This is a genomic window from Chryseobacterium antibioticum (genome assembly GCF_012927325.1).
GTDB classification, from domain to species: domain Bacteria; phylum Bacteroidota; class Bacteroidia; order Flavobacteriales; family Weeksellaceae; genus Chryseobacterium; species Chryseobacterium antibioticum.
On the sequence record NZ_JABBGI010000016.1, the window covers coordinates 1 to 57,671 of the forward strand.

54 protein-coding genes are annotated in these 57,671 nt (G+C 33.8%); 36 read left to right on the forward strand and 18 right to left on the reverse strand.

Features of this window, described 5'->3' with window-relative positions; all coding sequences use genetic code 11:
• Window positions 1–279: 279 nt before the first annotated feature.
• The 3 genes from HHL23_RS13235 (at window position 280) to HHL23_RS13245 (ending at window position 3,506) form a co-directional block, all read left to right on the forward strand.
• Entirely contained in the window at window positions 280–852 is a 573-nt protein-coding gene (locus tag HHL23_RS13235; RefSeq protein ID WP_169235267.1) for a hypothetical protein, read from the forward strand.
• Between the two features lie 110 nt (window positions 853–962).
• Complete coding sequence (locus tag HHL23_RS13240) at window positions 963–2,495, forward strand: M20/M25/M40 family metallo-hydrolase (protein ID WP_169235268.1); 1,533 nt, start codon at window positions 963–965, stop codon at window positions 2,493–2,495.
• A gap of 309 nt (window positions 2,496–2,804) precedes the next feature.
• Window positions 2,805–3,506: a hypothetical protein gene (locus tag HHL23_RS13245; RefSeq protein WP_169235269.1), complete on the forward strand. Its 702-nt coding sequence runs from the start codon at window positions 2,805–2,807 to the stop codon at window positions 3,504–3,506.
• Window positions 3,507–3,564: 58 nt separating this feature from the next.
• On the opposite strand, the gene HHL23_RS13250 is transcribed toward HHL23_RS13245, so the two are convergent.
• The 5 genes from HHL23_RS13250 to HHL23_RS13270 form a co-directional block, all read right to left on the reverse strand.
• Complete coding sequence (locus HHL23_RS13250) at window positions 3,565–3,807, reverse strand: hypothetical protein (protein ID WP_169235270.1); 243 nt, start codon at window positions 3,805–3,807, stop codon at window positions 3,565–3,567.
• 345 nt (window positions 3,808–4,152) lie between these two features.
• Entirely contained in the window at window positions 4,153–6,312 is a 2,160-nt protein-coding gene (locus HHL23_RS13255; protein ID WP_169235271.1) for a right-handed parallel beta-helix repeat-containing protein, read from the reverse strand.
• Window positions 6,313–6,823: 511 nt separating this feature from the next.
• Window positions 6,824–8,482 (reverse strand): NUMOD4 domain-containing protein, encoded by a 1,659-nt coding sequence (locus HHL23_RS13260; protein ID WP_169235272.1) that lies wholly within the window; start codon window positions 8,480–8,482, stop codon window positions 6,824–6,826.
• A 534-nt stretch (window positions 8,483–9,016) separates the two neighbouring features.
• Entirely contained in the window at window positions 9,017–9,844 is an 828-nt protein-coding gene (locus HHL23_RS13265; protein WP_169235273.1) for a tetratricopeptide repeat protein, read from the reverse strand.
• Entirely contained in the window at window positions 9,819–10,307 is a 489-nt protein-coding gene (locus tag HHL23_RS13270; protein WP_169235274.1) for a hypothetical protein, read from the reverse strand. Before HHL23_RS13270 ends, HHL23_RS13265 begins: the two co-directional genes overlap by 26 nt.
• A 288-nt stretch (window positions 10,308–10,595) precedes the next feature.
• On the opposite strand from HHL23_RS13270, the gene tnpA reads away from it, so the two are divergent.
• The gene (gene tnpA, locus HHL23_RS13275) at window positions 10,596–11,051 is read left to right on the forward strand and encodes an IS200/IS605 family transposase (RefSeq protein WP_169235275.1); all 456 of its coding nucleotides are present in this window, start codon (window positions 10,596–10,598) and stop codon (window positions 11,049–11,051) included.
• A 49-nt stretch (window positions 11,052–11,100) separates the two neighbouring features.
• Here tnpA and HHL23_RS13280 read toward each other — a convergent pair whose 3' ends face one another.
• From HHL23_RS13280 to HHL23_RS13300, 5 genes are all read right to left on the reverse strand, one after another.
• Window positions 11,101–13,734: a carboxypeptidase-like regulatory domain-containing protein gene (locus tag HHL23_RS13280; protein WP_169235276.1), complete on the reverse strand. Its 2,634-nt coding sequence runs from the start codon at window positions 13,732–13,734 to the stop codon at window positions 11,101–11,103.
• The gene (locus HHL23_RS13285; protein ID WP_169235277.1) at window positions 13,727–14,506 is read right to left on the reverse strand and encodes a GLPGLI family protein; all 780 of its coding nucleotides are present in this window, start codon (window positions 14,504–14,506) and stop codon (window positions 13,727–13,729) included. Before HHL23_RS13285 ends, HHL23_RS13280 begins: the two co-directional genes overlap by 8 nt.
• A gap of 55 nt (window positions 14,507–14,561) precedes the next feature.
• Complete coding sequence (locus HHL23_RS13290) at window positions 14,562–14,777, reverse strand: hypothetical protein (RefSeq protein WP_169235278.1); 216 nt, start codon at window positions 14,775–14,777, stop codon at window positions 14,562–14,564.
• A gap of 14 nt (window positions 14,778–14,791) precedes the next feature.
• Window positions 14,792–14,992, reverse strand: a complete 201-nt coding sequence (locus HHL23_RS13295; RefSeq protein ID WP_169235279.1) for a hypothetical protein — start codon at window positions 14,990–14,992, stop codon at window positions 14,792–14,794.
• Window positions 14,993–15,251: 259 nt separating this feature from the next.
• Window positions 15,252–16,961 (reverse strand): helix-turn-helix domain-containing protein, encoded by a 1,710-nt coding sequence (locus HHL23_RS13300; protein WP_169235280.1) that lies wholly within the window; start codon window positions 16,959–16,961, stop codon window positions 15,252–15,254.
• A gap of 214 nt (window positions 16,962–17,175) precedes the next feature.
• On the opposite strand from HHL23_RS13300, the gene HHL23_RS13305 reads away from it, so the two are divergent.
• Genes HHL23_RS13305 through HHL23_RS13320 form a run of 4 tightly spaced genes read left to right on the forward strand, consistent with a single transcriptional unit; the run spans window position 17,176 to window position 22,632 of the window.
• Window positions 17,176–17,367 (forward strand): hypothetical protein, encoded by a 192-nt coding sequence (locus HHL23_RS13305; RefSeq protein ID WP_169235281.1) that lies wholly within the window; start codon window positions 17,176–17,178, stop codon window positions 17,365–17,367.
• Between the two features lie 14 nt (window positions 17,368–17,381).
• Window positions 17,382–19,574, forward strand: coding sequence for a prolyl oligopeptidase family serine peptidase (locus HHL23_RS13310; RefSeq protein WP_169235282.1), 2,193 nt, complete (start codon window positions 17,382–17,384; stop codon window positions 19,572–19,574).
• On the forward strand, window positions 19,574–21,781 hold the full coding sequence (locus HHL23_RS13315) for a lantibiotic dehydratase family protein (RefSeq protein ID WP_169235283.1): 2,208 nt from the start codon (window positions 19,574–19,576) through the stop codon (window positions 21,779–21,781). The genes HHL23_RS13310 and HHL23_RS13315 overlap by 1 nt, the downstream gene beginning before the upstream one ends.
• The gene (locus HHL23_RS13320) at window positions 21,781–22,632 is read left to right on the forward strand and encodes a thiopeptide-type bacteriocin biosynthesis protein (RefSeq protein ID WP_228464751.1); all 852 of its coding nucleotides are present in this window, start codon (window positions 21,781–21,783) and stop codon (window positions 22,630–22,632) included. The genes HHL23_RS13315 and HHL23_RS13320 overlap by 1 nt, the downstream gene beginning before the upstream one ends.
• Before the next feature lie 88 nt (window positions 22,633–22,720).
• On the opposite strand, the gene HHL23_RS13325 is transcribed toward HHL23_RS13320, so the two are convergent.
• Window positions 22,721–23,017, reverse strand: coding sequence for a helix-turn-helix domain-containing protein (locus HHL23_RS13325; protein WP_169235284.1), 297 nt, complete (start codon window positions 23,015–23,017; stop codon window positions 22,721–22,723).
• A gap of 670 nt (window positions 23,018–23,687) precedes the next feature.
• On the opposite strand from HHL23_RS13325, the gene HHL23_RS13330 reads away from it, so the two are divergent.
• From HHL23_RS13330 to HHL23_RS13340, 3 genes are read left to right on the forward strand one after another with little or no spacing between them, the layout of a single operon-like run.
• A complete protein-coding gene (locus HHL23_RS13330) occupies window positions 23,688–26,702 on the forward strand; it encodes a SusC/RagA family TonB-linked outer membrane protein (protein WP_169235285.1) in 3,015 nt (1,004 codons plus the stop codon).
• Window positions 26,703–26,719: 17 nt separating this feature from the next.
• A complete protein-coding gene (locus HHL23_RS13335; RefSeq protein ID WP_169235286.1) occupies window positions 26,720–28,123 on the forward strand; it encodes a RagB/SusD family nutrient uptake outer membrane protein in 1,404 nt (467 codons plus the stop codon).
• Window positions 28,113–30,659, forward strand: a complete 2,547-nt coding sequence (locus HHL23_RS13340; protein ID WP_169235287.1) for an alpha/beta hydrolase family protein — start codon at window positions 28,113–28,115, stop codon at window positions 30,657–30,659. The genes HHL23_RS13335 and HHL23_RS13340 overlap by 11 nt, the downstream gene beginning before the upstream one ends.
• A gap of 8 nt (window positions 30,660–30,667) precedes the next feature.
• Here the strand turns inward: HHL23_RS13340 and HHL23_RS13345 are convergent, their stop codons facing one another.
• Genes HHL23_RS13345 through HHL23_RS13370 form a run of 6 tightly spaced genes read right to left on the reverse strand, consistent with a single transcriptional unit; the run spans window position 30,668 to window position 33,279 of the window.
• A complete protein-coding gene (locus HHL23_RS13345) occupies window positions 30,668–30,850 on the reverse strand; it encodes a lmo0937 family membrane protein (RefSeq protein ID WP_169235288.1) in 183 nt (60 codons plus the stop codon).
• A gap of 16 nt (window positions 30,851–30,866) precedes the next feature.
• Entirely contained in the window at window positions 30,867–31,025 is a 159-nt protein-coding gene (locus HHL23_RS13350; RefSeq protein ID WP_169235289.1) for a hypothetical protein, read from the reverse strand.
• Between the two features lie 9 nt (window positions 31,026–31,034).
• On the reverse strand, window positions 31,035–31,301 hold the full coding sequence (locus HHL23_RS13355) for a hypothetical protein (protein WP_169235290.1): 267 nt from the start codon (window positions 31,299–31,301) through the stop codon (window positions 31,035–31,037).
• Between the two features lie 22 nt (window positions 31,302–31,323).
• Window positions 31,324–32,835 (reverse strand): MauE/DoxX family redox-associated membrane protein, encoded by a 1,512-nt coding sequence (locus HHL23_RS13360; protein ID WP_169235291.1) that lies wholly within the window; start codon window positions 32,833–32,835, stop codon window positions 31,324–31,326.
• A gap of 23 nt (window positions 32,836–32,858) precedes the next feature.
• Window positions 32,859–33,029, reverse strand: coding sequence for a hypothetical protein (locus HHL23_RS13365; protein WP_169235292.1), 171 nt, complete (start codon window positions 33,027–33,029; stop codon window positions 32,859–32,861).
• Between the two features lie 16 nt (window positions 33,030–33,045).
• Entirely contained in the window at window positions 33,046–33,279 is a 234-nt protein-coding gene (locus tag HHL23_RS13370) for a hypothetical protein (protein ID WP_169235293.1), read from the reverse strand.
• Between the two features lie 318 nt (window positions 33,280–33,597).
• Here HHL23_RS13370 and HHL23_RS13375 point away from each other — a divergent pair, with 318 nt between their 5' ends.
• The 13 genes from HHL23_RS13375 to HHL23_RS13435 all read left to right on the forward strand — a co-directional run bounded on the left by HHL23_RS13375 (window position 33,598) and on the right by HHL23_RS13435 (window position 46,121).
• Window positions 33,598–35,268 carry a helix-turn-helix domain-containing protein gene (locus HHL23_RS13375; protein WP_169235294.1) on the forward strand — a complete coding sequence of 557 codons (1,671 nt, stop codon included), beginning with the start codon at window positions 33,598–33,600 and terminating at the stop codon, window positions 35,266–35,268.
• A 46-nt stretch (window positions 35,269–35,314) separates the two neighbouring features.
• Complete coding sequence (locus HHL23_RS13380) at window positions 35,315–36,163, forward strand: RteC domain-containing protein (RefSeq protein ID WP_169235295.1); 849 nt, start codon at window positions 35,315–35,317, stop codon at window positions 36,161–36,163.
• Between the two features lie 72 nt (window positions 36,164–36,235).
• Window positions 36,236–36,442, forward strand: a complete 207-nt coding sequence (locus tag HHL23_RS13385; protein ID WP_169235296.1) for a hypothetical protein — start codon at window positions 36,236–36,238, stop codon at window positions 36,440–36,442.
• A gap of 97 nt (window positions 36,443–36,539) precedes the next feature.
• The gene (locus tag HHL23_RS13390) at window positions 36,540–37,769 is read left to right on the forward strand and encodes a MutS-related protein (protein WP_169235297.1); all 1,230 of its coding nucleotides are present in this window, start codon (window positions 36,540–36,542) and stop codon (window positions 37,767–37,769) included.
• A gap of 438 nt (window positions 37,770–38,207) precedes the next feature.
• The gene (locus HHL23_RS13395) at window positions 38,208–38,846 is read left to right on the forward strand and encodes a TetR/AcrR family transcriptional regulator (protein WP_169235298.1); all 639 of its coding nucleotides are present in this window, start codon (window positions 38,208–38,210) and stop codon (window positions 38,844–38,846) included.
• A 269-nt stretch (window positions 38,847–39,115) separates the two neighbouring features.
• Window positions 39,116–40,969: an endonuclease gene (locus HHL23_RS13400; RefSeq protein WP_169235299.1), complete on the forward strand. Its 1,854-nt coding sequence runs from the start codon at window positions 39,116–39,118 to the stop codon at window positions 40,967–40,969.
• Window positions 40,970–41,625: 656 nt separating this feature from the next.
• A complete protein-coding gene (locus HHL23_RS13405) occupies window positions 41,626–41,886 on the forward strand; it encodes a helix-turn-helix domain-containing protein (RefSeq protein ID WP_169235300.1) in 261 nt (86 codons plus the stop codon).
• Between the two features lie 19 nt (window positions 41,887–41,905).
• Window positions 41,906–42,448 carry a hypothetical protein gene (locus HHL23_RS13410; RefSeq protein ID WP_169235301.1) on the forward strand — a complete coding sequence of 181 codons (543 nt, stop codon included), beginning with the start codon at window positions 41,906–41,908 and terminating at the stop codon, window positions 42,446–42,448.
• 33 nt (window positions 42,449–42,481) lie between these two features.
• A complete protein-coding gene (locus tag HHL23_RS13415; protein WP_169235302.1) occupies window positions 42,482–42,733 on the forward strand; it encodes a DUF3853 family protein in 252 nt (83 codons plus the stop codon).
• Between the two features lie 2 nt (window positions 42,734–42,735).
• The gene (locus tag HHL23_RS13420) at window positions 42,736–43,443 is read left to right on the forward strand and encodes a helix-turn-helix domain-containing protein (protein WP_169235303.1); all 708 of its coding nucleotides are present in this window, start codon (window positions 42,736–42,738) and stop codon (window positions 43,441–43,443) included.
• Window positions 43,444–43,489: 46 nt separating this feature from the next.
• The gene (locus tag HHL23_RS13425; protein ID WP_169235304.1) at window positions 43,490–43,696 is read left to right on the forward strand and encodes a hypothetical protein; all 207 of its coding nucleotides are present in this window, start codon (window positions 43,490–43,492) and stop codon (window positions 43,694–43,696) included.
• A 68-nt stretch (window positions 43,697–43,764) separates the two neighbouring features.
• Window positions 43,765–44,862: a hypothetical protein gene (locus HHL23_RS13430; RefSeq protein WP_169235305.1), complete on the forward strand. Its 1,098-nt coding sequence runs from the start codon at window positions 43,765–43,767 to the stop codon at window positions 44,860–44,862.
• 422 nt (window positions 44,863–45,284) lie between these two features.
• Window positions 45,285–46,121, forward strand: a complete 837-nt coding sequence (locus tag HHL23_RS13435) for a toprim domain-containing protein (RefSeq protein ID WP_169235306.1) — start codon at window positions 45,285–45,287, stop codon at window positions 46,119–46,121.
• A 73-nt stretch (window positions 46,122–46,194) separates the two neighbouring features.
• Here the strand turns inward: HHL23_RS13435 and HHL23_RS13440 are convergent, their stop codons facing one another.
• Window positions 46,195–46,371, reverse strand: a complete 177-nt coding sequence (locus tag HHL23_RS13440) for a histone H1 (RefSeq protein ID WP_169235307.1) — start codon at window positions 46,369–46,371, stop codon at window positions 46,195–46,197.
• A 631-nt stretch (window positions 46,372–47,002) separates the two neighbouring features.
• Between HHL23_RS13440 and HHL23_RS13445 the strand changes: the two genes are divergently transcribed.
• The 12 genes from HHL23_RS13445 to HHL23_RS13500 all read left to right on the forward strand — a co-directional run bounded on the left by HHL23_RS13445 (window position 47,003) and on the right by HHL23_RS13500 (window position 57,527).
• The gene (locus tag HHL23_RS13445) at window positions 47,003–47,401 is read left to right on the forward strand and encodes a single-stranded DNA-binding protein (protein ID WP_169235308.1); all 399 of its coding nucleotides are present in this window, start codon (window positions 47,003–47,005) and stop codon (window positions 47,399–47,401) included.
• 30 nt (window positions 47,402–47,431) lie between these two features.
• Window positions 47,432–47,641, forward strand: a complete 210-nt coding sequence (locus HHL23_RS13450) for an addiction module toxin RelE (protein WP_169235309.1) — start codon at window positions 47,432–47,434, stop codon at window positions 47,639–47,641.
• Window positions 47,642–47,643: 2 nt separating this feature from the next.
• A complete protein-coding gene (locus tag HHL23_RS13455) occupies window positions 47,644–47,850 on the forward strand; it encodes a DNA-binding protein (protein ID WP_169235310.1) in 207 nt (68 codons plus the stop codon).
• A 25-nt stretch (window positions 47,851–47,875) separates the two neighbouring features.
• Entirely contained in the window at window positions 47,876–48,430 is a 555-nt protein-coding gene (locus HHL23_RS13460; protein ID WP_169235311.1) for a PRTRC system protein E, read from the forward strand.
• Window positions 48,427–48,603 carry a hypothetical protein gene (locus HHL23_RS13465; RefSeq protein WP_169235312.1) on the forward strand — a complete coding sequence of 59 codons (177 nt, stop codon included), beginning with the start codon at window positions 48,427–48,429 and terminating at the stop codon, window positions 48,601–48,603. Before HHL23_RS13460 ends, HHL23_RS13465 begins: the two co-directional genes overlap by 4 nt.
• Before the next feature lie 27 nt (window positions 48,604–48,630).
• Window positions 48,631–48,849, forward strand: coding sequence for a PRTRC system protein C (locus HHL23_RS13470; RefSeq protein ID WP_169235313.1), 219 nt, complete (start codon window positions 48,631–48,633; stop codon window positions 48,847–48,849).
• A 79-nt stretch (window positions 48,850–48,928) separates the two neighbouring features.
• Entirely contained in the window at window positions 48,929–50,095 is a 1,167-nt protein-coding gene (locus HHL23_RS13475; protein WP_169235314.1) for a hypothetical protein, read from the forward strand.
• An 11-nt stretch (window positions 50,096–50,106) separates the two neighbouring features.
• Window positions 50,107–50,820 carry a PRTRC system protein B gene (locus HHL23_RS13480; protein WP_169235315.1) on the forward strand — a complete coding sequence of 238 codons (714 nt, stop codon included), beginning with the start codon at window positions 50,107–50,109 and terminating at the stop codon, window positions 50,818–50,820.
• Entirely contained in the window at window positions 50,817–51,623 is an 807-nt protein-coding gene (locus tag HHL23_RS13485; protein WP_169235316.1) for a PRTRC system ThiF family protein, read from the forward strand. The genes HHL23_RS13480 and HHL23_RS13485 overlap by 4 nt, the downstream gene beginning before the upstream one ends.
• Window positions 51,624–51,811: 188 nt before the next feature.
• Window positions 51,812–52,729: an ISAs1 family transposase gene (locus HHL23_RS13490; protein ID WP_228464753.1), complete on the forward strand. Its 918-nt coding sequence runs from the start codon at window positions 51,812–51,814 to the stop codon at window positions 52,727–52,729.
• A gap of 400 nt (window positions 52,730–53,129) precedes the next feature.
• On the forward strand, window positions 53,130–54,773 hold the full coding sequence (locus tag HHL23_RS13495; RefSeq protein WP_169235317.1) for a site-specific DNA-methyltransferase: 1,644 nt from the start codon (window positions 53,130–53,132) through the stop codon (window positions 54,771–54,773).
• Window positions 54,774–54,845: 72 nt separating this feature from the next.
• Window positions 54,846–57,527, forward strand: a complete 2,682-nt coding sequence (locus tag HHL23_RS13500; RefSeq protein WP_169235318.1) for a DEAD/DEAH box helicase — start codon at window positions 54,846–54,848, stop codon at window positions 57,525–57,527.
• The last annotated feature ends 144 nt before the right edge of the window (window positions 57,528–57,671 follow it).

Sequence of the window (57,671 nt, forward strand, 5' to 3'; positions counted from 1 at the left end):
TTTAATTCCTATAAGACCTCAGAGATCAAACAAAAGAAATATAGGTAAATATAGAGCAAGAGCTAAACCCATAGTCTCTAAAAATCAAAAGGATAGCTTGTGATATTTTACTAACTTAATGACATTGAGCGAGCGTCTTGCTCGTGTCCATCAATAAAAATAAACCACTGTTTTTCACAGTGGTTTTTATTATTTTAGTTTTGAAAGCTTGATATAACCTATGTTGTAGCTATCTTACTTCTAGAAAATAAAAAACTAAATTTACATTAAAGAATATCCATGAAAAAAATAATCTCCCAAATCTTCACCATCGCCCTTTTTTTCACGGTGTTTTCCTGCACCAACTACATAAAACCCATTCACACAGAATCAGTATCTGGTTCCGAAAATATAACCAGAAAATTAATTTTTCAGGATGGCGCTCTGGATGTCAATTTTTATGGAGATTATATATTTGATAAGGTCGACAAAAATTTCATCTTTTTTACCGATAAAGATATCAGCGGTATACTCGGTAACCTTAAAGAGAAGCCCTCTTCACAGATCCTTTTTACTTATACCAAATCCAGTATTTACAACAATATGTTGGCGTTCTATTATGCAGAAAAAACTTTAGCAGATGTAAAGAAGAACTTCTTCATCCAAACCTCGAAAAAAGAAATGCAGAACGGGCTTTTGTATGTCTATGAATACAAAGGCTACTACGTGATGGAATTCTACAGACAGGAAGAAAAAGGGATAGTTCGTTTTATTTCAATCAATAATTCAGCAAAACAATCTGTTGATAAATGCAGACTGGAAAACAACAATGTATTTTTTGATATCAATCCCCAACTTTGGAATGAATTATAGTAATTGGTATTGGTTTTATATCCAATTTAAGGGAAATAATTAGCTTTAAACATAGTTATAGCCATTTTGTTTATTATATTTGTTAGACCATCACACAAAATCCTATTGCCATGAAAAAGTTCTTTTTAGCCGTTCTCGGTATTCTTGTTATTGTAGTTGCCGTACTCTTAATCAAAACCTACACGTATCCTTTTAAAAAGAATACGGTAGGAACTTCTGAAGGATGGAAACCTGTAAAGAATGATTCTGCATTAATGCGCTTTTCGGGTGGTCTAAAGATCCCAACAGTTTCTACAGGAAGCCTGGGTGAGTTCCATTATGCACCTTTCGATCGGTTTAAAGAATACCTGAAAACATCGTATCCTTTGGTGTATCAGCATACCGAAAATACCGAAGTCAATACCCATGCATTAGTTTTCAGGCTTAAAGGGAGCGATCCGAAGCTGGAACCTGTTCTTTTTCTTTCTCATATGGATGTCGTACCGCCGGGACATGCCAATGTTAAAAGTAAAGAACAAAATATTTTCAGACCCAGTGACAAACCGTTGCCTCCCGTTTCCAAAGTAGCAGAAGACTGGGATTTTGAACCCTTTTCAGGAAATGTGGCCAATGGAAGAATCTACGGCAGGGGAGCCATCGACATGAAGGGAATGTTATTCTCTCTAATGGAATCCATGAATACAATGATTAAAAGTAAAACCGTTCCTAAACGAGATATTTACTTGGCTTTTGGTTTTGATGAAGAAGTAGGAGGACAAAAAGGAGCGATACAGATTGCAGATTATTTTAAGAAAAAAGGATTAAGGTTTGATGCAGTCTACGATGAAGGAGGATTGATCATGCAAAAAGGAAACGTGGCAGGAATAAATTCCGATGTAGCCGTAGTAGGCTGTGCTGAAAAAGGCTTTTTATCAGCTAAAATCAAGGTCAAAGGGCTTGGCGGACATTCCTCCATGCCTCCGATGGAAAGCGCAATAGGAAAAGCTGCGGTCATCATGCAGCGTCTCGAAGATCATCAGATGAAACCTACCATAACTCCGCTCATCAAGAACTTTTTTGATAATATCGGTGGAGGTATGCCATTTTTCAACAGACTTGCTATTGCCAACCAATGGCTGCTGAAACCTGTTCTTTTATCCCAGCTTACAAAAAATAATACCACCAATGCATTGGTAAGAACCACAACTGCTCTGACGATGATGAAAGGAAGTGACGGAACCAACGTCCTTTCTCCAGAAGTGGAATTTGTCGTTAATTTCAGACTTCTTCCCGGCGATACTGTCAAAGAAGTTCGCGAACATATTGCAAAGGCCACAGAAGGTTTTGATGTTGAGGTTGAAGAGATTGATAATACAAGAGAAGCTTCCGCAGTTTCCCCAACCCATACAAAAGCTTACCGATTAATAGAAACCGGAGTCAACGAGATTTACCCCGGGGCGATTGTTACGCCGTATCTTACCATGGCCGGTACCGACGCCTACAAATACCAGATCGTAAGTAAAAATATCTACAGGTTTATGCCCATCAAGATCAACAGTTCAGAACAGCAGAGCATCCACAGCACCAATGAATACATCAGCATCGAAAACTACCTGAAGATGATCCACTACTTTGAATACATGATGAAGAATTATGACAAATAATTTCAGGGTACGGGATGGGAGTTAGAGAGTCGGAGAGTTTGAGTGTCTTAGAGTTTCGGGATTCGGGGGTTAAAGTAGGAATCGCTATTTTGTATTTCGGAATCTTAAAAGTTAACCGTTGCTGTATACAGGTTTAAATAATTGGTTTAAGTCTTATGATCACCCTTAGTCTTAGTCTCACCAGAAATCTCATGTCTGAAATCTGAAATCTTGATTCTTGACTCTTGCATCTTGACTCTCAAAAAAAAATAACACGTCAAGTTTTGTCGCATTACCGCTATAGCTTTGTCCTATCAAAATTACAGAGCTATGGAATTGCCGTTTTACTTAACATTTAAAGAATTTGAAAGCCATTATTACGATACCCTTGAACAATGGTTTGAAGAATATCACAACGCGAGTGAGATCGATTTTCTCAAAGCGCTTGCAGATCAGTACAGCCCTTATCTGTATTACAGTTTTGCGGATGACAGACTTCTGGCTGATGCTTCTATGGAGATCAAAGACTGTTTTTTTCCTTACCATGAAAAGATCGGGATCTCTTTCTGTACCAGTTGTGAAAATGGAAAATATCCTAAGACTTCCAAAAGTATGAACCATATATTTGAATGGAAAACCATTACCATGATGGAATACGCTCAGCATATTCTGGATAAGGTCAACAGGCATCTGTTAAAAAATAGCAGTTCTTTAGAGGCAAATAAAACAATTCTGGATTATATCAATGATCGTGAGATTATCACCAAACGGGAAGGAGCCGGATATTGTGTCAATTATAGCAGACATCAGGCTGCGGTTCCATTTTTAAAGGCTTATCTTCCTTACTACGGGCAGACTGTAAATATGGCAGTGTATAGAGACTTTATTTTTTCTGTAGCGCAGATCGCAGAATATATCGACAGAAAGCTAAGATCAGTTCAGGCTTTTGAACATACTATTTATGCTAAATTAAAATCAGAAGCAAAATTCAGAGTGCAGATGAGCCACCAGTTTTTGACGATCTGTAATTAAAATTGTACACCAACCATTCATATTTAAATTATATTGCCGGAAGACTTTCATCAGTCTTTCAAACAAATCCTGACAGCAATGCCAGGATTTTGTTTAATTTTAGGCTACTTTTATATCCCAAAGCAATATAACTTAAAGCCTGTTTTTTACCCAAACAATCCAGCTGCCTTCTAACTCCAAAAGCCGACCAGAAAGCGGCATTGGCATCTCCAAGACCTGGTGGGCTGATCTGCGCTTTGACAGACCCACCCATAAAGATGAGTAAAAATACCGTGATAATAATTTTTTCTATCCTGAACATCCTCTGAAATTTCTTGAGGAGTATTTTAGATATCTGCTCAACAAAATGATAGGACTGAATGATACTTGATACCATGAAACGATAATTGATCATAGCGAATGTAGATCCTTTCTTCCTTAAATAATTATGCAAATGATTGTAATACTGTTGAGAAACAGGACAAAGTAAATATGGGATTTAGGAATATTTTAGGAATAGAAAAGCCTGCTTACAATCAGTAGGCTGTCAATGTTTTATTTTTCTATTTTGTTGGCCTTTTTTCTTCCTCAGGAGTTAATGAGGTCTCTGCTTTTAAAACAAAATCCCGATCAAAAATGACCGGGAACTTTTTATCAACGCAGATAATTATTGTTTCATTACTCCAGAGTCTTTTAATTTTAACAGTAGACTATTAAAATCATTTCGAAGAGATGTTACGTCAATTGCTATTGAATCAGATTGGTTTTCTGATTTTGCAATAGGCAGATTGATAATTAACGGTTGCGTATTGGTATCATAATAAGCTGAAATATTCACAGGGAAATCATCAGTGTATTTTCCAAGTACCTCAATGACAATGTCTAAATTCCAATAATTAGGATTATTAACTGCATCAGCTTCACTTTGTTTGAAGGTAATGGTAGATTTATTATTCTTTGTATAAACGCCTGTTGAAACGGGAAGTTTTTTGAAATCATCCAAAGTACCGGTATAACTGATCGGTTTTACATCTGAAACAGACATGATTTCTTTCTTTAAATTAGTTGAATCAGCGTCATACCAGTATCCTCTGGTGGTTACTTGTACAAAAAGATCTCTTGCATCAAAATTTGAAGTAAGCGCATCAAAAGTAATATCAATATATTTTCCTGACGGAATTCTTTCTACCGTAAAACTTTTTATTAATTTATCTCCTTTTGCTCTCTCAGCCACAGAAACCATGGGTGATATTCCTTCAATTTCTATTTTATTATTGTAAGCTTTTTTAAAGAAGGCTTCAATATTGGTGTAAATAAGGCTTGGATTTATAGGAGCATTGATAACGAATTCATCTGTATTACGGAATGTATTATCATAAAACTCCAATTGTCTGTCCTGATCACCGAATATGAAGAAGAAGTTGTCTTTAGATGCCAGATTTTGGAACGTGTTGTTATAAACCTTTACTCCATCTTTATGATTTCCGATGATTACACTTCCTTTTACCCCATTGGCAATAGGTGTAGTTCCGGCATCCCGTGAAATATAGTTATCATAAACAAGCGTTTCTCTGCATTTATTGTTTTTATAGTGTGCATAGTGGCAGTCAATCGATAAAGTAAAATCAAATGTCGGACTCAGATAAATTTTGTTTCCAAAGAAGTGTTCACCGCCACCGCCTAGCCATATCTGTGAGTCATAAAAGTTGTTGTTATAAATAGTGTTATTACAGCTTAAAGCGAGTATATCCGGAGCAACAGCGAAATGATTATTTTTAAAAACGCATTTTGTAACTGTGGCATCATGAGTTCCGTAATGTAAGGCTAAACCGTCTCCTAAATTATTTTCAAGTAAAACACCCTCTACAACTGTGTCACTACTACCTCGTCCAAAATTTGACATAGTACCCTCTTCAATATCAATACCGTCTTTAGGAGATGTTCCATAAGTTTTTCCGGTATTGGTATAAGAACCCCCTACTATTTTAAATCTTTTACTATTGACAACAGAACATCCCTGTCTGTAGCTATTATCAGAATGGCAGTTTCTTAAAATACCGTCTTCATTCCAATCGTTTACAGGAGGATTATTAAAAAGTTCATCAGAAGTAATCGTAAAACCATCCATACACGTATTATCTGATCGGCAATCTACAAATTCATATTTTTTTGATGAACTGATTTTAAATCCGGATTGATTATTGTAACCCGACGGATCACCGCCGTTTGGTTTTCTTGTATCTTTAGATCCGTCATAATTAAGATTAATAACCTTAAAATTTTGACATCTTAAAAATTCAAAACCACGCGTATTGGCAATAGGTGCATTATCAGGATGAGCCATAATTAATGCTCCGTTTCCATAAATTGTAAAATCCGATTTGTCTTTAAAGCTATAAAAAATGGGGGTACCTATATCTACTAACCCACTGTAAAAACCCTTAGCATCTAATTTATATCTATCATAAGTTCCATCTCCCTGTAAGTATTTTGCATTCTCAAATACTACTATAAAGTCCTTTTCCGGAAGGAAATCAATCATTCTTCTGATGGCGGGAGCATCATTGGTAACTCCATCTCCTAAAGCTCCAAATCTTTTGACATAAACAGTTCGGTTGCATAGCCAATCAATATCTACATAAAAATCAGCGCCTTTTTTTCTATAAATAATTCCATCGGCTAAATTTGAGGCCATAGGAGAGCCATCGTGCCAGGTGGTTGTTTTTTGAAAGTTTACATTTTCTTTTGTGTAGCTGTCTACTAATTGTACTACATTGTCATTAGGAAATGGACTTCCCAATCCAAAAAAATCTTCAGTGTAAATCATTTTGTTCTTTGGTTTAATTATTAAATTGATTACAAACTCTTGCAAGACATCTGTTATTGATCTAATACAAAACTAACTGAAGACAACGCCAAAACTTGACGTAATAAAAACTTGTTCGTCAGAAAAAAAAAAGTCTTAAGTATAAAACTTAAGACTTTTACTTGCAGAGAGGAAGGGAAAACCACCTATTCTTTAAATCTCTTTATTCATCGACATTTTCTCAAATTGAAGTCCGGCTACTCACCGAATTACTCACTTTGAAAATGTAGGTTTTTGATTCGTTTTGCAAGTCAAATATAACAAATTCTTTTGTATTTTAAGGAATAAATATTGAAGTTTTCTTGAAGTTAGAATTGGGTTTTTATTCAAAATTGTAAGACCTTCTGCTTATAATAAGCTCAATGACGCAAGGTTCGAGAAATTCTTTGACAGTGTATCGCTTATTCAGTATTCATTAATATAGAAAAGTAGGTATTCTGATTGTAAGGGATTTTTTGAAGACTCTAATATTCTAAGTTTTAGTTTTCCTTTTATTCAATACATCTGCCATTGAGCGTAACGATAACTTTGACAGATCTATATCCCATAGAGTCTCATTTTCATTAACTATCCATAGTGTTCTGTCATTCAGATCAAATTCTTCAACAAAACAATAGTAAAGCATTCTTGGAAGTCTTTTTTCAAATCGTCCTTCATTCGTACGCAGATTAAAATAAAGATAAGAAGAATCCGATTTTTTAAATTTCAAAGATAGAATCTGTTCCTCTTCATAAAATTCAGCACCAGATCTCCATCCAATCAAACGCTTTACCCTGCCTTTATTAGATATGACATATTTACTTTCAAAGCCTGGTAATGGTCTCCAAGATTCATCCAGTAAATCTCTTAAATTTAAATCGAAAACGGCTGGAGGACTCTTTTTATTAATCCGAGGTTTATCTAGTTTTTCCCAAAGAGAATTGTTGAATACTTCTTTGGAATTAAGTACCGTCCTTACCTTAGTAGCATACTGTTTATTTCTTTCAGTAAGGATGTTAGTAACAGACTGTAATGTCAGTTTCGAAATATCTATGTCCCATTGTGGATCATTTTTGTTTACGATCACCAGATTCCTGTCTTTAAGATCAAACTTTTCAATAAAACAATAATAAAGCATTCGGATAATGGCTATATTGTAGCTTCTTCCATTACAGCTTATTTTAGTGTAAAGAAAATATTTTTCACTACCGGACTTTTGTACAAAGAGCGAGATAATATTCTCTTTCCAAAAAGTTTGGCTTATACTCTGCGTCCAGGTATTCATTCTCTTTATTCTTCCTTTATTGGAAATGGCAAAATATGGCTCAAGATCAGGAAACGGTTTCCAATTTTCTCCGGGAAGATCTTTTAACGATAAATTCATACAGGCCGGAGGATTGCTTTCATCAATTAGTGGCTGCCCGAGCCTTTTCCACAGACTTGTATTGAGTATCTTTTCTGGTTTACTTTTTCCCTCCGGTATAAAATCTTTTTTACCGGGCTTATATTCTTTTTTAAACCACAGAAATTTTCCTGCGGTAATATTTTTTTTATTGAGTACTGATAGAATATGAGGAGGATAAATTCCCAAAGTTTCACTAGCTGCATAAATACTTTCGTAAGAAGCTACAAAATCTCCATCAACAGTATATTGGCTAACTGCCTGCTGATAATTCCCTTTCTTCCCCCTACCGGTACTCAGTGACTTACTATGCAGCTTGCTCACTGTTAATTTCTCCAAATTGCTAAAATGTACATTAAACCGATTATCATCTTTAAAAGATATAAGAAATGAATGATCATCCATATCAAATTTTTCAACAAAATGATAATACACCAAGCGCGCTACTGATTTTCCGTATGACCTCCCTTCAATACAAAGGTTACATCTCACACTATAAAAATGAGCATTTAAATATTTATTAAAATATCTACAGACTTGTAGTTTCATAATTCTATCAAGAAGTTTATGTTCTCCTCCATAAGAATTTACAAAACTTCGTTCCAGACTTTTTACCCGGCCATGATTAGAAATAGCATAGTTTTCAAAACCTTCTATCAGCTTCCACTCTTCACCCGGAAGATCTTTCAGAGAAAGATTGGAAAGAACTTTGTTTACATATTCATCTTCTAATTCAGTAGATAATTTCATTCGTCGGAAAATTTTATTGTAAATTATTTTGATATAATCCAATAACTAATTTAACACGAAATTTTATAAGATCAAAAATATCTCTAGCGTTAACTATAATAAAGTAGATAACCTTGGCCGGGGATGGTGCAGGTATCAGTCCTTTAAGGATTACAAAGGGGGCCATTACAGATTTTCAGGAGTTGGAAACATTGGTAAAGGATATACTCTAGTATATTCATACATTGAAAGATTAAAAAAAACACATAATTAGTTCATCAAATGAGATTTTATGAATTTCCAAAAATGTAAAAAATAATATAGGATAGCTTGATAGAAGTGCAAAGAAAAAAAACCTTAACTTCATGAAAATAGCGAGAAATAAATGGAAACTCTTGCAGAAGAGCAAAAAATCCTTACTTTTGGAAGTAAGGACAATATCGAATAACTGACAAATATTTTATAACTAAACTGTCAGATCAAGTCGTGGCTATTACAAATAAGTTTTTTTTATTTTCCCCTAAAACGGAAACAAGTAATTTATTAGAGGAATATTTAAGTGTTGTTTATCTTAATCGTTATATCCTGCCTGTATAGTTCATTGAAAACTTCATTATAAACATCTTTAAGCTTGGAACTTTTGTCATATTGATGTAATGCCTCTTTGTAATAATATCTGGCAGAATCTTTTTTACCTAGTTTTTCAAATACTTCAGCTTTATGAAAGTATGCTTCTGAAAATTTAAATCCCTTTGTTTTTAAAGATTTATCAAGCTGTTGTAATGCTTCATTATAAAGGTTTAACTTTTCAAGCAGCGTTCCATAATTTACGTGTACAATAGAATTTATAGATAGGGTAGTGCTGTCAGCTGTCTGAAAATATTTTTCATAGTATTCCCTAGATTTGTCATACTTTCCTAATCCTTGATATGAAATAGCAAGAAGATAATTAATATTTTCTCCTTGTACATCATCTACAATATTTGGGGTTAAAGTGTCAAACCTCTCTAAATCAATAATTGCCCCTTTATAATCTTTAAGCTTCTCTAATTTCATCCAACCTCTATAACCTAAATGTCTTTTCGGGTTCAATAATACAGCTTTATCGAGTAATTTAAACCCATCATAGTAAAGTCCTCTTTTATTATAAGCAACAGATTGCTCATGATATGCATCTGAATAATCAGGATATTGCTTTGTTAAAACTTTAAACATAAATTGCGAAAGTTGAGTTCCTTGTAAATTTTCTGCTATTACGAATCTTCTATCTTTATTAAGGAAAAATATGATGAAAATCAGCAAAATAATAATTCCTGTAAATAAAACCAAAAACAACGATTTTATTATAATTTTAATTCTAGAATATATCAATGACTTTTCCATTTTCAATTTTACACGTTATTTGATAATATGAATTAACCTTTTTCTCATTAACCTTTCCAATTTCCCAATTATGCAGAGAACGAACTATTTTTAATAAGTCTTTTTCTTCATGATTGTCCAGTTTTATATTTTGATAGTTTTCATCAATACAAAAAAATCTGAATCTATCCGTCGCACCTTCATAATTAATTAAAAACCTAATGATAATCCAACCATTATGTATAGTTGTTAATTTAGGTATTTTAGTCATAAAAGAATCCCTAATGGCCTTTCTTTCTCCTTTATATTTTGTATTTGCCTGATAATACTGATAGGTGATGCCTTTTGTATGAAAGTCAGGATTATCAGTCTTTTTATTCACTGAAATATCCCCAATTTCATTTGCAATGCTAAAGATTATAAATATTAAAAGAGCAATACAAATTAAAAAAGAAATAAACAATGCTCTATTGAGTATTTTCATAAAATGCTTTTAATATAGTCAATATACTTTTTTTGTTAGTCCCATCAAAACAGTATCCACTCCTGAATTAATATAATTCTAAATAACAATCTATATAATCAGTATTTAATCTCAGACTACAATTCAACAATGTATATAATGAAAAACCTGTCAAGAATGGAAAAGCAGGAGAGTAATTCCTGCTTTATTCTAAGAGAATACTCCGAGGCTCTGCCTCGGGGTCAGAGAGGAAAAGTTTGAAAAACGGATGGTTTTTCAAAACATTTTGAAAAAGTGTAAATTTGATAGATGGACGATGATCATATAAAGAAAAGTCATAATAAAACATTGCTTTTGTACCATATCGTTTTTCCCGTGAAATATAGAAATTCAGTTATAACAGAAGAAGTAGGGAATGGGTTGAAAAATATTTGTCTTGATATTTCTGCACGATATGAGATTAATTTTTTGGAAATAGGTTATGAAGAAAACCATGTTCATTTTTTAATTCAGGGTGTCCCTATGTTGTCAATTAGTGAAATTTGTATGAAAGTAAAGAGTACAACTGCAAAAGAAATTTTCAGAAGATTTCCAGAAGTTAAATCAAAATTATGGGGTGGTAATTTTTGGACAAGTGGGTATTATGCTAACACAGTTGGTCAATATGGCAACAAAGATGTTATAAAAAAATATATTGAGAATCAAGGAAAAGAAATAAAGTATCAAAAAGTGTATAGCGGACAACTTACACTTTTTGACGACTAATACTTCGGGGCTCTGCCCCGAGGTAGTTTATTCTTTAATTTATGAATGACTAGAAACGGTATTTTACAGAGGCTAATAAATATCTTGGAACTAATTGAATTCTTGATGTAAAATTAGTATAATTATTTAAAGCCGTATAGACATATTCTTTTTCATTTAAAATATTATTGAATATTATACGATAAGAAAATTTACTGTCAATAGGGTTGTAGCTTAGAACTAAATTGTTAAAAGAATATTTTTGAGAGAAAATAAAATATAATGAATTGTTAGATTCTGCTAATAATGTTTTTGATATTTTATAATTGACATTTAAAAATAAATCTTTTGTAATATTCGTATTTTTTATATCATTAAAAGTAGTTTGATTATAATTATATGAAAATCCGAAGTCAAAGTTTACAGGAATTTTAAAATATGTCGTAGCTGAATACTTTATCTTGTTTGTGTAACCTTTAGAAGTTGAGAAGTTATTCGAATTAACATTTACAGGATTGGAATTCCAAATATTGTTAGTCTCAATTCTTGATGAAATATTTAGCTTACGAATGTAATTAGTAAAGCTGAAATTAAAATTATAGCTTTCACCCCCAAAGGTCTGTTGAAGAGAGTTGAAACTGAAATCATTTGTTATTATATTTTCAGTATTGAGTATTGATTTAGATTTTAAGTAAAACATGTTAGTATTGATTGAAAATCGTTTGTCATCAATATATATGTAATAAGCAAAAGAGGCAATAGTGTTCTTTAATGGGGTCTGATAGTTTGTTCCTCTCGAAAAAGAACGATAATCGGTTAGCTGATAATCATCTGTTAACTGATTAATTTCAGGTAAGGTACTGTTTTCAGAATAAGACAAAGTAAAACTGCCTAACTTTGTTTTTTTTATATTTAAATAGATAGAAGGATTTATCAAGAAAATATTTTTGTGAATGTCATTGTAATTATAATTGATATTTTGTAAGCTAATATTTCCTGTTATATCAAATGTTTTTGAAAAATTAAATCGAATCGAATTGTCAGAAATTACTTTAAATTGATTTAGTTTAACATGATTGTTGTAATCAGTAGATAAAAATTCATTATCTGATAATAATTTATTATTAAACAATTCACTATTGTATTCTGCCTGTAAACTGTTTGTTACGTCAAGTCTTTTTAGTTTAGTAATTAATTTACTTTTAATCCCTGAATACAAAATATTATTACCCGCAGTTTGTAATAGCTTGCTATCGGAGTTTAAATTTAAAAAAGAGTTTAATAATGGTGAAAATATAGTTGTCTTTTCATTTACTCTATCACTTCCAAAATAAAAATAATTATTGAGGACTTTATTAGATGATAGCTCGTAAGTATGATTAAAATGGTTGTAAAAAGTAGAATTTTTTGATTTTGAGGATTGATTAATATTTTCAGAATTAAAAATTAAATCATCACTTGTTTTATTGGGATTGTCTTTAAAAATAAAAAGATTGGTTATATAGTTTTTATCGTTGGGATAATATTTTAATTCGAGTTCTGCTGAAGCTAATGTTTTTCTGTTATTGTAAAAATTATTTTCTGTATATGATATAGGATTATTATTTTCAATATTCAATACTGTTTCGGAAAAAGAATTTTGTTTTTGTTTATCATAAGTCAGATAGATAACACCTCGCAAAGATAAATTCTCTTTAAGTTTGCTTGTAAAACTTAATGAATTTAAAAAAGCATTATTAAAACTACTTTGCGTTTTAGCAAAAAACTGAGGTTCATTATTGGCAATGCTGTATAGAGATTTTGTTTTATATTCAAAACGGTCATTTCCGAATTGATTGTTTTCCAATACATTAGTTGTTATTAAATCTGTTGCTTTCTCGCCAAGATTATTATAATCTCCAAAATAGAATAGTTTAATTTTCTTTTTTAATAATCCTAAATTTAGACTTTCTTTCCATCGGTTTTCAGATAATACACCACTTCCTAAGGTGACATTTCCAAACCAAACGTTTTTAAGCCCTTTTTTTAATTTCAGATTGATAGCAACCTTGTCTGAGTTGTTTAATTTTTTTAAAATAGGGTTGTCCTCAAAATTATCTATAATTTGGACTTCATCTAAGGTTTTAGAATCAAGATTTTTAGATAATAATTTGTAATTTTTATCCAAAAGGTCTTCTCCTTCAACGAGAAGTTTTTCAATCTTTTTTCCGTGAGCTTTAATAGAACCATCATTTAAAACTTCAATGCCAGGTAGTTTTTTTAAAATATCTTCTACCGTCTGTTCTGTCTTATTTCCAAAACTTGCTACCCTTATAGATGTAGTATCTTGATTTATTTTTACCTTTTTCCCTTCAAGTATTACTTCTTTTATCGTTTCAATTTTATCTTCAAGTACAATATCTTTTAATAGTGCAGATTCGGGGTTAATTTTAATTTCTTTAGGTACATGGTCTAAACTAGATACTTTTAATGTTATCACACCACTAATTCCCTTTTTATCAAAGTTTAAATTATAATAACCCTTTTCATCAGAAAAAGAATAAGCAATTGTTTCGTCATTATTATCCAATATTAAAACAGAAGCACTTTCAATGCCTCTGTTTTGATTATCTGTTACTTTTCCTTTTATTAGAATTTCCTGTGAAAATGAAAATGAAAATACAAAAAAAAGAATAATAGAAAATATTTTTTCAGTCTTATTCACACTCAACAAACATATCTGATATTTTAACTCCTTCTAGCTGTATTTCAGGATAGCTTTGTTTAGCGATTCTGTTTTTTTCTATAAGCCTATCAAGTTGGTCTTTTTGGAATTTTTTAAATTCTGTATATGTTAAAAATTTCTCTTTTACAGGGATGTCTAAGTACTTTGTTTCTTCTTTCGTATTTGAAGGATATTCAATATTTTTTGCGTTCCAATATACAAACTTGCCTGTATCATATGCTTCAAGAATTAATCCAGGTAGTCCTTGCAGTTTCCACGGACCATAAGGCAATGGAATTGCAGACGTAAACCATGCGGTATAGTTTCTCCCTCTAAAATTAGCTGTTGCTATTTTACAGGTGAATTTTCCTATTTTTTTTGTTTCTTTTCCTATCTTCCAATTGATTGTAGGTGTGATTTCCTTTACATAAACTTGTTTTTTGTATAACAAATTAGACCACATTGTTTTTTTTGCCAAATGATTAACTACTTGATCTCCCTCTTCACTCATTTTAGTACCATTGTAGATTGCGCCTCCTCCTTCTTCATTCGTAAATGTTTTTTGTTCAGACCTGTCAGCCGCTTTTTCTAAACTTTCTTTTGCGGTAACATAATAAGATGATTGTTTATTAAAGACCAAATACGATTCACTTTCAGGTGCTTTAGCATTTCCAATGGAAAGAGCGTGAAAATACCCATATCTTACAAATCCTTTTTGCGAAAAGCAAAAGATTGAAAGTAATATAAAATTGATTAAAAATATTTTTTTCATAATAATAAATTTTAAAGGCTCTATAAAATAAATTATAGAACCTTTATTTAATATCTTAGCTGCACATTACATGAGCAATTTCATTTGCTCTAGTTTGTGAACAATCACATGTGAAAACACCTCCCATACTACCGTCAGCACATAATGCCCTCCATACTTGAGGTTTTACAAGTGTAGAATTCTCTTTTTTTACATTATTGTTTAATGTTGTAAATGAACTCAAAGCTAAAATGCTTCCTGTTATTATTGATAATACTGTAATTTTTTTCATAGTAAAATTTTTAATTAGTTACACATTAGATCTGCAATGCGCTGTACCTGACCTGAGCTGCAATCACACATAAAAGCACCTGCATAACTTCCGTCAGCACAATATACATAGTATCCTTGAGGTTTAATAGGTTTTGTTTCTCTATTTACTGTTGTAAATGAGCTCAGAGTAAAAGTGCTTAAAGCTACTACTGATAATAAGGCTAATTTTTTCATTTTGTTAATGATTTAAATTTAATGATTTTTTATTATATAATCCATGACATGGTAGTAACAAATAACATTTCATATTTATATTTATACTGCGCACATACAAAAAAATAAATTGTTGTGTTTTTTGTTGGAACAAATATGCATAAGTATGTATGACTAAAAAAGTAAATCACCTATAGATTCAAGAATTTATATCTATAAATTCTTGAATCTATGTTATTTAATATACTGAAAAACAATTAATTAAGATGTTTTTGTTTTTTTATTCTTGTGATCTGTCAATCTCTTTAATATATACAGTAAGAGGAGTTCCTGTCTTTTTTTTGAAGGCTAAAGCAAATGCCTGTTCATTATTATATCCAAGTTCTTCTGCAATAGCAGATAATTTATAGGAACGGAATTTTTTATCTTTGGCTAATTTTTTTATAGCATAATCTATACGCAAATCATTCAAATAAGTTGCAAAGTTTTTTCCCTTATAAATATTAATAATTTCAGATAAATATCGAGTATTTGTTTTTACCCTTTTTGCGACATTATTTAAAGTAATTCCTTTTTGGAGAAAGAGCTCTTTTGCCTCAAAAGAATTTAGCTCTTTTAATATGTTTTGTGCTATGTCTTCAGAAGTAAGTCTAATTATTTTAGGTTCTGTATTTTCAAATTGCATTAAATTAGATGAAATATCATCAAATTCATCTTTGATAATTAATACATCAACTTTATTATATACAGACTGAACTAATTCTTGAGCAATTTTTTTATTTTTCTTCTCAGATTTATAATACAAGTAAAGGACTAAAAAAAGAATCAAAATTAATATACAAATAGAAAAATAAAGAACAATTTTTCTATTTTCGAGTTCAGAAATAATTTTTGCTTTTTCATTGATCAGATTGGGAGTATCATATCTTCTGGGAAGCTCTCTTGATATATATCTAAACCGAGAATCAAGCTGTTTGTCTATTTTTAAAAAGCGGTCAATATAATAAAGTTGTTTTTCTTTATCATTTTTTTCTTTATAATATTCTATAAGATAAGGATATACTTCTCGAAGCTCAGGGAAAGTGTTATGCGTCTTTTGAACAGTTGAATCTATTGCTATAAAATTCTTAACAGCTTTCTCTTTTTGACCTAAACCGGCATATGATTGCCCAAGATATAATGTTGCATAATTTATGCTTAAAGCATCTGATTGTGCATCAATAAAATACTTTTTAGATTGTTTTAAATTGTCAATAGCTATTTGGTAATTTTTTAATTTTAAATTATATAAGCCAAATATTGATAAATATTGATTATAACGATAAATATTATTATTTTTTGATAATTGCAAACCCTCTCTAATGAGTACTTTAGCAGAGTCCATTTTTTGAATATCTAAATAAGTACTTGTTAAGTTTAAGTGAATGTCAGCAAGTTCGCTCTCACTAAGATATGGAGCATTATATAGATAATATTTCAATTTTTTTACTGCTTCATAGTGCTTCCCAATATAGTTATTCAAATATGCAATACTAATTTCTGCAAAAGCAATCTGGCGCTTATTTCCTTTCTCCTTAGCATACTTTAATCCTAGTATATAATTGTTTAGTGCTTCTTTTTGATGGTCGTACCTAAAATATATGTTCCCCCTCAATAAATAAATACGTGCTGGGTATGTATTTTTTTTAGAATTTCCTGTAAAAGACTGCACACTGTCAAGATATTTTAATGCACTTGAATAAGGTTCATTAAAATGCATTAAAACATAGCCTTCTACAATTTTTTCATTGTTTTTTTCTCTTTTAGCTTTTTGAAGATAGTAATAGCTGATCAAATTTGCGTCCTTTATCCTATCAATACTATTATACTCATAATATTTCGTTTCTAAATCGGAGAATGAATAATTTTTTAGAGAATCAATTTCATTATTTTGTGCTAATAATGCTCTGGAAAATAAAATTAGTAAAAAAAGAAATTTAGTTTTCATCATCAGTTTTCAAATATTCTGTAAAAATATTACTTTAATTCTTGATAATTTTAATGCTTGTCGATTTTCTTCCATAAAGAATTTAATTAATTGAAAATGTGATACTTATGTTGATTTATTCATCTATAAATTCAAGAATCTATAGATGATTTATGTGTATAAGAAGAAAAATAGCATTTTATTTGCTACTAATCTTAAGTTTAAAATAACTATACAAATGAAAAAACGAAAACAAAATCAAAGTGGAAAAAAGTTATCTTTGATAAAATTACAGCTTAGCAAAATTACTAACATGGGTAATATTCAAGGGGGAGGACCGTCTCAAGCTCAGTTTGGTTCTGGTGACTGTATGTTCCCAGAAGATGCCAGTTCGCCTGTTGACCATGGTATTAAGCCTCCTACTCAATAATTTTTGTAAGATTTATGAAAAATAAAATATTTATCATTACTACTTTTTTATCAATTTTCCTTCAGGCACAGAAAATAAATTTGGCGTCTTCGGTCCCAGTTACAGAAAAACGTTTCGGAATTACTATTATCGACGATTATAGAAATCTCGAGGATCTAAATAATTCTTCAACTAATCAATGGATGAAATTTCAGACAGATTATACCAATTCTACCCTTAGGAAAATTCCCAATTGGGATAATTATTTAAATCTAAGGACTGAATTGGATAAAAAACAAGGATATTCTGTATCTGATTTAAAAATTACCAGTAATGATAAATATTTTTATTTAAAAAGAAATGCTGGGGAAAAGACGGCGAGAGTGTATTATAGAGAAGGATTTGCAGGTAAAGAAGAATTGCTATATGATCCATCTAATTTTGTTTCTACAAATGCAGAGAAAGCTTCAAACCACCATGAATTTGTAATTAATGTGATAAGCCCTAGTTGGGACGGTAGTAGATTGGCAATTTCTTTATCCGAAAAAGGAAAAGAAATTTCTGAGGTGATAATTATGGAAATTAAAAGCAAGATGGTTCATCCAGAAATTATTACACAATTGAATCCATCTACAATTGGTGGTATTAAATGGCTAGGAGATAATTCCGGCTTTTTCTATGTGTACTACCCTGATGTGAATGTTAAATCTCCATTATTTGCAAAAAACACTCAAACAGTATTACACAAAATTGGAGAAGATCCAAATAAACGAAATGTTATTTTTTCGAGTCTTAATAACACAAATTTAAAAATTACAAAGGATGAGTATCCTTCCATATTAACATATGATCCCAATGATAAGTATTATATTGGTATATTAGTTGATGCCGAGGATTTTAGAAAAACATTCATTATTGATAAAAAAGATCTTCTATCTGGTAAAAAAAACTGGAAACCTCTATATAATAAGGATAGTAAAGTATTTTTTTTAAGAATAGTTGGTAATGAAATTTATTTTTTGTCAGGATTAAATTCCTCCAATTATAAATTATGTAAGACCGATCTCACAAATCCAAACTTCAATAATCCAGAGGTATTAGTCCCTGAAAAGAAGGACGAAGTAATTAAAGGCTATTCCATTACTAAAGATGGGATTTATTATAATACAACTAAAAATGGAGTGGAGTCAAAATTATATGTACTAAAAGATTATAAAGAAATTCCAATAAAACTTCCATTTGTTTCTGGAAATATTGACTTATCATCAAAAGGAACAGATTTTTCTGATATATGGGTAAAATGCTCTGGTTGGGCGAACGCAGAACAGAGATACAGATATGATTTAAGTACAAATACTTTTACTCAGGAAAACCTTGCTCCTATTCTTGAATATCCTGAATTCAAAGACGTTATAGTTGAAGAAATAACTGTAAAATCACATGATGGTACAGAAGTTCCTTTATCATTAATTTATAGTAAGAATCTTAAAAGAGATGGTTCAGCACCAGTACTTATGCAGTGCTATGGGGCCTTTGGAGAATCTTATTATCCATTTTTTGCCATTAGCTATTTGTCATGGGCAAGCCAAGGAGGTATTATAGCAGTACCTCATGTACGTGGAGGTGGAGAAAAGGGAGAGCAATGGCATGTTGATGGAAAGAAGTTAAAAAAGCCAAATTCATGGAAAGATTTAATTGCTTGCGCAGAATATTTAATAAATAAAAAATATACTTCGACTAAAAAAATTGCTGTATGGGGAGCAAGTGCTGGTGGAATATTAGTTGGTCGAGCAATTACAGAAAAACCTGATTTATTTGGAGCTGCAATTGTAGAATCTGGAGTTTTAAACCCACTCAGAGTAGAAAAAAGCGGTAATGGTGGAACTAGTATTAAAGAATATGGAGATCCCAATGATTCAATTGAGTTTAAAGGTTTACTCGAGATGGATGCTTATCAACATATTAAAAAAGGAGTTCAGTACCCAGCTATGTTAATTTGTGCAGGAATTAATGATCCAAGAGTTTCACCTTGGCAATCATCTAAATTTTCAGCAAAAGCGCTGGCGAGTAGTACATCTGATAAACCTATTTTATTAGATATTGATTATGAAGGTGGTCATGGAGGAGATGTCACGGTACTAAAAAGATACACTAGTTTAAGCGAGATCTTTGCTTTTGCATTTTGGCAGTTGGGGCATCCTAGCTATCAACCTAAAGAAAAAAGATAATGTCTCGTTTTCCTTATAATTTTTTTGAAGAGTTCGTAGTCCGAACACCATTATTTTCTTATAAAACATTTATACATCGCTTGAGTAAGGATGACATTTCGGATATTGAACTCAGGGAAATTTACTCTAATGTTTTTTTTCAAGAAGCGGTTTATCTTGCTTCACCAGATCTATATAATGAATTAAGAAAGTGGTTTATTAGAGAAAAAGAATATTCAGAAAAGGATCAATATAGATTAAAAAATACTCTTCTAAAATATTTTAGCCGTATCAGCTCCCGTTGTACCCCATTTGGACTGTTTGCCGGAGTTGGTTTAGGAATATTTAATAGTGATATTTCTATTTTATCCGAAAGGAAAGATATTGCCATCAAAATGATTCGGCATACCACACTGGATATGCATTTTCTTGTTTTATTATCCCAATATTTTACTACAATATCTGAAATAAGAGAAAAGTTATTATTTTTTCCTAGTACTAGCATTTATAAAGTAAGAAATAAACTACGGTATATAGAGTATGAATATGTTAACGGCAAAAGAGAATATATAACATCTACTGCATTACTTTCTAAAGAATTAGAGCGAATACTGCACTTTTCCCAGCAAGGTAAAACTATTTCTCAAATTGCGGATATTCTAGTGAATGAAGATATTACAAAAGGCGAAGCAAAAGAATTTGTAGAAGAACTTATAGAAAATCAATTATTAATTAGTGAGTTAGAACCTCATGTTTCTGGGGTAGATTTTTTATCTATACTTATTTCTTTTCTAAAAAATAAAGAAATAACAAAAGAGTATAATACTTTGATTACTATACGAAAAAAACTTGAAGAGCTGGATGGAAATATTTCAAATGACACGCAACTTTACCGCGAAATAGAAAATCTCATTAAGTCTTTTCAAATAAAATACGAGGGTAAATTTCTTTTTCAAACCGACTTATATTATCAAAATAAAATAGAGCTTCCTCTACGTTGGAAAAATGAGTTGAAGACGGGAATAAGTTTCTTAAATAAAATTACACTTATTAGTAAAGAAACTTATCTTGAAAGGTTTAAAAAAGCATTTCTTGAAAGATTTGACCAAGAAGAAATTCCATTACTTTATGCTTTGGATACAGAAATAGGAATTGGCTATAGACAGGATATTATTGCAAAAGGAGTACATCCATATCTAGCTGGTTTTACAATACCTGTATCTAAAGGAAAACAAGAACTTAATATTAGACTGACCTCGTTACAAATTCTGCTGAATCAAAAACTGCAAGAAATACAGTTTGAAGATACTACAATTATTCAGTTAACCGATGAAGATTCCACTGATTATGCAGAAAATTGGGAAGATATACCAGATACTCTTTCTATTGTAGCGGAAATTATTTCTGAAAATAATCAAGAAAAACTTGTATTACAAGGATATAGAGGAGGCAGTGCGGCAAATTTATTAGCTAGATTTTCCTCTGAAAAATCTGACATACGGAAAGTAGTAAAAAGTATAGCCGAAAAAGAATCTGAATTAAATTCTAATTATATTTTAGCAGAAATCCTTCATCTGCCCGAAGCTAGAATTGGAAATATTATAAGGAGACCAAGCTTAAGAAGTCATGAAATTCCATATTTGGCACAATCTATTTTACCAAAAGAAAATCAAATATCTGTAGACGATCTCTATATTTCTGTAAGAGAAAACAAGATTGTTTTGCGATCCAAAAAATTAAACAAAGAAATAAAGCCTTATTTAAGTAATTCACATAAGTACTCTGCAAATTCCCTTCCTGTCTATCACTTTTTGTGTGATTTACATTCACAAAACATTCACCCAAAATTACAGTTTGATTGGGGAGATATGAGACATTTATATATTTTTTTGCCAAGGATAGAATATAAGAATATTATTATTTCGAGAGCTTGCTGGAGAATTAGTGAAAAAGACTTGAGACCATTAAAAGAAATGATCAACAATAAATTAGGATTGCTAAAACAGTCAAATGAATGGAGGCTAAAAAGAAAAATTCCTGCATGGGTACAATGGGTAAGAAATGATAATACTTTAACCTTAAATTTGGAAAATTATGAAATGTTAAAATTATTCATTCAAATTGTCAGTAAAGAAAAGGTAATTTTAATAGAAGAGTTTTTATACAATGAAAATGACAACTTTAAACGTGAATTCATTTTTCCGATGTATAAGGATAAAAAAAATTAATGATGATAGAAAAAAGAAAATTTATTATAGGGAGTGAATGGCTGTGCCTAAAAATCTATACAGGAGTAAAGACTGCTGATATTTTTTTGGAAGAAGCTATTGTCCCGTTAATAAAATATTTTCAAGAGAATAATTATATTTCGAAATGGTTTTTTATCCGCTATAATGACCCGAAGGCACATTTAAGAGTAAGATTTAAATTAAACAATACCAATGATTATAGCAGAATCCTTGACAAAACCAATGAGACTCTGCAAGAATATATAGGCAGCGGAGAAATTTCAAATATTGTAATTGATACTTACAACAGGGAGCTTGAACGTTACGGGGGAAACATCATTGAAGAAGCTGAAACTCTATTTGATAAAAACAGTGAATTTACTTTACAATGTCTGCGTTATGATGATGAAGAAAAAATCATTGTTTCCCTATTTTACATTAATGAAATTCTAAATAGACTCAACCTTTCAATTCAGGAAAAGCTAGAATGGATCAAAGATTTCAATGCTGCCTTTAAGCAGGAATTTAACGCAGATAAAAAACTCAACTCTCAACTGGATAAAAAATATCGGGAGTTTAAACCAAAACTTTTAGACTTTCTTACATCAGAAGAATTTTTGGAAGAGAGAAATACAATCATTTCTAATATTGAAGAAAGTAGTTCAGTAATACAAAATATTTTCCACCACAATAAAAGCAAATCTTTAGAAGTGTCTTTACAAGATTTCTTTCGAAGCATATTTCACATGAATATTAATAGGCTTTTTGTATCTAATCAGAGATTATTCGAGATGATAGTATATGATTATTTGTTAAGGTATTATAAAATGAAATTTTACACTGCTTTGTAACTTTGTGTAGAATCGTATTGGTTATGTTGGAAATAGTGTCACTAAATTCTTTATAAAAAAAAACTGTGGCTCCCCAACTCTCGTCAGGTTAATCGGGAATATTGATTCCTTTTGCTTGTTCAAACTTTTTGAAAAATCCTTCTAATGTATATCGTTCGTGCCTACATATACTATAAATTATAGACATGGGAACATCATAACCTTGAGGTTCTTTTAATTTAGTTATTGTTGAGGCGCTAATTCCACAAAGTTTAGCATATTTATTTTGAGAAATAACATTACCTTCTTGATCATGAAATTCACGTAAAAATTTAAACTCAATAAAGTTGCATAAGTGTTTATTTACAAGAGCATTTTTTTTATTCAAATCGTCTTTATTTTTCATTATTTAATAACTTGTATCAAAAGAAAAGATTATGTTAAAAAATACTGTTCGCTAAAGCGAATGATTTAAAAAAAAATTCTTATATTTGTAAAATAAGTTACAGAAAATGTAATTTTGCGATACTTCAAAGAATATTAGAAGCTATTGCTTAGAATCTCGCTTTTGAAAACTGGTAATTTTTAACGTACGAGACGATAAGCAGGAAGCTCACGACCTAGGCGTGGGCTCTCTTATCTGTACGTAAGGTATACCAGTGCCTCAAAAGCGGATATTGTAGAGTTCCATGCCGTTTTATTTCCAATGCAGTTCTGCCTTCTACAATTATTTTTCTAAGCCCGCTTTACAACATAGAGTATCATATGACACGATACAATGGGGCAAAAAATCCATTGCGGCTTTACAGCTTTCACGGGAACACAAATTTCATTCATATTTCAATTGATGGGCTTAGGGCAGGAGGTGATGCCGTGTGCTTAGACTTCCTCCCAAGCCTTCATCAATCAGAGATTAAAAACTAAGTAAAACAATCGATTTTTAAGAAACAGAAAGTGTAAAGTATAGTAACCATAGAAAAAGAAAGAGAAAAGCCCTTTCCGCACCAGAGTTTATTCGAATCTACGCTGTGCAGGAAAGAGCCTAAGTGCTTAATTAAATTAAACTTTTCAAAAGTATGAAAAAAAACTTTTGCAGCCTAGGTCATATTCAGTTGGCTTTTGGCTTCACATTGCTGGTGTCTTGTACAGCAATAGGACAGGTGCGCGAAATTTCGGGCACGGTCACAGAGAATAATCTGCCTGTTAAGGGAGTATCCGTATTTCAACAAGGGAGTGATGCAGTAGCGTTGACCAGTGCTTCCGGTAAATATGTAGTGCGGGTTTCAGGAGAAGATCCTGTACTTATATTCCAACATCATGATTACGGGGAGCGGAGGGTTTTCGTTAGAAATGGGAATGTCTTTAATATTTCTTTGTCTCCAGCTGAGAAAACGACAACGACGAATGTAGGGGAAGTGGTCCTGAATGCAGGATACTATAAAGTAAAGGATAAGGAGAGGACGGGAAGTATTGCGAAGGTTTCGGCTAAGGATATTGAAAATCAGCCTGTGGGTAATGTGCTCTCTGCGGCTCAGGGAAGGGTAGCGGGGGTGAATATTGTTCAGAACTCGGGAATGCCGGGTGGTGGGTATGATATCCAGATAAGAGGTAAGAACAGCCTTCGTTCACTGGCCAATAGCCCGCTTTATGTAGTGGATGGAGTTCCGGTGGGAGGAGAAATGGCCTCTCAGTTTTCAGGGTCCATCCTTCCTGCCAGCAGTATTAATCCGCTTAACAGTATTAATCCCTCCGATGTTGAGAGTATTGAGATTCTTAAAGACGCTGATGCCACGTCGATTTACGGATCGAGAGGAGCCAATGGGGTAGTTCTCATTACCACAAAAAAAGGCAAATCAGGTAAGTCAGGAAAGTTGGACCTAAATATCGGCACTTCGTATTCTGTGAGCTCTGTAATCAGTAACCTTAAAATGCTAGGTACAGCAGATTATATCAGAATGCGGAAACAGGCGTACGTAAATGATGGAGTTTCTGTATATCCGCCCAATGCGTATGATATCAATGGAATATGGGATCAGACAAGGAATACGGACTGGAAAAAGGCTCTTATCGGGAATACGGCAGATGCTTTTAATACTCATATTTCCCTAAGCGGAGGAAATGACAGAACCAGTTTTCTGGTGGGCTATGGACATAGTGAGCAGTCTACCGTATTTTCAAAAAACTTTAAATATACGACGGATCATATTTCAAGCAGTATCAGCCATAGTTCTGAAGATAAACGTTTTCAGCTGACTGTCTCCAACAGGTTCTCGCTTCAGAAAAATAATCTGCTCAGTGAGGATATCACCCGGCAGTCCCTGCTTTTGCCACCTGATGCTCCGGCATTGTACCTTGAGGATGGCAGCCTAAACTGGGAGAACAATACCTTTAATAATCCGGCAGGGCTTTATAACAGTTCCTATTCGTATGAAAGCAAGCAGTTTTTAACCCAAATGAATATGCAGTATGAACTGCTGGAACATTGGTTTTTGAAACTTAGCGGCGGGATCAATTACCAGTCTTTTGACGAAAGGTCCTTAAAACCCAATACGATGTATAATCCAGCTTCCTATCAGGGGCAGTCCAGTGCAAACTCCCAGTCTTATAAAAGCAGTCAGGACCGCTTTTCCTATATTCTGGAGCCGCAACTCAACTGGCAGAGGAAAACAGGACGCCATGCTTTTGATGTACTGGTGGGAACGACTTTTCAGAGTGAGGTCAACAGACAGGGCTCCATGCAGGGATTTGGGTTTGAGAGCAATGCTTTTATAGAGAATATAGGGGCCGCCAGATACAAGATCATCACCGATCAGATAAAGACACAATACCGCTATGCCGCTTTTTTTGGAAGGATTAATTATCAGTATGCCGGAAGATATATTATTAACCTCACAGGAAGAAGAGACGGAAGCAGCCGTTTTGGTCCTAATAATAAGTTTGCGAATTTCGGAGCGGTAGGGGCAGCGTGGATATTCTCTCAGGAAGCCTTCCTGAAGGATAAGAAATGGCTGAGCTTTGGGAAACTGCGCACGAGCTATGGAAGTACAGGAAGTGACAATATCGGGGATTATGGATATCTTGATACCTATGATATCTCAGAATCCCTTTACAATAATACAGCAGGTCTGAATCCTTCAAGGCTGTATAATCCGAATTACAGCTGGGAGAAGACCACAAAACTGGAAGCTGCCTTAGAGCTGGGGTTGGTAAGGAACCGGATTAATCTGACGACAGCGTGGTACCGCAACCGCTCCTCAAGCCAGCTGGTAGGCTATCAGCTTCCTTCTGTAACCGGGTTTTCAAGTGTTTTGGCCAACTTAAATGCCACGGTCGAAAACTCAGGATGGGAGCTGGAACTTTCCGCAAAACCTTTTTCCGGTAGTGGTTTTCAGTGGGAAACAGGTTTTAATATCAGCTTTCCTGAAAACAGGCTCGTCTCCTTTCCGGGACTGGAAGGCTCAACCTATGCCAATACCTATATGATAGGGCAGCCTATTACCATGGTTAAGGTGTATCAGTACGAAGGAATTGATCCTTCAACAGGACTGTACCGGTTTAAAGATTTTAACGGGGACGGGAAGATCTCGGCTCCTGATGACAGGAAAGCGGTAGAAAATATAGGGGTGCGGTATTTTGGAGGTTGGAATAACACGCTGAGGCTTGGGAATTGGAATCTCTCATTTTTATTCCAGTTTGTCAAGCAGAAGAATTGGAACTACCAGAATATCATGCCCATACCGGGCAGCATGAATAACCAGCCTAAGGAGGTGCTTGATGTATGGTCCACAGACCATCCTGATGGTACCTACATGCCGTATTCCTCGGGAACCAACGGGACAAAGAATCAGCTCCATGTCTTTTTTATGAACAGTACGGCAGCGGTGTCTGATGCTTCTTTTGTACGCCTTAAGAATCTGGAACTGGGATATCAGATTCCCGTGAAAGGAGTGCTTAAAAATGCGAAGGTCTATTTTCAGGGGCAGAACCTGCTGACCTTTACCAGGTATTTCGGGCCGGATCCTGAGTTTAGAAATATAGGCTATCTGCCTCCTCTTAAAACCTATTCATTAGGCGTACTGATTTCACTTTAAATGCTAAAAAAATAACAATGAAAAATTTTAAAATCTTTATATCTCACTATAATAAAGGGGCAGCCTACAGTATATACGGCTTGCTGGTGAGTGTATTTTGTTTATGCCTTTTCTCGTGTGAGAAAATGCTGGAAGTGGAAACGCCTTCCAACCAGATCGGGAAAGATAAGGTCTTTGTGGACGTTCAGACTGCTAATGCTGCACTGGCAGGACTCTATGCCGGACTGAGGGATAATTCACCGCTTTCAGGGGAGGCATTGGGGCCTTTCCTCGGCGTGTATACCGATGATCTGGACTCTTATGCTTTGACGGATACCAATGGGGTACTGGCTCTTTATCATAACCAGCAGACCGACACCAATTCGACCGTCTATTCCATATGGTCTACGGCCTATCAGCATATCTATGCAGCCAATGCCATTATAGAAGGTGTCAGAGCATCATCGCTGTCTGCTGAGGATAAGAACAGGATAGAAGGGGAAGCACTTCTGATAAGAAGCATCCTGCTGTTTTATCTGCAGCAGATCTTTGGAGCATCTGCTTATCCTGTAAGCACGGATTATACGGTTAATCAGTCTCTGTCAAGAGTGGAAGCCGGAGAAGTCTTAACACGGCTCGAGACAGACTTGTCCCGCTGTATTCAGCTTCTGCCCGATGGATACAGGGATGTGGAAAGGATATTTCCTAACCGGAAAGTGGCAGAACTGATGCTGGCCAAAGTATATATGCTGGAGCAGAAATGGAACCAGGCGGAAGGAATGCTGAAAACAATTACAGCAAGTCCGCTTTATATTTTTCAGAATGATCTGGCCCAAGTATTTCAAAAAAATTCAGGGCATATTCTGTGGCAGTTAAAATCTGCGGGTCCCGGTGATCCGACCAAAGAAGCGATGCTGTATTACTTCTCAGCGGCAGCTCCTACGAATTATGCACTTTCTGAAAACCTGATAGGGGCATTCAGTTCAGACGACCTGAGAAAACAAAGCTGGATGGTTCCTGTAACAGTAAACGGGAAGACCTGGTATCGGGCAGGTAAATATAGAAATACAATGAATAACAATACGGAATATTCTGTGGTGTTTCGGCTGGAAGAAGTGTATTTGCTGCTGGCTGAAACACTGGTTCAGCAAAATAGAATGACAGAAGGGCTAGGGTATGTCAATCCCATCCGGCAGAGAGCAGGACTGAGCCCTTTAGCATCGGTTTCAAAAGAAACGCTGCTTGGTGAAATCCTGCTTGAAAACCGCAGGGAGTTTTTTACAGAAATGGGACACCGCTTTTTGGACTTAAAAAGAAATGGCAGGCTTGGAGATTTACAGGCCGTAAAACCGAACTGGAAAGCTTTTCACAACTTATGGCCCGTTCCTCAGAAGGATCTTCTGCTTAATCCCAATCTTAAACCTCAGAATAATGGCTATTAATATAAACAGACTGCTGATTCTTCTTTTGATTTTTCTGGGCATGGTATGCTATGGGACTGCGAGGAAAGATTCGCTTCAGGATAAAGCCTCTAAGTACTATAATATAGCCGTCAATCAGGTGTCTGATGATGGGAAGTGGATTGTGGCAACGAAGGTCTACAGGCATAACTATGATACTGCGGTGGTACTGGCCACAGGTAGATCAGCAGTGAAATCACTGGTAGGCACGCTGAGCAAAAAGTATCAGTATTCCTTTGTTAAAGGCAGCCAGCTGTTAGCATTGGGACAGGGAAAAGCCATCATGTGGAATCTACTGACCGGAACTAAGAAAGAACTGATGGCTCTTGCAGATAATAATGATACAGGAAATATAAAACAGAGCGGGATTATGGAGAAAGGGCAGAAATACTTTCTGCAGACTAGTGACAGTGTTCTTCATATCTACAATGCGAAGTCTGCGTTGTTGGAGAGAGTAGATCGGGTGCAGTATTTCATAGTGGGCAGTTCAGAATCTGTATTGTACATCGTGAAAAAATCAGGTAGGGAGACTCAGCTGATAAAATATTCAGGTAATAAGCTTAGTGTCGTGTATACCACACCGGGTATTATCCGTAGTATAGAGGAAATGCCGTCAGGCAACTTGCTGATTGTTAAAGGGGAAATGAAAAGCAGGTCAGATCGGGACGCCCGGTCCCAGAAGGTTGTTTTTGTTGATGTCCGGACAGGAAAGACTGTGTTTCCGGATATTGGAGAGATTCCTCAAAGTGAGTATCTGCGTTTTACGGAGATCCAAAACGGGAGAGGGATCATGATTACCGGAATAAAGCATATTCCCGCAGAAAAGGGAACGGTTGATATCTGGTATGGCAATGACGGAAATTTGGAAGCTAAAGAGGAGGGAACCTCAGTGCTCAGGTATTGGATGTGGGAAAAAGATGGCAATACCATAAAGAAAGTTCCGTCTGATCGTTTTTCAACGGTGGTAAGCCTGGATAGTCCTAATTATTTTTTGATGTTTAATCGGGGTGAACTGCAAAACTACACCACCTTGTTTCCTTTGATTCATGCCTATATCTATGATCTTAAAAATGACAGCTATAAAGATTTGGGAATCATGCAGGCTGAAATTTCAGTGGCGAATGGTGGAGGGTATTTTCTTTATAAAAATACAGATGAACGCTGGGTGCTGGTTAATAGGAAGACTTTTGATACGTTACCGTTAATGAAGGAGGATTTAAAAAAGGCATCTTTCAGTCCTGATGGTCAAACGATCTTTTTTGAAAGCAGTAGCGACCTTTGGAAGTATAATATTAAAACAGGCCGGTTTACAGCATTGAATATTGATCATAGCAATGAAGTAAAGATCCTGACAAAGAAAGAAAATGATTTATATCCTGAGACCGGTTATAATTTTCGTAAAAGTATACTGGATGTCAATCTTCCGGTATTGCTTTCGGTAACTAAAAAAGGAAGTATTGAAAAGACATTCTTTAAATGGGATAAGGGAAGACTTGAAAAGATAATGACTTCTTCCAGCTCCAATATCACATGGTACAAGACAGGTCACTCTTTAGATGATGCAGTCTATGTGGAAGAAAGTCTTCATTATCCTCCGCGCATTGTATACAAAGAGACCGGGAAAGAAAATGAAAGGGTAATATTTCAAAGCAATACCCAGGATAAAACATCAGCTCTGATCAGAAGAGATATCGTTAGTTTTAAAAATACGGATGACCAGCCTTTAAAGGGACTTTTGTATTATCCCATAGGCTATACTGAGGATAAGAAATATCCAATGGTGGTGCATATTTATGAAGTCCAGAGCAGAAATCCTAACCAGTATTTATCACCTTTGAATAATTTTCCCGTGGGATTTGATATTAAAAAACTACTTGAGGAAGGTTATTTTGTGTATCTGCCGGATATCGTAAATGGTTCTTTAGGAGTGGGATGGTCAGCGCTAGATTGTGTGGAGAGCTCATTGAATGCGTTAAAAGATCATCCGAATGTTGATCTGAGTAATGTGGGACTGATAGGTCATTCTTTTGGAGGATACCGCACCAATTTTATTGCAACCCGTTCCCATCGTTTTAAAACCTATATTTCGGGAGCTGGAGCAGCTGATCTGACAAGAATGTATTTCTCCTATAATTATACATCATCTACCCCTTTTTACTGGCAGTTTGAGGAAGGACAGTATAATATGCATTCCTCTTTTGCAGAGAACAAAAAGCTTTATGTTGAGAATAACCCCATTGAAAACGTTCACAAAGTGAGCGTTCCCATACTCCTGTGGACCGGAATGGAAGATAAGAGGATTGTATGGGATCAGACGATGGAATTTTATATTGGGCTCAAAAGAAATAAAAAAGATGTGGTGGCTCTTTTTTACCCGGGAGAAGCCCATGTTTTTACGACTGGCTCAGAGGCTGAAAAGGACTTGGCCTTAAAGATACAGGATTGGTGGGATTACTTTCTAAAAGGGAAAAAACAGATCCCATGGATTAACAAACAAATGACAAAGGATGCTGATTAGTATCCTTTTTAAGTGGTTTTGTTGAGAGGCTTTCGCCTTGTAAATAAATTAATTACAATAACAATAATAGCGATGACCAGAAGAGTATGGATTAAACTTCCGGTGTCCATACCGGGGATGATTCCCAGCATTATTCCTAATAGCCATACAATGATTAAGATCACTGCAACAAGCCTAAATAAGTATCTCATAATAATATTTTTGTGGTTAGTCTATTGGTGAAGCTTTATTGATACCTTTTCTCATTTTTGCTGTCTGGGTAATCCATTCCAGACCGTAGTTATCGCTTTCCCAGCCACATACAAGTATATAATAGATGAGATGAAGTAAAGAAGGATGCTCTGCAGCATCCTTCTCATTTCTCATGGGTTGTGGTTAAGGTAGAATTTCATATAACTCTCCGAAACACTGGGACCCACCCATTCTTTTTAAATTGTGCATACCCGTTGCATCAGTATACGTACAAAGTACACCAGTGTTAACGGTTTCACAGTTTTTAACCGGGACACACGTAGGTTCCCCAAAATTGCCGACTCTGTATCCAATAGTAATGACTTTGGATGAGCTGCTTTCGATGTTCGATGCTAATGCACCACCTGTGCCCATAATTACCAGGGCTACAGGAATAAGAAATGTTTTCATAAAAATTGAAATTTGGTAATGCTTACTCTTGGATCAGGTTTTCAGCTTCCCCTGTTGTAAAATATTTTACGTTTGATGTTCTGTATTGATAGCGGATTAATCTTCTGCCGATAATAGCATATAGGTATTGATCGGTAACCATTATTTGAGAAACGGGTTGGCGATCGATATGATCGATATAAAAGCTTCCCATATATTCTTGTTTATCTGTACGGTAGATGTCAATTACCGTTGCGTTTCTCCAGCGTTCCCTGGGTTCATGCTTTCCCATTAAATGAGATTGGTTAAATAGGAGTGTTCCATTGGCTGTTAAACCAGAGTTGACTTTTAAGGGAGGAGACCTTAACTTCCTATTTCCATCTGAGAGTTTTACCGGCTGAATCTGCGCTTTTGAAATGGTATCAATGGTTTTGAGCCTGCGTTTTAATTGTAGTTGATTATTCATAATCAGAAATTGATTTCTGTAGGCATACATATAAAGGATGTTTTTGCTTTTTGCATTAGTAAGCAGCTGACCATCAGCATCAAAAACTCCGTCAATCTGTTTTTCCAATAGGGTAGCTAACAATCTGAATTTAGGCTGTTCATTGATGCTAAGCATTCCCAATTCATATTCGCTCGTTTCACTGCTGCGGATCCTTACTGCAAAATGAGCAGAATCAACAACGGCAAGCTGATTGAAGTATATATCATTATGACTGACTGTACGGGCAAGAGAATCTGTTGTTTTTCCTTTGTATATAATGGGAACACTGCCATCATAGAGATAATAATTAAATCCTGCGACCTTAAATTGTAAATTGGTATAAGTGAAATCGGTCTGATCAGGATATATGCGCATTGATTTTAATACGGTAAAAGTATGTCCAACAGATGTCAGGATTAGTGGAGTAGATTTGTTTCCAAGAAATATTTGTTCATCATTATTTCCTGCAAAATAATAATGCTCATTATCCAGTTCCAGTACTTTGTCCTCGATGATGGGGTGGGGCAAGAAACGTCTGGTAAAACCGTTCTCTTTTTTAATATTATTTTCAGAATTTATAAACAGGAAAATAACGGTAAGTCCGCTTATTACAATGGTTGTAATGATTTTAAAATAGACCTTGTATAGGGAATACTGCTTATTTCTGTTTATTACGATGGCACTAAGTGCTAAAACTACACATGCGATATTGAATAATAAATGTTCGTTCCAATCCATTTTCTCCAAAACACCTCCACAGGAACACGGAACAAAATCACTGTAATTCAAAATAAGATAAATATAGATCGTAAAGGCTGTCATTAAGCCCAGTGAAGCATATAACCCAATGAGCCTAAGTCTTGGAATCAGCAATAAGAAAACGATGATGAGTTCCACAATAATGACACTGTATGAGGTAAATCCTGCAAAAGCAGTGAGCAGGGGAGACTGCGCAATCTGTATCTGGAAATTTTCAAAGTCCAAGGCTTTACTCATCCCTGCATAACAGAATAGCAGCACAAAAAAATAAGCGATGAGCATGGTTATGATGTGGGCTGTTTTTTTCATAATGATAGTTTGTATGTAATGATTTATCCTATCTGAACAAGTTTCCATTGTACTTTTTTGCCGCAATAGTCTGGCATTTTGCTGCCTTTGGCGATGGGGCATGTTGTTCTGAAACTTCCTATACTTTCCCAAATTCCGCTGATAGGGCAGTGTAACCCGGTGGTCCGGATGATGGGTTTTGTACAGAGATTCATAGCGTAGTTTTTTTAATTATTTTATGGTATCAGGTTCCAGTTTCCAGTCCTGTCCGTCTTTTATGGGTGGATCTTTTTCATTATCCGGTACTTTTAAAGAATCTTTATTTTTAAATGCAGTGCTTTCTGTTTTCTGCTTTTTATTCAAACTTGGAATATCAGGATAGATCACTGCGTCTTCTGATTCTCTGCAAGAATAAATACAGAGAAGGCATAATAAAATTGTTGTTATTGAGATAAACTTTTTCATGATAATTAGATTTTTAAATTTATCCCGGCCGAGTTTTTATTGGAATTCCTGAGTCAAAGGTATGGGGCAAAAAAGCCTGAAAAAAAAGTTTGTGGGTGTGATTTAAAAATCCCGACGTCAAAATTTTTAAATTTTGACATATATTATCATGAGATAAATGTTTATTGATGGGGATTCAGAATTTTTTATCTTGTTTTAGTGAATTACTGATTTTTAATCAATAATTTTTAACATAATTTGTTTAATTTTGATAGGATTCGATTTTTTAAAGAGATAATTATGACAATCCTCAGGAACATTTCCTTTGTTTTTTTAATTTTGTTCACATTCACCTGCTTACTGGCATATGAAAAACCGGATTATGCGGATATAAGAAAGCATTATGAAGACTTAGAGAAGAATGATATCCGAGCTCTTCCCTATGTTAATCAGTATATTAGAAAAGCTAAGAATGAGGCCAATTTCGCTAAGCTTGTACAGGGATACAGGGATGCGGTGCTTTTTACCCCTTCAGAACAAAAGAAACTGGTTTATGCTGACAGTACTATATATGCTGCTTTGCGTTCCGGGGATAATGATCTGATCAGTATTGCTTATTTAGGCAAAGGAATTATTTATTATTTCAATTTTATAAAATTTAAACCGGCATTAGATGAATATGTAAAAGCATATCAGTATTCAAAAAATACAAAGGACGAATATCTCAAACATAAGATACTATATCATCTGGGAGTTGTGAAAAATTATTTAGGATACTATAAGGAGGCGATAGAGCATTTTAATGACTGCATTGCTTTTTTTGAACAAAAAACTAAGGATCCGCTTCACCCTAATGAAATATATAATAACAAAAGAGGATATCTGAACAGTCTGCATCAGATTAGCGTATGTTATAAAAATGATGAACAGTACAGCAGATCAGACAGTATTGTTAACATCGGTCTTTCAAAAGCTAATGAAAGTAATGACTTTTTGTTGGAAAAAAGCTATTTTTTAAAGTCCAAGGGGATCTTAAACTTTTATCATGATAATTATGATGGTGCTATTTTATACCTGAACCAATCACTGCCGGCCATAATTAGGGTTGGAGATTTTGAATGGGTTTCTATTATTTATTTCTACCTTGGAAGAAGCCAAATGAAAAATAATCAGGAAAAAGCGATCAAAAGCTTTCAGAAAGTAGATTCGATCTTTAATAAGCATCATTTTGTAGTACCTCGAATAAGAAGCAATTATGAATTTCTTATCGATTATTACAAGAAAAAAAAGAATATTGATAAAGAACTGTATTATACGAAGCAATTATTAAAAGCAGACAGTTTAATTTCTAAAGATTTTACGTATTTGTCTTCTAAAATACATAAAGAATATGACCGGCAGTCCTTGCTGGATGAAAAAGAATACCTGGAGCAGACTAATTTTAACAGGATGGTATTAACGATTATATTTTGCATTTTGGCTTTTATTTTTTTGCTTCTTTTTATTCTGCATTACCGTAAAGAGCGGAATATTCGGATCAAATACAAAGCACTGCAAGATAAATTTGATTCTGCAGATTGGGTAAACAAGGCTCAGACAGAAAGTGTTATTCTTAGTATTGAGCCTAAGAAAATGATTCTTACCCCTGAAATTAGTCATGAACTCTTTGAGAAATTAAGTTCATTTGAAAAGAATCACGAGTTCACCCAAAAAGGTTTGACACAGAACAAATTAGCCTCAATGCTAAAAACCAACACCTACTATATTTCGACATTTATTAATGAAACTAAGGGAATGAATTTTAACCGTTATATCGGAGAGCTGCGGATCAACTATATTACAGAGCTCTTATATTCGAACCAGAAATACCTTAACTATACTATTGACGCACTAGCGGATGAATGCGGTATTTCTACCCGCCAGAGTTTTTCAGATCTGTTTTTTGAGATTAACGGAATCAGACCCAAAGATTTTATTCGAAAAAGGAAGGAAGAGGTTGGGAGTGATTGAAATTCAGTTGATTAATGGGATTTTTGTAAATTTTCTAAAAAAAGATATGATTACAAAAACATTTTTTAGAAAAATCGAAAAACTGGGGATAAGCTTAAACCGGGAACTTGACATCATTTCAAAAGAGCAGTTATCTATTGTTGAAACAGCCGAAAAATCACTTATTAAAATTGATGAAACCATTCGTGAGATCAAGATTTCAATGACTGAGGTGGTTTTTGAAAGTGTTGCAGAGGAAGCATATTTCTTTAAAAACCTAAAACCATTATTTATTTCAAAGTTTATTTACTACTCAAAAATACTGAGTATAGAAACATCAAGACCAAATGCAGGGCAGAAAGAGCTCAGGAAATATTATGAGAATGAGCTTTCAAAACTAAAAAACTATTATTCGGAAAACAGGGATTTTTATATCTATTACCGCCGGAATGCTACTTATCTTGATCATAAATATTTTGTCCGCAGGTCCTATGACCTTAAAATGGAACTCTCATCCGATCTGTATAACTTTGATGAAAACTTCACCAGCTCCCATGACCTTAAAATTGCACAGATCATGGCTAATGAAGATTTGGAAGTATATATATTAAACATAATTAGTACAATCGGCCAGCTTTCTACAGGGAATAATTCTTCCAAATTCCCACTGGTCTGGTCGGCATCAAAGGTTTCACTCGTAGAACTGCTGTATGCGCTTCATCAGACACGATGCTTTAACGGAGGAAATATTGAATTCAGTGAAGTAATTAAAGCTACAGAAAAGTTATTTGAACTTGATTTAGGCAATTCTTATAAAACGCTGGGAGAGATTAAAAGCCGAAAAAATGGAAGAACAAAATTTCTGCAATTATTGAATGATAATTTAAACCAGCTGTTTCTTGAGAGTGATGCATAAATAGAATGTCTTTTTTATAAAGCAGGATAGATCCTTAAACTTCTTTACCCAAACTAGTAAGCTGCTCATTTAATGATTATAGAAAAGATAGCTAAATGTCCTGATGAAAGCTGTGGCTGGTTACAGCTTCGAATTCTTCCGGAAAAGTTTTATTTATATAATAGCGATATTATATTCCTTGTCGATATTGAGCCTGCTAATCTAACGATAGAGGAAACCTTATATTATAATGAAATGGCAAAAACATATAAGGAGTTGGAAAGGAAAATAGGTTGGTGAAATTGTGGTGAATTTATAGAATTTACCAGATAATTTAAGATTTTTTTTAGATTTAAATAAATAGTTTTACAAATGAAAATATCAACATACATGAATCATGGAAAACATTTCTGAAATAGTAACCCATTTTAATTTCACTCAAACAAGAAAATCCAAGCAATATTTAATAGCATTTTTTAACCAAAAATCCTTTAATGAAAATCAGACACTTTATGTCCAGAAAAAACTGAAATTATTCTTAGAGAATTTTCAGATTATTGATTATTATAAGATTAGAGAAAACAAAGTTTCTGTAATTCAAAGGTTTTTGGATGAAATTGATGTCAGCCAATATAATTACTTCACAAGTTTTACGTATCGCGAATATTTTAAAGAGATAAATACTAATATTTCGCTGTTGATCGATTTTTTTTATCATTTTGGATTGCTGTTAAAAAATTTCCAAAAGAAAGAGACTTGTTTAGAATATTTTAATGAAATTGATAAGATGATTACCTTCATCAACTCATTATCCATCAATGAATTTTATAATAAAGAGCTTGATTTCAAACAAAGAAAAAATATTCTTGTCAAAATTACCCCCGAAATTGAGGCGGGAAATTTTGATTTATTCTGGAATTTCTTCTACATGTTCGATGTGTATTCCAGCATTGCGAAAGGAATTAAACTGAACAATTTGGTATTTCCTCAATTTAATGCTGAAAATACTTTTACGATTGAAAATTTCTACCATTTAGACCTGAAAAATGCTGTTAAAAATACTTTAGAGGTAAAGAATAAAAATACAATTGTTTTCACTGGAGCTAATATGTCGGGAAAATCTACCACAATGAAATCGATCAGTATCATTGTTCTGCTTGCTCATTTGGGAATTGCCGTTCCGGCTGAATACTGTAATATCCCTTTTTATGATAGTATTTTCCTGTATTTTTCTGTTAATGATAATCTTAAAGAAGGTTACAGTCATTTTGCTCAGGAAATTATGAATGTAAAGAGCGTTTTATTAGAACTAAAATCTAAAAACTGTTTCGTTGTATTTGATGAAATATTCAACGGTACCAACATCAATGATGCCGCGCAAATTACCGTCAATACAGTGAATGGCCTATCTAAATTTAAAAGCTCTCTGTTTATTTTTTCCACGCATCTAAATCTTATCGAAAATCATTTAACAGAAAATAAAAATGTTTTGCTGCTGAATTTAGAATGTTTTTTAGAAAATAATGAGCTGTCATTTACTTATAAGCTAAAAGAAGGCTGGTCCAGACTTGAAATAGGAAAGCTGCTATTCGATCAATATGGCTTGAATGAACTTTTAAATACATAAACATATCCATTAAATTAATAAAAATGGGAATAATTAACAAGTATTATTCTTGATTTTAAAAGTTGAAGTTATATTTTGTTGCTTAAACATCCATCATAATTAAAATTTATATGGATATTATTTAGTGTTTACTTGTATTTAGTTACTGTTATACAGCAATGTTCTATTATGCTTTTTCTGTCAGTAATAATTCTATATATTTGGATATAAATATTTTTCCATTCATATATCATTCCTATTTTTTTCAAATTTTGATAATTTTTTGCCAGGAGTTTATTCCTGGCTTTTTGTTTGTCCTAATAGAACTTATTGTTTTTCTTCAAGTAATTCTATTTTTTCAAATCATTGTTTCCATATTTGGGAGAAAACATCACGAATTATTGTGAATGAGAATTAGGAGGGTATAAAAATTGCATCTCATGTGGACATAAATAAAACATGATGACAAGAAAAATTACCGAAGGTCCTATTAGAAATAAGGCACTTACAAAAAAGGAACTGATCAATTCCATTGGTGTAATTATAGAAAAAGAAGGGTTTTCGCAGATTACAAGTGTAAATATTGCCAGATATGCAAAGCGGGACAAAAAGTTGATTTATGAATATTTCGGAGGAGTAGATGAGCTGATACAGGAATATTTTAACACCAGGGATTTTTGGGATGTTAGTGAGGAAGAGCTTGATAACATTACAAAAACATACAAACTGAATTTAGGAAAAGATATAAGGTATCAACTGCTGGAGAAACAATTTGATAGTCTTCTAAAAAGCGGAGAAATGCGTGGAGTTACAGCATGGGAAATAAATGGTAAAAACGTACAATCATTACAAGAACTTGCACAAAAGCGTGAGAAAGCTAGAAATCAGTTATTCGACAAAATTGAAGATAAACATTCCAAAGATAAAAACAAAAACATCAAGGCTATAGAGGCTATTTTGATTGGTGGTATTAATTATCTTACCGTACATGCCCACACAAGTGAATCGGCCTTTCATGGGATTGATGTTAAGAAGAAAAGTGATCAGCAGAAAGTTAAAAAAGCACTTAAGCAGATTATTGAATGGGCATATTCTTAAGGTATTTTTTTAACGAAATTGATTTTCTAGCAGGAAAATATTTTTTGTAAGAAATTTATTCTCGCTGACGATTATATTTACTAAATTATTGTCTTTGTCAGGTTTCAGAAATAAAACAATACTTGTTCAGAATAGGTGTTCATAAACGTATAAAAATTGAAGAGAAAGGTAGTGTTGATAGGTTTTATCCTTATTGAGTTGGATTTAATTGACATGCATTAATCCCTAACTGAATTCTAAAATGTATTATCTTTGACGAAAATTCACATATGATAAAAAAGCTATTATTTGCTTTCTTATGCTTTTCCTGCATAGAAGCTTTTGCACAGATTCCTCTTGGATATTATGACGGAACGGCAGGATTAACAGGATACCCATTAAAAACAAAACTGAGCCAGATTATTACCGGAGGTCATCTCGACAAAGGATATAACCTACTGTGGACTGCATACGGTACCACAGACAGGGATGATACCTATGAAAATGACAATACGATCCTGGATTTTTATTCTGAAAACCCTAGTGGAACAGATCCTTATACATTTCAATACAGTACAGGTCAATGCGGTTCCGGAGGTTTTCAGGTAGAAGGGGATTGTTATAACAGAGAACACTTACTGCCTCAAAGTTTTTTCTATTCCGCGAGCCCGATGAAAAATGATATTCATTTCATTGTACCGACAGACGGATGGGTAAACACTATGCATTCTGATCTACCTTATGGTGAAGTTTTTGATCCTTTAAAAATTTCATTAAATGGATCAAAAAGAGGGGATAATACATTTCCGGGTTATTCAGATAAAGTATTTGAGCCATTAGACGAATTTAAAGGAGATATTGCCAGAATGCTGTTATACTTTGTAACAAGATATGAAAACCAGCTGCCGGGTTTCAATTCTACCGCAGCAAGCCCGTTAGACGGCTCAACGGACAGAGGGTTCAAAGAATGGTATCTTAATATGCTTTTATATTGGAATAGCAAGGACCCGGTTTCCCAGAGAGAAATTAATAGAAATAATGCATCATATACCTATCAGGGAAACAGAAACCCTTTCATAGATCATCCCGACTTCATTAATCAAATCTGGACCTCTACTCTTACTGTAGACACAGAAGCACCGAGCCAGGTTATTAATATCCATACGACAAATATAGCCACCCATTCGGCAAATATTGAATGGACGGCTTCAACCGATAATGTCGGAGTTGTAGGCTATACAGTTTATCTCAATGGAGTAAAACATGGAGTGACAACTCTTAACAACTACTATTTTGCAGGATTGACCCCGAATACCACCTATAATGTAAAAATAATAGCTGAAGATGCCTTCAGAAACAAATCTGTAGAATCCGGTGTATTCACTTTCACAACATTTGACGTTACCCCGGGAAATCCAAATGTACTGCACTTCTCAGAATATGTTGAAGGTTCGAGTTTCAATAAAGCGCTTGAAATTGCCAATACGACAGGAGCAGGTGTTAATTTGGTCGATTATACCTTAAAATTACAGACAAACGGAGCGGGAGCCTGGACTACGGGACTGCCTTTATCGGGTATATTGAATAATAATTCGGTATATGTAATTGTAAACAGTAACATTGCAGCTCCCTGTACACCAAGCAGCACTAATTTATCTACCACTTCATCAGTATTGAACTTTAATGGTAATGATCCTATAGGCTTATTTAAAGGGTCTGAGCTCGTAGATATCATCGGTGTTTTTAATAATACTGCTAACTTCGCTTTAGACAAAACGTTAAGAAGAAATACAACGTTGGGAAATATTAATTATGTTAGCAGTGAATGGGATATAATTGCCAAAGATGACTGTAGTAATTTAGGAATTATCAATCCAATGCCTACTCTGATGGTTAATGTTTCGGATCTTCCTAAAAAAGATATTAGAGTAGCTGAAAATCCGATCAGTAATAATGAAATTAAGTTTATTGGAAGCCAATTATCAGCTGTTAATAATGCCGTTGTTTATGATAATATGGGACGTATCGTTAAAAAAATGATAAATCCTTTCAAACATACCAATGTAATTGTACTGGAAAATACCTACAAGGGAGTTTATTTTGTACTGCTCGATGGAGTTACCTATAAAGTGATTATTAAATAGACGTTTTTATAATATATTTTTTGAAACCATCTCAATTTTGAGGTGGTTTCTTTGTTTGCGCTCTATTAATTTAATTAATGAAGAAGCGAAGTTGTAGGCTTTTTTAATAGAAGTAAGAATTAATGTGTAGAAGAAAAGCAAAAGCAATCCGTATTTAATGGATTGCCTGGGAATTTTAAAATTAGAAATAAATTTATTTTTCCATCCAAATATATGAGAACTTATGAAATAACAATGGGATATAAAAAAACCGGAAATCTGTTCCCGGTTAAAAATTGAATGCAATTTTTTAAAACATATAAATGATGATTATAGATTAAGAATAGTTCCTAATTTCAAATGTATAGAATTATGAATATGCAAAAAGCACAATAGAATATTGTATCAGGTTATTGAAGGAATCATAAATCTAAAAGCCTAGAGAACCAAATTTCTACAATTATTGAACAGTAATCTAAATAAACTATTTCTTGACAATAATGAATAGAAGTTATTTTCTCTATTTCCACAAAACTGATCATTACTGGAGGAATCCCTTAATTTCAAAACTCTTTATCCATAAACCTTTTAGAAGAATCGTTCGGTAGTACCGAAAAGCTACCGAAAAATATTGTGTGTGATGAGCAAAATTTGCCAAATAAAACAATTGTAAAATTATGGCAATATCAATTATCACCAAAGAAGACCTTCAGCAATTTAAGAGTGAATTACTGGAAGATATTAAAGACCTGCTTCAGGTAAGGAATACAGAACAAAAATTATGGCTTCGTACTTCCGAGGTCAAAAAACTGCTGAATGTTTCTTCGGGAACTTTACAGAATTTAAGAATCAACGAAACCCTGTCTTATACGAAGATAGGGGGGATCTTGTATTACAATTACAAAGACATTGAGAAACTATTGACGGATTCCAAATAATCACAGAAAATATGAAATCATGAACCAAACTAAAGATATCATCAATTTTTTTGAACATGTCATTAAAGATAAACGGTTGTATCCTTCCCATATCAGTATATATGTTGCGCTTTTCCAGTGTTGGAGCATGAACAGGTTTCAAAGCCCCTTTCGTATTTGCCGTGCAGAGGTCATGGAATTGGGTAAGGTAAGATCTTTAGGAACCTATCACAGGTGTATTAAAGAGTTGCATTTGGCAGGATTTATTATTTATTCCCCCAGTTACGACTCTTATAAAGGAAGCCTTGTTGAGATTATTGATTTTGAGGAGTCTGAAACTTCCATAAATAAAGCATTTCGGGAGCAAAAATTATCCGTACAAAAAGAAAGTCATTTTTCTACACCTGAATTTTATGAAGTAGAATTATATTTTAATGAACGTGCCTTGCCCTCTGCACTAGCATATACGTTTTATTCATTCTACGATTCCCAGAGTTGGAAATTAAGTGACGGGAAATTAATGAACAGCTGGCAGGCTGCTGCAAGGAACTGGATTTCTAAGGAAAGAAAAATCAGTAGCTAGAATTTAAGTTTTTCACTAAAAGAAAAAGAGAAAATGAAAAATATAGACCCGCAAACACCCCTTTGGAAGCTGACGGTTGAGGAATTTTTGGAAGTTATCCAAAACCTCAATTCGGAAAATAGGCATGAATATGGACTGAAAGGATTAGCCAAAATTCTGGGCTGTTCCGTTTCAAAAGCTTCGGAAATAAAATCTTCCGGAATTTTGGATGAAGCCATCATACAAAAGGGGAAAATTATCATCATTGATAAGCAAAAAGTATTAGAGCTTTTTGCCAGGAAGTAACGATGTATTATCACGAGCTCATACAAAGGTTTTGGGAATCTGGCCCAAAAGCACAATTAGGTACCACTGCTGTTGTCATTTATCTGTATCTTCTGAAATTAGCGAACGATAATAACGGATACGATGTTACTGTTTCCGATGTTGCGATTGGTCGTACACTCGGACTAACGAGAAAAACGGTAAAATCTGCCAGAGAATTGCTGCGGAATTCAGGGCTGGTTCAGTATGAAAGCAAAAACGGACATTCATGTTCTTACAGAATAGTATTGAATTATTCTTTAGAAATCCTTAGCCAAGAAAAAAGCAGGAAGGTAATAATCAAGCATAACCCTCTGGCAGCGATCACAGAGAAAAATGAAAATTTATCATTGGTTGGCTTACCGGCCTTAAGTACTCCCGAAACTATAGAGCAGAAAGAGAAAGCATCCTTTTATAATAGTACGGCTAAGCCTTTTAAAATGGCCAAAAACCCTTCCTTGGAAGAATTTATGGCATATGCCTATACGCTGAGTGGATATGAAGTATCTATGGACTCAGATATTAAGGGGAAATACGCTTTGTGGGCTGGTAATGATTGGTGCAATAATTTAGGAAAACCGATAACCAACTGGAAATCCTCATTGAAAAATCTTTTGCCCTATATAAAAAACAGGACTGACAACGGACCGTTGTCTTTAGAGTCAATCCCTAGTATTAAACCTCCAAAGTGATCCTTGAAAGGAGAGGTTTACCTATTTAAATTTTAAAACTATAAAAATGAAACTATCAGATATAAAGCCCGGACAGAAAGTAAGCATAAATGGTATGCTTGCCGAGTATCAAGGAATTCAAAAAATTAAAATCCCCAATTTCGGGAAAGTAGAAAAAAGAGTTTTCAGAAGAGATGAAACAGGAGATTATCTATATTATAATCTTAATGATGGCTCAAAAACATTAAAGAGTGAGAAAATTAAATTGCTGTAGAGGTTTTTCAATCCGAATATAGTTCTCTGTTAAGAAGGACAAAATTAAAGTACGCTAAACTATAAATTATGGCTATTCCGGAAAAAGATTTTAGACTTGTCAGAAAGAAATTTGAAGATAAAAGCGAAAGAATTCCCGACAGAATACGCTTGGGTAATCATTTTGTGGATGATTTTATTTTTGAAGACCAGGAGGCGGCTGATATTCCGACTGGTGCACTTCGTGTTATTTTTAATATTATGTCGATTATCAGCAGTGAGCAGTTCCGACCTGAGGACCGTCCGAAGCAGCTTTCCCTGTTTGATGAAGAATTTGAAACCGAAAATAACATTTTCGCCTCAATTAAAATCCGGAACAGCAAAATCTCTCCGAGTGGCTCTACTAAACAGGTTGTGGAAGCGTATGGGTTTCTTGCCCGGTTCAAAATGGACTGGTATAAATCTGTTAATTCCAATGGAAAAGAGATTAAAACATTTGGAGCACTTATTTCCACGCCGACTTATGACCAACGCGGTTATACAAGCTTTCTGATCAGTAGCTACTGGCTGAAAAAGCTGATGATTATTCCCGAATATAATTACATCCTTTACAATCTGGTATATAATATCAGAAACAATAAGCATATAATTTTTGCGATCTGGCTTTCAAAACTTCCCGAAGGCGGAACCATGATGAAACTTTCTTCACTGAACAAAAAGTTTGGACTGAACTATAAAACCGCGAATGATTTTTGTTTCAAGTTTCTCAAACCTGCAAGAGTAAATTTTAACAGGTACAATAACCTTTCATTCAATTGTCACTATAAAGGAGATTTTATTTTCATTCATCCTTTTTACACTAAAATGAACACGGGCTCCGATATACCGGAGAATACAGAAGAACAATCAAAAATTACAAGACGGTTATATTATTTCAGCAAAAGATACGGTCTGAAGGCAGACGAAATGCTTCAGTTTTCCTACCAGTACAGAACTATTTCACAAACCCGCAAACTGATAGAAAAGGCTTTCAGTGAATTTATAAGGATTAACAGGCAGAAAGGGGTAAAATCTACGGATTTTCAGGGAGTACATTTTTTGAACAAAATGCAGGAGTTCATTATACAACTATACAAAGAAACTAAAATGGGGGAAATTCTGCCCAACGGTTATCCTGTTATTCTCTGAATTCGGAATTGCACTCATTCGTCTTTCGGATTTGTACTCATTTAGAATTCGGAATTGCACTCGCTGAAGTTAAGAAAATGTTAAAAATTGGAATTCTTATGATGCTGATTTCGGAATTGCACTCATTCAGGTATTGTAAAGCCGATGAAAATTATAGATAAAGTGAAAACAACAGATGAAAACAAGGTTCAAGTCGGATTTGCACTCATCTGGTAAAAGGCACTTTTTCGGAATTGTGCTCATCTGCATTTCGGATTTGGACTCATTTGGAATTCGGAATTACACTCATTTTGAATATATTACAAATGCTTTGCTAGAAGTGGGTACAACGAATTGCTAAAAGTATACTAAAAAGAAAATAAAAGTCTTTTTTTATTAAAAAGGAAATTCCAGAATAAAAAGACTGCTTTAAAAGGAAAAAAATGAATTGCGAAAAAATCAAACAGAAAGTCGGAATCCGGACGGTTTTAGAATCCTTCAATCTTTTTCCCGTGAAAGAAAATGGAAAGACCGCTTTTTATTTTGCGCTGGACAGGGAGGAAAAAATTCCCAGTCTCTCTGTCGATTTTATTAAAAATAAAGCTTTTGACTTTGGAACGGGGAAGAGTTACGATGTCATTTCTATTGTTCAGCAGGTTAAAAAATGTTCAGTTTCGGAGGCTTTGAAATACCTCGGGAAATTTGATTTTTTAATACAGCATCAAAAACAAAAAGAAGAAATCAGAACACAGCCTGAATATAGGATTTTTGAAATTAAAAAAATCCAGCATCCTGCTTTAATTCAATATCTGAAAACCAGAAAAGTTGATGAACAGAGGCACTTGGTTAAAGAGCTGCATTATGAATTAAAAGGGAAAAACTATTTCGGAATTGGTTTTGAAAATAATTCTGGCGGGTTTGAAATCCGTAATTCGTATTCGAAAATCTGTTTGGGAAAAAAAGATGTGACTTTGATTCTGGGAGAAGAAAATAATGATGAAATCACTGTTTTTGAAGGTTTTATAGATTATCTGACCTTCAAAAATATAGAAAAAACTAAAAATTCTGATTATCTGATTCTTAATTCTACGGTAATGCTTTTCAAAGCGATGAAAAAACTTAATGAATACAATAAAATCTACCTGTTTCTTGATAATGATTCTAATGGAAATATTACTAAGGATAAAATAATAATGAAATACGAAAATGTTGAGGATTGCTCCTCGATGTATAAGAATTCTAAAGATCTTAATGAGTGGTTTTGCCAAAGGAAATTATAAGCTACTAAATTGTAAATGACCACATACTATCTATCTCAAAAATAAAGCTCCCAAAAAATCAGGGAGCTTTTGACTATTTCTTGCCTTGTTCCACAGAAACTTTTCTAAAATCTTTTAAAAGCTTGCTTAATTCCAAAGCTGCTTTTCTTGCTCTCATTCCTGCTGCCTTATTTCCTTTTTCAAGCTGAAGGTCTGAATCCGTTTTAAAAGTCTCGAATTCTGCATTAATTTTTTCTAATAGTTCTTTCATTAAAGATCGTTTTATGTTTTAAAGCTGCAAATATAGAAGAATAGGTTTTATATGCAAAAACTCTTTTAAAATCGTTTTTCTTGCAGTTTCAATAAAAAGAACTTAAAAAAAACATAATTATTCTTTAAAATACCAGAGAAAGACCCCATCGACTTGATTTTAGTGGTCTTACCGTTAAAGTCAAAACTTTGTTGAACCTTCTGCCAACAAGCGGTTTAGCTTTTACGATTGCAAATGTAGTTCAGCACCATTCACTCAAAAAAATCTTTTTGGGTTTCTACAAAAATTCTTTCCACTTCGTTCCAACAATTTTTCCAGACACTCCTAAAATCCTTCGGACAAAAAGATTTCGGAGCCTCTATTTCAATGCTTTCCATTTCGGTTTTAAGTGCCTGATCCTGTACTATGGTCATTGGCAAAGAAAAAGCCGGAACCTCAGTTATACGAATCAAACTCAACAAAGCGCTCTTTGACATTAACATAAAAAACAACAAAAAACAACGAAAAAATAGTGCTTTTCCAGCCTTGAAAAGGTGAAAAAAAAGAAGCCGAGTGTCCTCGATACCAAATCAAATCACTCGAAATTTTATAACTGGCAAAAAGTAATGATTAACAATTAAAACAAAATATTATGAACACAATTATCGGTAGAGTTACCAAAAACGCAGAAATCAACACATTGAAAAACGACAGACAGGTCGTGAACTTTTCAGTAGCTATCAATGACAGCTACAAGACCAAGCAGGGAGATCGTAGAGAACTGACCACCTATTATAACTGCTCATACTGGATAAGTCCGAATGTTGCCAAAATTCTTACTAAAGGGACTTTGGTAGAATTATCAGGCAGGGCGAGTTCAAGTGCATGGATAGGCAAAGATGGGGAAATTCGGTCAGGACTGAATTTTCACACTTCAAATATTAAGCTTCACAGTAGCGGAAAAACTTCTGAAAATGAACCAAAACAAAATACTAAGGAGGAAACAACTCATCCTTTTGTTGGTGATATAGATGATGATTTACCATTTTAAATAATTAACCCAAGATTATCTAAAAAACTTATGGAATCACAATATAATTTCCAGATGAAATCCCGAAGCGACCGCAGGGAATGGGAGCAGGTAGAAATATACCTCAAAATCCATTGTGACAGGACAACAGCGATACATTATGCAAGAAGTTTATCATTGAAATTTGACAAGGAAATCCGATTGACTGAGGGTGCAGGCCCCTTCAAAACAAGTGGGACATACATTTATGAAAAATCCTGACTATGAAAACAAAATCAAAAACCGAAGCTAAGAAACTGGCAAAAGCTTATAGCTATAATAATGATTACAGGGATGTACCTATATATATCATTTACTGTAACCGATCAGAAAATTACTATGTAGATACCAACAGTTTAATACGGCTTTGGGAAAGGCTTATAGGCTACTATATCAATGGGATTTTTACCTCTGAAAAGGACAATTTATAATACTAAAATCAAAAAATACCAAATTATGCAAACCAATTTTTTTAGGCAGATAGCCAAATTGAATCTGTCAGGTGATTTACAGATTACCTTTAGACAGACAGGAGAAAGCAATATTATCCTTTCCATACTGCTCAATAATGAGCAATGCGGAGACGAAGCGAGAAAAACCATTCCACCCCTTACTTTGAGAGGAACAGCAGAAGAATTAGACAACGGATTTTTTGAGAATGTTTCAGTGCCCTTGCAGAGTGCTTCAGGATTAATGGTTAATATGGAAAGCTTTATGAAACAATTAGAAGAAGCGAAAAAGCAATCCGCAATGGAGAAAGTAAAATCCGATAAAGAGAAAAAAGAAAAAGAAGCCAAAGAAAAAAAATACAAGGATGCTTTTCAAAAAGCCGAAGAACTCGAAAAAGAAGGCAACTATAAAGGTGCATGGTCAGCACTTCCAAAGGCTTCGGAATATCCCGACTATGCAGAAACTATCCGCAAAAAACAGGATGAATATGAAAGGCATTTTGCGCATAACCTTTTCAGCCAAAAAGAAATGCCCTCTACAACCATCAATCAACAGCCATGATAACCATAGAAACCTATACAGCAACCTTACAACATGATAAAGGTAAAGTAAGACTTCAAGTGGCTTCTATGAGAGGAAAACAGGGAGCTATACAACAGATAATGGCAATAGAAAATTGCCCAATGCAAGCCATCATCGGACTAAAGATAAAGGGCAGGAAAATAGTAAAATAAATACGTCAAATCAGAAAATCAACAATTATGTTACTCGCAACCCAATTAGAAAGAGTTTTTATCCTAAAAGATAACGGACAGGAAATTCGATTGACAGACCCCGAACACAAATGGAGCGTTGAAGCTGTAATGAATTTTTACGCCAATACTTATCCAATTTTAACGACCGCAAAAGTATCTGCACCACAAATCAGGAATGACACGGTAGAATACCGTTTTGAAAGTGTAATGGGTACGAAGGGCTGATACATTATTGTGGTTGGGTTTTCAGTAAATCAGCTTTAAATCCAACCACTATTTACCAAATATCAATCACTAAATTATTATGAATGCAACGAAAAATCATATCGGGAAAAATACAGCTACCCGAACAGCAAAGACAAAAACAACTGCACAGGCAGTTGGGCGAGTTCGCCCATCGGATGCAAAGACCAAAGGATGCGAACGAAATACAGAAAGACAAAATGAAAGCAGTGCCAACAGCCATGCTACCCATGCTTTTCTAAAATGTTCGTTCCTGCCCAAACTGAAAGACACGCAATCCGTACAGGCTTGGAAGGAAACAGACCACATGGAAAGAGATTTTTATCAGTCCCTTTCCCAATTGGCTGAACATTACGGAATCAAACCTACACCGTCAAAGCATTTAGGTTTCCCCTACAATATTGCTTTTGCTTTAGAGGATATAAAAAAGCAGTTAAAAACTAAGATAAAAAACTGGGACAAAATTCGATTGGTACAGGATAAAAAGAAAACTTATTTTTTGAGCGAAGAAAAATATAATACAGGAGCTACATTATATTATATTCCGATAGTTCCCCTGTACCGATTATCTAAAAATCCCAATTATAAACAGGCTTCACAGCTTTTACAGTCCGTTTGTTCGTGCCTGTATCACATCGCAGATGTTCCTTATTACAGACAACAGGACAGCTATTTGTACTGGATGTATGAAATGATCTCTGAGTGGCTCATAAATGACGAAAATGAAGATACTCCTGAATATTCACGTGAAATAAAACAGAGTGAGTGGATTGGTGACTATATGGAGCAAAAAATATACAATCCACATAATTTAGCCCGATTTAAAGAGAGGATTAATCGTTTTGAAAATAGAGATTCCTTTGAAACCGATTGTCTTTTATTAGCTTGTGATACCCTTGCCCTCTATGAAATGTTTCCTGATGCTACTATTTACAGAAATATTCAACAAGACAAAAGAAATAAAGATAATGACGATTATGATGAGGACTATCATGAAAGAACCATCACAATGGATAAATATGTTTCATTCTGTGCAGATGATAAAGGAATATTATTTCAAAATTTATTTGATTCTGTTAATGCAGAATTTCAGGAATGTATGGAAGTGGAAGAACCATTCATTGAAAAAAGATTTGATGGAGCAAATATCAGCAATAACAGCCTTGATTTTGAAAATTGCATTTTTCCCCTGATAGAAAGATTAATTGATATTCTGAACAGCATTTAAATATAAAGATTATGAAAGATATAACCCATCATTTCGGAACATTATATCATCCCGTTTCAGCACTGGTTATTTATCAGGCTAACGATGATGATAATCGAGATACTTATGTGGAGCATTTCGATATGGATAAAAACGGAAATCCCATTAATGCTCATCCTTTGAGTGAAAGAGAAGCTAAAATATTGGCTAACTCCCTTAATACAGGAAAAGAAAAAAGCAAAGCATTTCTGAAACCTGAAAGTATTCTGCCGACTCATGTTTTATATGTCAATCCGATCGAAAAAGGCTCGGTAATCTGGTACACCAAAGCAAAGAAAACAAAATTATTCTTTACCAAATCCCTTGAAATTCCCAACGGTACAGCAAATGTTCCCGCTATGCTATGGATGGCGTCCAAACAGCACCTTACCGTATTTGCACTAACTTCAGACAAAAGACCCACAGAAAAAACAGTTTTATACCATGCTCCTTTTTTTAATGTGTATGAAAACGGAAGTGTCTGTATGGGAACAGTTAATGTTGATATTAAAAATTCAGTATCGGTTGAAGAATTTATACAGGCTTGGGAAAACTATTTTTTTAACAGCAGGTTCAGCCATTTAAACCATAATCCTACCAATAGCAACTGTGTAAACCTTTGGAAAGAACTCGTTAATACAGACAAGCCCTTTCCGAAAGAGATATTGAAAAAGACCAGCAAAACCCTTAAAAATTTACTGCTATGACAAGCGACAAAATAAAAGTGCATTTTACGGATAATTACCTGATTAATCCTACAAACCCTGTAACCATTAACCTTATTGGTGCAGGGGGGACAGGCTCAAAAGTATTGACAGCATTAATGGAAATGAATCATAGTTTGATTCAATTAGGACATACAGGATTATTTGTACGACTTTGGGATGATGATATTATTACCGAAGCTAATTTAGGGAGACAGCGTTTTGCAGAATCAGAAACAGGTTTATACAAATCCGTTGCATTAATCAACCGTGCTAACCGATGGACAGGGACAAACTGGAAAGCAGAAACACAAAAATTTAAACTTGGTGAATCGGAAAGATTGCCCGAAAATTTCTCAGCAAATATTTATATTTCCTGTGTGGATAGTGTGAGTGCAAGGTTTGAAATTGCGGATATTTTAAAAAGACTGAATAATGGTCGCTATTATGCTGACCGTCCCTTGTATTCTTTAGATTTTGGGAATAGTCAAAATTCAGGGCAGGCAATATTGGCTACCATAGGAACAATCAAACAGCCTAATTCCGAAAAATATGAAACGGTGGATCATTTACCTTTTATCACCGATGAATTTGGAGATTTGCTAAAGGAATCCGAAACCAATGATGATACGCCAAGTTGTTCTCTTGCAGAAGCATTAGAAAAACAGGATTTGTTTATCAACTCAACACTGGCACAAATGGGAAGTTCTCTGCTGTGGAGTTTGTTCAGAAACGGATTAACCGAGAATAGAGGTTTTTTCCTTAACCTGAAAAACTTTCATTCTCAACCCATAAAAATTGCATAATTTCTGCCGTCTGAGAAAAATCGGGCGGCAAAAATGCATTTCCTTCCTTTGGTCGGAAACGCATTTTTGCTGAAAGCGGTGCAACCCCATTTTAAAAAGAATCACTACTGTTGCCTTATGATTTTAAAAAGAAGTTGCAGATTTTATATAGGGCAAACGCATGAAAAATAAATAAGAACTTTGTCTGCATGGATATACAAGAATACTTTGGAAGCATAGAGGATTTCCGAATGGAGAACAAGTGCATCCACAAACTGTCAGATATATTGTTAATAGGTCTTTTTACCTATTTAAGCAATGGTGAAGATTATGAAGATATGGTTTTATTTGGTCAAAGTCATAGAGATTTTGTACAAGCCTTTTGTGAATTAGAGAACGGGATTCCCTCTCATGATACCTTCAATAGGGTATTTTCATTACTTAATCCTGATCTTTTAAGATGTTGTTTAAATGATTATGGTAAGGATTTGATAGGGTTATTATCTGAAAAGCAAATATGTCTTGATGGCAAGAAGCTCAAGGGAGTAAGCCCTACCAGTAAGAGTAATCGAGGATTATATATCGTTAATGCCTGGGTTGCAGAAAACCGTCTGTGTATTGGACAGAAGAAAGTAGAAGGCAAAAGTAATGAGATTACAGTTCTTCCTGATCTTATCAAAGAAATAGATATAGAAGAGGCGGTTGTAAGTATAGATGCCATTGGTTGTCAACAAGAAATAGTTCAACAGATTATGAGTCAAAAAGGATATTATTTTTTAGCTTTGAAGCAGAATCAATCAGAACTCTACCAGGATGTTGTTGGAAGCTTTAAGGCCTGCCTTCCAGAAAGCACCAAAGAAGAATGGGAATACGAACGAGGTCGTTTTGAAGTTCGCCAATGCAGCATTCTATCTGCAAAAGACGTTCTGTTAGAGGAAAATATAGCACAATGGGCTGGTCTGAAAACAATAGTAAAGATAGAAGCCACAAGGGTTATTGGCGCGAAACAAAGCCGTGAAACCCGTTATTACATCAGCGATGAAGAAGACCAGCCAGCTTCCTATTACAATGCTTTAGCCAGAGGACATTGGGGAATTGAGAATCATCTACATTGGCTTTGGATGTAACCTTTAGAGAAGATGATTGCAGGGCGAGAAAGGGATATGCTGCTGAAAATCTTTCTACCATGAGAAAATTTGCTTTACAAATCCTAAAGGAACATGATGATAAGTTAAGCTTAAAGAAAAGAAGGGTAAAAGCTGCATACGACATAGAATACCTAAAAGTCTTAATCAAGTAATTTCATGCGTTTGACCTAGATTTTATATTATTTTATTCATTTATTAGAATATTTTGTGTAGGTGAAATATTGAAAAAATAAATGATATTAAAAAAAATTAAGAAAAAAGACAGTTATACTTTTCTACAAGATTAATATATTAATTGTTAAATTTGACAATCATTAAAGCAATTCCTAATTACTACGATTGTTTTATACTGTGTTAATCTAAAAAAGTTATCTCTAAAATGCCATCATTACACTGGATAGGAAAAGAAAAAGTCATTAATCATCACCAAGAAGTTCCTTACAGGATATTGGAGAAACAGTATACCATTAGTAGTAGAACTGAATACCCAGAAGCAACTTCTGAAAACAAAATCATCCATGGAGATAATTTGGAAGCTCTGAAAAGTCTTTTACCTGAATATGAAGGAAAAATTAATTGTATATATATAGATCCGCCATATAATACAGGAAATGAAGGATGGGTGTATAACGATAATGTTAATGACCCTAAAATAAAAAAATGGCTGGGAGAAGTAGTAGGCAAAGAAAGTGAAGACCTGACAAGACATGATAAATGGTTATGCATGATGTACCCACGGCTAAAACTCCTGCACAAACTTTTAGCTGATGATGGTGCTATTTTTATTTCAATTGATGATAATGAACATGCTAATCTAAAATTAATTTGTAATGAAATTTTTGGAAGTGGAAATTTTATTGCGAATGTAGCAGTTGTTAACAATTTTAAAGGAAGAAGTGATGATAAGTATATTGCTACTGCACATGAATTTTTGTTGATATATCATAAGGGAGGTTTTGTTTCAAAAGGAGTATCTGTTCCTGAAGAATACCAAAATGAGTATAAACAAGTTGATTCAAATGGAAAGAAATATAGATTACAAGGTCTGAGGAAAAGAGGCTCAGGAGCCAAAAGAGAAGATAGACCAAATATGTTTTATCCCTTTTATATTAATTTAAATGCAAACACAATATCTCTAGAAAGGATTAATAACACTGATGTTAAAGTACTTCCAAAACTTTCAGATGGAACAGATGGAAGATGGAGATGGGGAAAGGAAACATCAGAAAACAGAATAAATGAACTACATTTTCAAATTGTAAAAGGGCGAAATCAGTATGATATATTTCAAAAAGATTATCTAGAAAATGACGTTTCTGAAAAAAGGATTAAACCTAAATCATTTTGGCATGGCTCTGAATTTTCAAGTGAGGCAGGAACATTGCAATTGAAAAAAATATTTGAAGACAAATCCTTTCCTACCCCTAAATCGATTGATTTGATTGAATATTGTTTGCAGCAAGCTACTGATAAAAAGTCCATTATTTTGGATTCATTTGCTGGTTCTGGTACTACTGCACATGCAGTATTGAATCTAAACAAACAAGATGGAGGTAGCAGAAAATTCATTTTGATAGAAATGGAAAATTATGCGGAAACAATTACTGCTGAAAGAGTAAAAAGAGTTGTTAATGGTTATGGTAAAGACAATAATGAAGTAGAAGGAACTGGAGGAGATTTTAGTTACTACAAGTTAGGAAAACCTATTTTTTTAGAAAATGATTTGCTTAATGAAGAAGTGGAAATAGAAAAAATAGAAGAATATGTTTGGTACACAGAAACCAAAGAACATTATCAATACCAAGACGAGAATTATTTGTTAGGAACAAAAAATGGCACTGCGTATTATTTTTACTATGAAAAAGACAGATTAACGACTTTGGATGAAAGTTATTTGAGAACCTTAAAAACCAAAGCCAATCAGTATATCATCTATGCAGATTTGTGTCTGCTTGACCAAAAGTTAATGGATAAGTATCATATTATTTTCAAAAAAATACCAAGGGATATTTCAAGATTTTAAAAAATAGTTAAACTATTTTAAAATGAAGTAACTGTCAAATTTGAAAATAAAAACTAAAGACAAGCAAAACTTATGGAATTAAAACCATACCAACATACAGTAATTAAGGATTTGGAGAAATTTCTAACCTATCTACAAACAGAGAACAATTCAGCCAAAGCATTCAATAAATATTGGGAGGATAAATTAGGATTTCCCTATTCTCCACAGTTAGATGGGTCTTATAAAGGTATGAAACCCTATAAAGATAATGTTCCTGGTGCTACCCATATTGCAATAAAAGTACCTACTGCCGGCGGAAAGACTTTTATAGCTATAAATGCATTGGACACACTTAACAAATATTTTAATCAGGGAAATCCGAAAGCTGTTGTTTGGTTGGTTCCTTGGTCTAACCTATTACAGCAAACAGTTAAGAATTTGTCCAAGCCTAGCCATCCATATAGAGAAAAACTCAGTACCCTTTTTGGGAACAGGGTGGAAGTTTATGAAAAAGACCAGTTGCTGCAAGGAGTCAATTTTAACCCTTCTTCTGTTACGGAACAGTTAAATATATTTGTATTTAATTTCAGTAGTTTAAGAATTGATAAAAAGAAAAAAGAAGATAGAAAGGTTTATCAGGAAAACGGTGCCTTAGAACCATTTAGAGATACAATTGTAGAAAAAGATTTGATAATACCAGATACAGATGATACAGCTTTAATCAATATTATTAGAAGCTTAAACCCAGTTGTAATAGTTGATGAAAGCCACAATGCTGAAAGCGCTTTAAGTGTAGAAATGTTGCAAAACTTAAATCCTTCATTGATATTGGATTTAACCGCTACACCAAAAGAAAATAGTAATATTATTTCTTTTGTCAATGCTCTATCTTTAAAGAAGGAACATATGGTAAAGCTTCCTGTGATTGTGTATAATCATCACAAAAAAGAAGAAGTAATTACCAGTGCCCTACACCTACAAAGGCAGTTGGAATTGTTGGCAAAAGAAGAAGAAAAAGAAACTGGAAAATATATTAGACCGATTATTCTGTTTCAGGCACAGTCCAATATAAAAGGAAAAGATAATACCACTTTTGGGAAGATTAAGGAACAATTGATAAAACTTCAAATTCCAGAAGAGCAGATAAAAATAAAAACCAGTAATATAGATGAACTGAAAGGAATTGATTTAATGGCTAAAGACTGTCAGGTAAGATATATCATTACCATCAATGCCTTGAAAGAAGGTTGGGATTGTCCTAATGCATATATATTGGCTTCTTTAGCAGACAAATCTTCTGCTGTTGATGTTGAACAAATTTTAGGTAGGATTTTAAGGCAACCTTATACCATCAAACACAATCAGGCATTACTTAATATGTCTTTTGTATTGACTGCTTCTGCTAAATTCAATGAAACTTTAGACAGCATAGTAAAAGGTTTACAAGACTCAGGATTTAGTAAAGATGATTATTATGCTGAACAGGAAACCGTGGAAGAAGTAATACTGACACCTAATGAGATTTTAAATGGAAGTTTATTTGATGACGACAAAATTAAAAATGAAACACCAAAATCAGATGAGGAGTTTGATATTTCCCAAATAGAATTCAATCCCAATGAAGAAACTACATTAGAACAAATAAAAACAAGTAATCCTATTCTTACTCAACTTACCCAAAGAGCGGAACAACAAGGAGCTGAATTTGAGCAAAAAGTTAATGAATTTGAAATAGATGATACTACTTCCTTATTTACAGAAGTTATGAAAACCCAACCTAAACAATTTCCAATAGACAAAGAATTTAAAGACTTCGTAAAAGAGATTGAACTTCCACAATTTTTCATAGAAAAAAAAGATGATTTAACAAGTGCTTTATTTCCAGAACTGAATGAAAAATGGGAGTTTTTGCATAAAAACAGTTTGCTGGATGGGTTTATCTTATCCAATTACAGTACACAAATTACTTTTGAAGAAATCTCCAAAGATATTATTGCTGTGGATTTTGATGAAAGTAAAGGTACGGCCAGTATCAAGAAGCTCAATTCAAAAGCTAAAGCTCTCTTGGTTGATTCTATTCTTTCTAAACCCAAAGACTCCCAAATCAGACAGATTACAGGAATTGTTGTCAAAAAATTAGGAGATATGACTCCAATTTCTGAACAAGAGCTGCAAAAATATGTAAGTAGAGTTTTTGGAAATCTGACTTCTGATCAGATTAGAGATATTATAGACAACGATTTTATTTATGTCAAAAGAATAAAAGATAAAATCAATGAGTTATCTAATGAATATACTAAAGAGAAATTCTTTAAACTGATAGATAGCAACAACATCATAGTACAAGGGAATTTCTCATTTTCGGATACCATTACTCCATTAAATACGAGTACCCCTATTTCAAAATCTCTATATGAAAAAGAAGCATCTATGAACAATTTTGAACAAAGCATGATACTGGAAATTGCTTCTTTAGAAAATGTAAAATTCTGGCACAGAAACTTGGAGAGAGGAAAAGGATTTGCTTTAAATGGTTTTAGTTCCAACCACTATCCTGATTTTATAATTTATACTCAAAAAGGGAATAAAATTCTCTTGGAAACGAAAGGAGATGACAGAGACAATGATGACAGTAGAGATAAAAATACCTTAGGAAAGACTTGGGAAAAATTGGCTGGCAGTAATTATAAATACTTCATGGTATTTCAAACCAAAAAAGTTCAAAATACCTATACAGCAAATAGTGTAATTGATGTTTTAAAAGGATTATGAGAACATGATTTTCCATGAAATTTATGATGGATTAACCGAGAATAGAGTGTTTTTCCTTAATCTGAAAAATTTTCATACCCAACCCATAAAAATTGAATGATTTCTACCGTCTAAATTCGGGCGACAAAAATGCATTTCCTTCCT

Bases quoted from the DNA above. Each gene is read 5' to 3' on its own strand.
- HHL23_RS13235 (WP_169235267.1), top strand. From the start codon at position 280: ATGAAAAAAATAATCTCCCAAATCTTCACCATCGCCCTTTTTTTCACG.
- HHL23_RS13240 (WP_169235268.1), top strand. From the start codon at position 963: ATGAAAAAGTTCTTTTTAGCCGTTCTCGGTATTCTTGTTATTGTAGTT.
- HHL23_RS13245 (WP_169235269.1), top strand. From the start codon at position 2,805: ATGGAATTGCCGTTTTACTTAACATTTAAAGAATTTGAAAGCCATTAT.
- HHL23_RS13250 (WP_169235270.1), bottom strand. From the start codon at position 3,807: ATGTTCAGGATAGAAAAAATTATTATCACGGTATTTTTACTCATCTTT.
- HHL23_RS13255 (WP_169235271.1), bottom strand. From the start codon at position 6,312: ATGATTTACACTGAAGATTTTTTTGGATTGGGAAGTCCATTTCCTAAT.
- HHL23_RS13260 (WP_169235272.1), bottom strand. From the start codon at position 8,482: ATGAAATTATCTACTGAATTAGAAGATGAATATGTAAACAAAGTTCTT.
- HHL23_RS13265 (WP_169235273.1), bottom strand. From the start codon at position 9,844: ATGGAAAAGTCATTGATATATTCTAGAATTAAAATTATAATAAAATCG.
- HHL23_RS13270 (WP_169235274.1), bottom strand. From the start codon at position 10,307: ATGAAAATACTCAATAGAGCATTGTTTATTTCTTTTTTAATTTGTATT.
- tnpA (WP_169235275.1), top strand. From the start codon at position 10,596: ATGGACGATGATCATATAAAGAAAAGTCATAATAAAACATTGCTTTTG.
- HHL23_RS13285 (WP_169235277.1), bottom strand. From the start codon at position 14,506: ATGAAAAAAATATTTTTAATCAATTTTATATTACTTTCAATCTTTTGC.
- HHL23_RS13290 (WP_169235278.1), bottom strand. From the start codon at position 14,777: ATGAAAAAAATTACAGTATTATCAATAATAACAGGAAGCATTTTAGCT.
- HHL23_RS13295 (WP_169235279.1), bottom strand. From the start codon at position 14,992: ATGAAAAAATTAGCCTTATTATCAGTAGTAGCTTTAAGCACTTTTACT.
- HHL23_RS13300 (WP_169235280.1), bottom strand. From the start codon at position 16,961: ATGATGAAAACTAAATTTCTTTTTTTACTAATTTTATTTTCCAGAGCA.
- HHL23_RS13305 (WP_169235281.1), top strand. From the start codon at position 17,176: ATGAAAAAACGAAAACAAAATCAAAGTGGAAAAAAGTTATCTTTGATA.
- HHL23_RS13310 (WP_169235282.1), top strand. From the start codon at position 17,382: ATGAAAAATAAAATATTTATCATTACTACTTTTTTATCAATTTTCCTT.
- HHL23_RS13315 (WP_169235283.1), top strand. From the start codon at position 19,574: ATGTCTCGTTTTCCTTATAATTTTTTTGAAGAGTTCGTAGTCCGAACA.
- HHL23_RS13320 (WP_228464751.1), top strand. From the start codon at position 21,781: ATGATGATAGAAAAAAGAAAATTTATTATAGGGAGTGAATGGCTGTGC.
- HHL23_RS13325 (WP_169235284.1), bottom strand. From the start codon at position 23,017: ATGAAAAATAAAGACGATTTGAATAAAAAAAATGCTCTTGTAAATAAA.
- HHL23_RS13330 (WP_169235285.1), top strand. From the start codon at position 23,688: ATGAAAAAAAACTTTTGCAGCCTAGGTCATATTCAGTTGGCTTTTGGC.
- HHL23_RS13335 (WP_169235286.1), top strand. From the start codon at position 26,720: ATGAAAAATTTTAAAATCTTTATATCTCACTATAATAAAGGGGCAGCC.
- HHL23_RS13340 (WP_169235287.1), top strand. From the start codon at position 28,113: ATGGCTATTAATATAAACAGACTGCTGATTCTTCTTTTGATTTTTCTG.
- HHL23_RS13345 (WP_169235288.1), bottom strand. From the start codon at position 30,850: ATGAGATACTTATTTAGGCTTGTTGCAGTGATCTTAATCATTGTATGG.
- HHL23_RS13350 (WP_169235289.1), bottom strand. From the start codon at position 31,025: ATGAGAAATGAGAAGGATGCTGCAGAGCATCCTTCTTTACTTCATCTC.
- HHL23_RS13355 (WP_169235290.1), bottom strand. From the start codon at position 31,301: ATGAAAACATTTCTTATTCCTGTAGCCCTGGTAATTATGGGCACAGGT.
- HHL23_RS13360 (WP_169235291.1), bottom strand. From the start codon at position 32,835: ATGAAAAAAACAGCCCACATCATAACCATGCTCATCGCTTATTTTTTT.
- HHL23_RS13365 (WP_169235292.1), bottom strand. From the start codon at position 33,029: ATGAATCTCTGTACAAAACCCATCATCCGGACCACCGGGTTACACTGC.
- HHL23_RS13370 (WP_169235293.1), bottom strand. From the start codon at position 33,279: ATGAAAAAGTTTATCTCAATAACAACAATTTTATTATGCCTTCTCTGT.
- HHL23_RS13380 (WP_169235295.1), top strand. From the start codon at position 35,315: ATGATTACAAAAACATTTTTTAGAAAAATCGAAAAACTGGGGATAAGC.
- HHL23_RS13385 (WP_169235296.1), top strand. From the start codon at position 36,236: ATGATTATAGAAAAGATAGCTAAATGTCCTGATGAAAGCTGTGGCTGG.
- HHL23_RS13390 (WP_169235297.1), top strand. From the start codon at position 36,540: ATGGAAAACATTTCTGAAATAGTAACCCATTTTAATTTCACTCAAACA.
- HHL23_RS13395 (WP_169235298.1), top strand. From the start codon at position 38,208: ATGATGACAAGAAAAATTACCGAAGGTCCTATTAGAAATAAGGCACTT.
- HHL23_RS13400 (WP_169235299.1), top strand. From the start codon at position 39,116: ATGATAAAAAAGCTATTATTTGCTTTCTTATGCTTTTCCTGCATAGAA.
- HHL23_RS13405 (WP_169235300.1), top strand. From the start codon at position 41,626: ATGGCAATATCAATTATCACCAAAGAAGACCTTCAGCAATTTAAGAGT.
- HHL23_RS13410 (WP_169235301.1), top strand. From the start codon at position 41,906: ATGAACCAAACTAAAGATATCATCAATTTTTTTGAACATGTCATTAAA.
- HHL23_RS13415 (WP_169235302.1), top strand. From the start codon at position 42,482: ATGAAAAATATAGACCCGCAAACACCCCTTTGGAAGCTGACGGTTGAG.
- HHL23_RS13420 (WP_169235303.1), top strand. From the start codon at position 42,736: ATGTATTATCACGAGCTCATACAAAGGTTTTGGGAATCTGGCCCAAAA.
- HHL23_RS13425 (WP_169235304.1), top strand. From the start codon at position 43,490: ATGAAACTATCAGATATAAAGCCCGGACAGAAAGTAAGCATAAATGGT.
- HHL23_RS13430 (WP_169235305.1), top strand. From the start codon at position 43,765: ATGGCTATTCCGGAAAAAGATTTTAGACTTGTCAGAAAGAAATTTGAA.
- HHL23_RS13435 (WP_169235306.1), top strand. From the start codon at position 45,285: ATGAATTGCGAAAAAATCAAACAGAAAGTCGGAATCCGGACGGTTTTA.
- HHL23_RS13440 (WP_169235307.1), bottom strand. From the start codon at position 46,371: ATGAAAGAACTATTAGAAAAAATTAATGCAGAATTCGAGACTTTTAAA.
- HHL23_RS13445 (WP_169235308.1), top strand. From the start codon at position 47,003: ATGAACACAATTATCGGTAGAGTTACCAAAAACGCAGAAATCAACACA.
- HHL23_RS13450 (WP_169235309.1), top strand. From the start codon at position 47,432: ATGGAATCACAATATAATTTCCAGATGAAATCCCGAAGCGACCGCAGG.
- HHL23_RS13455 (WP_169235310.1), top strand. From the start codon at position 47,644: ATGAAAACAAAATCAAAAACCGAAGCTAAGAAACTGGCAAAAGCTTAT.
- HHL23_RS13460 (WP_169235311.1), top strand. From the start codon at position 47,876: ATGCAAACCAATTTTTTTAGGCAGATAGCCAAATTGAATCTGTCAGGT.
- HHL23_RS13465 (WP_169235312.1), top strand. From the start codon at position 48,427: ATGATAACCATAGAAACCTATACAGCAACCTTACAACATGATAAAGGT.
- HHL23_RS13470 (WP_169235313.1), top strand. From the start codon at position 48,631: ATGTTACTCGCAACCCAATTAGAAAGAGTTTTTATCCTAAAAGATAAC.
- HHL23_RS13475 (WP_169235314.1), top strand. From the start codon at position 48,929: ATGAATGCAACGAAAAATCATATCGGGAAAAATACAGCTACCCGAACA.
- HHL23_RS13480 (WP_169235315.1), top strand. From the start codon at position 50,107: ATGAAAGATATAACCCATCATTTCGGAACATTATATCATCCCGTTTCA.
- HHL23_RS13485 (WP_169235316.1), top strand. From the start codon at position 50,817: ATGACAAGCGACAAAATAAAAGTGCATTTTACGGATAATTACCTGATT.
- HHL23_RS13490 (WP_228464753.1), top strand. From the start codon at position 51,812: ATGGATATACAAGAATACTTTGGAAGCATAGAGGATTTCCGAATGGAG.
- HHL23_RS13495 (WP_169235317.1), top strand. From the start codon at position 53,130: ATGCCATCATTACACTGGATAGGAAAAGAAAAAGTCATTAATCATCAC.
- HHL23_RS13500 (WP_169235318.1), top strand. From the start codon at position 54,846: ATGGAATTAAAACCATACCAACATACAGTAATTAAGGATTTGGAGAAA.